Below are 55,224 nucleotides of genomic sequence, written 5' to 3'. Positions count from 1 at the left end.
GGGTTATGGCTGCCGGTCAGCATCACCCCGGACTTGCCGGCTAGGACGTTGGCGGCGTAGTACAGCGCGGGCGTCGGCACCAGGCCGACGTCGCTGACATGGCAACCGCTGTCAGCCAGGCCCTGGATCAGTTGCTCCACCAACTCCGGGCCGGACAGGCGGCCGTCACGGCCGACCGAAACGTTGGGCTCGCCCTGCGCCAGGCTCTGGGAGCCGATGGCACGGCCAATCCAATAGGCAGTTTCGGCAGTCAGGGTCTTGGGCACCACGCCACGGATGTCATAGGCGCGAAAGATGCTGTCGGGGAATGCTGGGGCTACGCGGGCTGCGGTACTCATCGCGGGGGGAAACTCCATCTGAAAGGGGCAAGGCTGGCCTTAATGTGGCTGACCGGCAGGCTCAAACTGAAGGGTATGACGGTGTTTTCGGCAGAGAGTTCGTGGTGCAAAAATGCCATCGGAGCGTTGGCTCCGTCTTGATGTCTGCGTAATGCTTTGATTTCTATGGAGAAATCTCGCTGATAAAATCCGCGCATTCTTCGTCCTGAAAAGCCCAGCGGTGGCGTCTGGCCGGGCAACGGCGCCCGGCCAGGTTCAGCTTAGTCAGTGACTGCCGGAATGCCCAAAACCGCCTGCGCCGCGTTGGGTTTCGTCGAATTCCTGTACCAGTTCGAAGTGTGCCTGCACCACTGGCACCAGCACCAGTTGGGCAATACGCTCGCCAACGGCGATGTTGAAGGCGGTCTGGCCACGGTTCCAGCACGACACCATCAGTTCGCCCTGATAGTCCGAGTCGATCAGGCCGACCAGGTTGCCCAGCACGATGCCGTGTTTGTGGCCCAGGCCGGAGCGCGGCAGGATCAGCGCCGCCAGGCCAGGGTCGCCCACGTAGATCGACAGGCCGGTCGGAATCAGAATGGTCTGGCCCGGCTCAAGGACAGTGTCTTCCTTGAGCATGGCGCGCAGGTCCAGGCCGGCCGAGCCTGGCGTGGCGTAGGCCGGCAGTGGGAATTCGTTGCCGATGCGTGGGTCGAGGATCTTGGCTTGCAAAGCGTGCATGGAAATTAAACCTGGTTCAGCCGTTGGGCGATAAAAGAGATCAGTTGGCGGGCAATCTTGCCCTTGCTGGTCTGGGCGAAAAGGGTGGCGTGCAGCTCGCGGTCGATCACGCTGCAGGCGTTTTCCTCGCTGTTGAAGCCGATGCTCGGGTTGGCGACATCATTGGCAACGATCAGGTCGAGGTTTTTGTCTTTCAATTTGCGTGCGGCGTAGTCCAGCAAATGCTCGGTCTCGGCGGCGAAGCCGACACTGAACGGACGGTCCGGACGGGTGGCGATGGTGGCCAGGATGTCTGGGTTGCGCACCATTTGCAGGAGCAGGCCGTCGCCGCTTGTAGGGTCCTTCTTGAGCTTTTGCGGGGCGACTACTTCCGGGCGGTAGTCCGCAACCGCTGCCGAGGCGATGAACAGGTCGCACGGAATGGCCGCCTCACAGGCCGCCAGCATATCGCGGGCGCTGACTACGTCGATTCGCGTGACCCGATCCGGGGTCGGCAAATGCACCGGGCCGGTGATCAGGGTGACACGTGCGCCTGCCTCGACCGCCGCTTCAGCCAAGGCAAAGCCCATTTTTCCTGAGCTATGGTTGGTGATGTAGCGCACCGGGTCGATGTTTTCCTGGGTCGGGCCAGCGGTGATCAGCACGTGCTTGCCGGTCAGGGCCAGGTGCTGGAAACACTCGGCGGCGCACAGCGCCAGGTCAGTGGCTTCAAGCATGCGGCCCATGCCGACGTCGCCGCAGGCCTGGCTGCCGGACGCCGGGCCGAACACCTTGAGGCCACGGCTTTGCAGGAGTTGGGTGTTGGCCTGGGTGGCCGGGTCGCGCCACATGGCCTGGTTCATGGCCGGGGCGATGGCGACGGTGGCGTCGGTGGCCAGTACCAGGGTGGTCAGCAGGTCATCGGCGATGCCTTGGGCCAGGCGGGCGATCAGGTCGGCGGTGGCCGGGGCGATTAGTACCAGGTCGGCCCATTTGGCCAGCTCGATATGGCCCATGGCGGCTTCAGCTGCCGGGTCCAGCAGGTCCAGGTGAACCGGGTGGCCGGACAGCGCTTGCATGGTCAGCGGGGTGATGAACTCACTGCCACCGCGGGTCATGACCACGCGCACTTCCGCGCCTTGGTCCAGGAGCCTGCGAACCAGTTCTGCGCTCTTGTAGGCGGCAATGCCGCCGCCAACGCCGAGAACGATGCGTTTCCGATACAGACGCTGCATTGGTTTGCCTTTCCAGTTCAGTGATGCCAGTTCAGTGACGCCTGCGATGCCCCCTCCCCAGGGGAAATCACACGCAAAAAAGAGGGCCTACGATAACACAGCGTCTGCGAGGCAACAGCGGCGTACATGCCACGGCGCGTATGGAGAGGGAGGTGCGATGAGTATTCGCGATTGGCCGGTGGCAGAGCGGCCCCGGGAAAAGCTTTTGGAATGGGGCGCAGCGAGCCTGTCGGATGCCGAGTTGCTGGCGATCTTCCTGCGTACCGGGGTTTCCGGTCGCAGCGCGGTGGACCTGGCGCGCCACCTTTTGGCGAAATTTGGCGGTTTGCGCCCGTTGCTGGAGGCCAGCCAGACGCTGTTCAGCCAGCAATTGGGACTGGGGCCGGCGAAGTTCGCCCAGTTGCAGGCGGTGCTGGAAATGGCCAGGCGCCACATGGCCGAGCGCCTGCGCCAGGATTCGGTGCTGGAAAGCCCGGTGGCTGTGCGTGATTACCTCAAGGCACTGTTGCGCCATGAGCCTCATGAGACCTTCGGCTGCCTGTTTCTCGATTCAAAACACCGGGTGCTGGGTTTCGAGGCGTTGTCCCAGGGCACCATCGATACGGCGATGGTCTACCCCCGGCAAGTGGTCAAGCGCGCCCTGGCGTACAACGCGGCGGCGTTGATCCTGTGCCACAACCATCCTTCCGGCAGCCTTGAGCCGAGTGCGGCTGATCGAAAATTGACCAAGTTGCTGCAAAAAGCCTTGGAAGTGGTGGATGTGCGCGTGTTGGACCACATCATCGTGGGGGATGGAGACCCGTTGTCGATGGCGGAGTATGGGTGGATGTAAGCCCGCCCCATGGGAGCGGGCCTGGTTGTCAGGGCTTGACGCTGACCTTCGAGAAATCCTGGCGCCCGAATGGGCTCACCTGGTAGCCCTCGACATTCTTGCGCGCCAGGGCAAACGCGGTCGGGTGCGCGAGCGGCAGCCACAGCGCCTGTTGCTGGATCTGCGCCTGGGCCTGCTGGTAGAGCTTGCTGCGCACGCCTTGCTCGCTGGTGGTCTTGCCAGCGCTGATCAGCTTGTCCAGCGCGGGGTCGCAGTAGCGGGCGAAGTTGGTGCCGGATTTCACCGCCGCGCAGGAGAACTGCGGGGTCAGGAAGTTATCCGGGTCGCCGTTGTCACCGGCCCAGCCCATGAACAGCAGGTCGTGTTCGCCGGCCTTGGCGCGGCGGATCAGCTCGCCCCATTCGATCACGCGGATCTCGGCCTGGATGCCGACCTTGGCCAGGTCAGCCTGCAACAGCTGTGCGCCTAGGTTCGGGTTGGGGTTCAGCAGGCTGCCTGTGGGACGGGTCCAGATCGTGGTCTTGAAGCCATCCTTGAGCCCGGCGCGATCCAGCAGTGCCTTGGCCTTGGCGAGGTCCTGTGGATAACCCGGCAGCTCCTTGGCGTAGCTCCAGGTGTTGGGCGGGAAAGGTCCGTTGGCGGCTTCGGCGGTGCCTTCAAACACGGCCTTGAGGTAGCTGCCCTTGTCGAACGCCAGGTTGATTGCCTGGCGCACTTCGGGCTTGTCCAGAGGCGGGTGCTGGCTGTTGATGGCCACGAACGCGGTCATGAAGGCGGCGGTTTTCTCGACCTTGAGCGCTGGGTCTTTTTCGGCTTCACCCACATCCAGCGGCTTGGGAGACAGGGCGATCTGGCATTCGTCGCGATGCAATTTCTGCAGGCGCACGTTGGCATCGGGAGTGATGGCGAAGATCAAGTTATCCACAGCCGGTTTCCCGGCAAAGTAGTCCGGGTTGGCCTTGTAGCGCACCACTGCATCTTTCTGGAAGCGGCTGAAAATGAACGGCCCGGTGCCGATCGGCTGGCTGTTGAGCTTCTCCGGCGTGCCGGCCTTGAGCAGTTTGTCGGCGTATTCCGCCGGGTAGATCGAGGCAAAACCCATGCTCAGGGCAGCGAGGAAGGTGGAGTCGGCGTGGTCCAGGGTGAAGCGCACGGTCAGCGGGTCGAGGGCGTCGATTTTCTTGACCAGCGTCGGCAGTTGCAGCGATTGCGCATGGGGGAAGCCACTCTGCGCAATCTTGTGCCAGGGGTTGGCCGGGTCGAGCATGCGCTCAAAGCTGAAGCGCACGTCTTCGGCGGTCAGTGTACGGCTGGGGGTGAAGTATTCGGTGCGGTGGAATTTCACCTCCGGGTGTAGCTTGAAGGTATAGGTCAGGCCATCCGGCGAGACTTCCCAGCTGTCCGCCAGGCTGGGCACCAGTTTGCCGCTCGCCGCATCGTAGTCCACCAGGCGGTTCATCAGCACATCGGCCGAGGCGTTGGTGGTGGTCAGCGAGTTGTATTGCACCACATCGAACCCTTCGGGGCTGGCCTCGGTGCAGACGCTCAAGTTGCTGGCGGCAGAGGCCAGCGGCGCGATAAAGAGAGGGGCTAGCAATAGCGGTAGGGCAGCGAGGCGCATGTTCGGTTTCCTTTGCAGATCGAAGGCCCATCTGCGAGTGCAGTCTGGAAAAGTCCTACCGTAGTGGTCTGATTGGTAAATGACTAGCCCATTTTTGCCTGTGCTTTTGCGCCAAATGCTGTTTTGATGGCACCTCAGCGCGTTTTGCCGAGCACTTCATCGTGCGCGCGGGCGCTGTAAATCATTCTGTGCGACGAGCGGTCGGCTGTGACAGCGGCCCCTCCTGGCAACGGTTCAGGCGTCTGTCGCCGAGATTTACGCCAGTAAAAACACTCGGGCTGTTGTTGCACCTGGGTCTTTCTGGTATAAAGCAGCGCTCTTTTCTAGGGGCCCGGTTCCTTCGCTTGTAGGTGTAGCCGGTAAGACCCTAAAGAAACGCGGCGCCTGGCGCCAAATGACTGAGAGATTAAGCGGCCAACCCATGCCGGGTTGGGCATGTGGTTTTAGAGGGCTGAGGCATGTCGAGAGTCTGTCAAGTTACCGGTAAGGGTCCGGTGACTGGGAATAACATTTCCCACGCAAATAACAAAACCCGTCGTCGTTTCCTGCCGAACCTGCAGCATCACCGCTTCTGGGTTGAAGAAGAGAAACGTTTCGTCCGTCTGCGCGTATCTGCTAAAGGCATGCGCATCATCGACAAGCGTGGCATCACTGTCGTGCTGGCTGAATTGCGCCGCGCTGGCACAATCTAAGGAGCTATATCATGCGTGAATTGATTCGAATGATCTCTAGCGCCGGTACTGGTCACTTCTACACTACCGACAAGAACAAGCGTACTACCCCGGACAAGCTCGAAAAGAAAATGTTCGACCCGCGCGTTCGCAAGCACGTGATCTACAAAGAAGGCAAAATCAAGTAATTGATTTTCCTCCTTGTGAAAAAAAGCCCGTCTCTCACGATTCGGGCTTTTTTTTGCCTGCGATTTGCCGGTCAGGCTTTCTGTTCAAACACCACGTAGATCTTGCGGCACGGCTCCAGCACTTCCCAGGTGCCGCTGAACCCGGCGGGGATCACGAAGCGGTCACCGGCGCGCAAGGTCTTGGCGTTGCCATCGGCATCACGCAGTACTGAAACGCCCTGCACAATTTCGCAGTACTCATGCTCGGTGTAGTTGACCTTCCAGTGCCCGACTTCACCTTCCCACACGCCTGCACTCATCTGGCCGCAGGGGCTGTTGTAGTGGTTGTAGATCGTCTGCTCGGGATCACCCTTGAGGATTTTTTCGGCGGCGGGGCGGTAGCGCTCGGCGGCGGTCTTGGCTTGGCTGAAGTCGACGATGTCCTGGATGCTCATGTGCGTGTCCCGTCTGGCCTGCGGTTGGAGAGCCCAAAGTCTATGTTTATTAAAATGAACATCGCAAGGGCGTTTACCGGCGTTATGTCAAATATATTGAAACATCCCCGGCCGCTGGTTTAGGGTGGCAGCTGCCTTGCGCCGAACCATTGGCTGGCGGGCAAGAATTCTTTAAGGCTGCCGAGGGACATCCCCTGGCCCTTGTATTCAATAAGAGGAGGACACTCGCATGACCACCCTGACCCGTGCCGACTGGGAACAACGCGCCAAGGATCTGAAGATCGAAGGCCGCGCCTACATCAATGGCGAATACACCGCCGCCGTTTCCGGTGACACCTTCGAATGCATCAGCCCGGTCGATGGCCGTCTGCTGGCTACCGTTGCCAGCTGTGACGCCGCCGACGCCCAGCGCGCCGTCGAAAACGCCCGCGCCACCTTCAATTCCGGTGTGTGGTCGCGCCTGGCACCCGCCAAGCGTAAGTCCGCCATGCTGCGTTTCGCAGCCTTGCTCAAGGCCAATGCCGAAGAGCTGGCGCTGCTCGAAACCCTGGACATGGGCAAGCCGATCAGCGACTCCCTGAACATCGACGTACCCGGCGCAGCCAATGCCCTGAGCTGGAGCGGCGAGGCCATCGACAAGATCTACGACGAAGTCGCCGCCACTCCGCACGATCAACTGGGCCTGGTGACCCGCGAACCCGTCGGCGTGGTTGGCGCTATCGTGCCGTGGAACTTCCCGCTGATGATGGCTTGCTGGAAGCTCGGCCCAGCGCTGTCCACTGGTAACTCGGTGATCCTCAAGCCGTCCGAAAAATCCCCGCTGACCGCCATCCGCATTGCGGCCCTGGCCGTTGAGGCCGGTATTCCAAAAGGCGTGTTCAACGTGCTGCCCGGCTACGGTCACACCGTCGGCAACGCGCTGGCGCTGCATATGGACGTCGATACCTTGGTGTTCACCGGTTCGACCAAAATCGCCAAGCAGCTGTTGATCCGCTCCGGCGAATCGAACATGAAGCGCGTATGGCTGGAAGCCGGTGGCAAGAGCCCGAACATCGTGTTTGCCGATGCGCCCGACCTGCAAGCCGCCGCCGAATCCGCCGCAGGTGCCATCGCCTTCAACCAGGGCGAAGTCTGCACCGCCGGTTCGCGCCTGCTGGTCGAGCGTTCCATCAAGGACAAATTCCTGCCGCTGGTGATCGAAGCCCTCAAGGGCTGGAAACCTGGCAACCCACTGGATCCAGCTACCAACGTTGGCGCACTGGTGGACACCCAGCAGATGAACACCGTGCTGTCCTACATCGAAGCCGGCCATGCCGATGGCGCCAAGTTGGTCGCCGGTGGCAAGCGCACGCTGGAAGAAACCGGCGGCACTTATGTGGAGCCGACGATTTTCGACGGCGTGACCAACGCCATGAAGATCGCCAAGGAAGAGATCTTTGGCCCGGTCCTGTCGGTGATCACCTTCGACAGCGCCGAAGAAGCGGTTGCCATCGCCAACGACACCATCTACGGCCTGGCCGCAGCCGTGTGGACAGCCGATATCTCCAAGGCGCACCTCACCGCCAAAGCCCTGCGCGCCGGTAGCGTGTGGGTCAACCAGTACGATGGCGGCGACATGACCGCGCCGTTCGGTGGCTTCAAGCAATCGGGCAACGGTCGCGACAAGTCGCTGCATGCGTTCGACAAGTACACCGAGCTGAAGGCGACCTGGATCAAGCTCTAAGCCACACCGCAGGCCAAATGTGGGAGCGAGCTTGCTCGCGAAATGCGGTATGACAGTCACGCATGTATTGACTGGTACGCCGCTTTCGCGAGCAAGCCCGCTCCCACATTGTTTCGTGTGATCTTAAAAATTATCCACAGGAGCGTGGAAATGCGTTGGGCGACTTATTTCGCCGTCCTGGCCTCGGTACTCAGCGTCGGCCTGGCCCTGGGCGTCAGCATGCCGCTGGTGTCCCTGCGCCTCGAAAGCTGGGGCTACGGCAGTTTCGCCATCGGCGTGATGGCAGCCATGCCGGCCTTTGGCGTACTGCTCGGCGCGAAGGTCTCCAGTCGCATGGCCTCATGGCTCGGCACCGCCAACCTCATGCGCCTGTGCCTGTGGGCGGGCGCGGTGTCCATCGGCTTGCTGGCGATCCTGCCCAGTTACCCGGTCTGGCTGGTGCTGCGCCTGATGATCGGGGTGATCCTGACCATCGTGTTTATCCTCGGCGAAAGCTGGATCAACCAATTGGTGGTGGAGCAGTGGCGCGGCCGGCTGGTGGCGCTGTATGGCTGCAGTTATGCCTTGAGCCAACTGTCAGGCCCGTTGCTGCTGGGCTTGATCGGCACCGACCATGATTACGGTTTCTGGGTCGGCGTAGGCCTGTTAGTGGTGGCGCCATTCCTGTTGCTGGGGCGATCCGGCGCGCCGACCGCCGAGTCCTTCAGCGTGACCTTCGCCGACCTGTGGCGCTTCTGCCTGAGCCTGCCGGCGATTGCCTGGGCGGTGGCTCTATTCGCCGCCTTCGAGGCGATGATTCTGACGTTGTTGCCGGTGTATTGCCTGCAACAAGGCTTCACCGCCGAGATCGCCCTGGCCATGGTCAGCACGGTGGTGGTCGGCGATGCGCTGCTGCAGTTGCCCATCGGCGCGCTGGCCGACTACCTGCCGCGACGCACGCTGTTCCTGAGCTGTGCGGTGTTGTTGCTGGCATCGAGCCTGGCGATTCCACCGCTGATGCACACGGTGTTGATCTGGCCGATCTGGGTGTTGTTCGGCGCCAGTGCCGGAGGCTTGTTCACCCTGTCGTTGATCCTGATCGGCGAGCGTTACCGCGACGATGCACTGGTGCGCGCCAATGCCCACGTGGCGCAGTTGTGGGGGATCGGTTGCCTGATCGGCCCGCTGGTGGCCGGCGCCGGCAGTCAGTGGATCAGCGGGCATGCATTGCCGTTGCTGATGGCGGCCGGTGCGTTGGGGTTGGTGGTGTTGTTGCTGCGCCAAGGTGCATTTGGCGCGGCGCAGCCGGCCTAGAGCATGCGCTCCAGGCCGACGCTGGTAGCAAACCAGGCATTGAAGCGTCGCCACCAACTGCCCGGTTCGCGGGTCAGGGTGTGCAGTTGGCCGTTATCTTCGGTCACCCACACCACTTGGCCATCTTGCAGCTTCGCCTCATAGCTCAAGGGCGGCGCCATGCCTTGCAGTGCCAGGTTGCGCACATGTTTGGCCAGCTCTGGGCTATCGACCAGCACCCCGACTTCGGTGTTCCACAGCACCGAGCGTGGGTCGAAGTTGAATGAGCCGATAAACGACTTCTCCCGATCAAAGATCATCGCCTTGCTGTGCAGGCTCGAATCCGAACCGCGGAAGGTGCCGCGACGAAACAGGTGCGGGCCGCTGCCGCCGCTGGGGTCGCCCGGTTGGCGGCGTAGCTCATACAGCTTCACGCCGTGCTCCAGCAGGGCCTTGCGATACGGCGCATAACCGCCGTGCACGGCAGGCACGTCGGTGGCTTCCAGGGAATTGGTCAGCAGGCTTACCGACACACCTGCATCGGCGCGCCCGGTCAAGTACACCAGCCCCGGTTGCCCTGGCACGAAGTACGCCGAGATCATCATCAACTCGTGATTGACGCCCTCCAACTCCGGCGCCAGTTGGGTGGTGAGCAACAGTCGAGGATCCGGGTCGGCCTTGGCCAGCACCTTGCTCGGCGCGTCCCACAGCGCCTGGTTCCAGGCCCAGATCAGCTCGCGACGCCAGGTGTCCATGCGTGGTTGGGTCTGGTAGGTGCGCAAGCGGTTGTACAGCGCGTGGTTCTGTTGGCGCGACTCGGCCAGGGACGCTTCCAGACGTACACGCGCGGCGACCAGGTCGCCTTTGGAGGGCGTATTGGAGACAAAGTCATCAATCGGCTTGCTCAGGGCGCTGTTCCAATACTGGTCGAAACTGTGGCCCAACTGCTCGGCCACCGGGCCCACGCTGAGCATGTCGATGTCGGTGAAGTTCAGGTTGGGCTCGGCGTCGAAATACTCATCCCCCAGGTTGCGTCCGCCGACGATGGCCACGCTGTTGTCCGCCAGCCACAGCTTGTTGTGCATGCGCCGATGTTGCAGCGACAGGTTGAACAGCCGGCCCATGGCCCGCGTAACGCCCGTGCTGCGGCCCAGGTGCAAGGGGTTGAACAGGCGGATCTCGATCTTGGGGTGGGCGGCGAGGGTGGCGATGATCTGGTCGAGGCCGTCGCTGGTGGTGTCGTCCAGCAGGATGCGCACACGCACGCCACGGTCGGCGGCCTTGAGCAGTTCATCCACCAGCATGCGCGTGCTGATGCCGTCGTGCACGATGTAGTACTGCAGGTCGAGGCTGGTCTGGGCGTTGCGGATCAGCTCGGCGCGGGCCATGAAAGCCTCGCTGCTGTTGGGCAGCAGGCGAAAGCCGGAGCGGCCTTGATAGGGCGCGGCCTGGGCCTGGATCGAGCGGCCGAACGACGATTGCGCGGCGGGGAGGGCGTCGCTGGGGACGCGCGGCGTGCTCACCGTCGCGCAGCCGCCCAGCGCCAGGGCTCCCAACAGGAAAAACGGTAATAGCCGTTGAATCATCAAGGGAGTTGCTTCCAGATCAGGGCGGTTGTCGACATATGACGGCAAATTCCCGCGAAAGGTCAGTCGGCAGCCTCGGCCAACAGCTTGATGGCGGCAGCACCCACCTTGCGCACAGCTTCTTCAATCTGCGGCGTGGGCTTGGCCCCATAGTTCATGCGCAGGCAGTTCCGGTATTTGCCCGATGCCGAAAAGATGCTGCCGACGGCCACCTGTACGCCTTGTTCAATCAGGATTCGGTTGAGTTTCAGCGTATCGAAGCCTTCCGGCAGTTCGACCCAGAGCATGAAACTGCCTTGAGGGCGGCTGGCGCGAGTGCCTGCCGGGAAGTAGCGGCTGACCCAGTCGATCATCAAGTCGCGATTGCGCTGGTATTGGGTGCGCATCCGCCGCAAATGCGGTTCGAAGTGGCCACCTTTTAGGAATTCGGCAATGGCGATCTGCGGTTGTGTCGCGGTGCAGCCAGTGCTGATGTACTTCATGTGCAGCACCCGTTCCAGGTAGCGGCCCGGTGCGACCCAGCCGATGCGTAAGCCCGGCGCCAGGGTTTTCGAAAACGAGCTGCACAGCAATACACGACCGTCCTCATCGAAGGACTTGATGGTGCGCGGGCGTGGGTAGCTGTAAGCCAGTTCGCCATACACATCGTCCTCGATGATCGCCACGTCAAAACGCTGGGCCAGGGTCAGCAGCGCCTTTTTGCGCGCCTCGGGCATGATGTAACCCAGGGGATTGTTGCAGTTGGGGGTCAGTTGGATAACCTTGATCGGCCACTGTTCCAGCGCCAATTCCAGAGCTTCGAGGCTGATGCCGGTGATCGGGTCGGTGGGGATTTCGAGGGCCTTCATGCCCAGGCCCTTGAGCGTCTGCATGGCGCCGTGGAAGCTCGGTGAGTCTACCGCGACGATGTCGCCAGGCTCGCAGATCGCATGGATGCTCGCGGACAGCGCCTCATGGCAACCGGTGGTGATCACGATGTCCTCGGCCGTCAGTTGGCAGCCTGAATCCAGTGACAGTCGTGCAATCTGTTCGCGCAGCTCCATACAGCCGAGAATATTATCGTAATACAGCCCCGGCAGATCCTGGCGGCGGCTCACGCGAGCCAGGCTGCGCAGCAGCGGCTTCATGGTGGGCGACAATACATCCGGCATGCCGCGCCCCATCTGTATGACATCTTTGCGCGGTACTGCGCGAATCAACTCCAGTACCTGGTCCCACTGCGATATCTCTACGGGCCGTTGCGCCGGACGCCCGACTTCAGGCAGGGCCGGCAACTCGCGGCCGACGGGTACGAAGTAGCCGGATTTTGGCTTGGGCGTCGCCAGGCCGTTGTCTTCCAGCAAGCGATAGGCCTGCTGCACGGTGCTCAGGCTGACCCCGTGTTCCACGCTCAAAGCCCGTACAGAAGGCAGCCTGTCTCCAGGGCGATAAAAGCCCTGTTCGATGCGAGTGCCCAGTAATTCGGCGAGGTTCATGTACAGGGTCATGGCAGTCACTCCCGAGAAACCATTACAGATAGCCAGAAAATACAGGATTCAGCCGCTCGTAGGCAGTATCTGTATGGATTTAATAAAACCGGGTTGAATCTGTAATGGTTTTTGCCCTGCGCCCATGCTGGTCACTCAAGGCAACAACGCAAACGAGGGGCAGCAAAATGAACGGCATGAGCGATGTGCGGCTGGCGCTACACGGTCAGGAACTGCAGGCAGGGCAAGAGCGGGCGACTGCGCCGCGCGATATCAGCCGCTGGGGTCTGTTCTGGCACCGTCGTCACACGCGCAAGGCGTTGCTGCATCTGACCCGTGAACAATTGCGCGATGTCGGGTTGACCGCCGAACAGGCGCGCCAGGAAGGTCTGAAACCCTTCTGGCGCGACTGAATCACACCAGTTCTTTGAGGCGGTGCCAGAGCATCCCCAGGGCCAACAGCGGCGAGCGCAAGTGCTTGCCGCCGGGGAAGGTGATGTGTGGCACCTGGGCGAACAGGTCGAAGCGCCCCTGTTGCTGGCCACTGATGGCCTCGGCCAGCAACTTGCCCGCCAGATGGGTGGCGTTGAGGCCGTGGCCGGCGTAGGCCTGGGCGTAATACACATTGGGTTGGTCGGCCAGGCGGCCAATCTGCGGCAAGCGGTTGGCACCGATACCGATCATGCCGCCCCATTGGTAATCGATTTTAACGTCGGCCAATTGCGGGAACACCTTCAGCATTTTCGGACGCATGTAAGCGCCGATGTCCTTGGGGTCGCGACCGGAGTAGTGACAGGCGCCGCCAAACAGCAGGCGGCGGTCGGCGGACAATCGGAAGTAATCCACCGTGACACGTTGGTCGCACACCGCCATGTTCTGCGGCAGCAGGTTGGCGGCCTGGGCTTCGCTCAATGGCTCGGTGGCAATGATATAGCTACCGGCGGGCAACACTTTGCCACTCAGGTGGGGGTTGAGGCCGTTGAGGTAGGCATTGCAAGCCAGCACCAGGGTCTTGGCGCGTACGTTGCCCTGGGCGGTGTGCACGTTGACCTCGGGGCCGTAATCGATGCGGGTGACTTCGGAGTGTTCAAACAGCTTCACCCCCAGCAATTTCGCCACGGCCGCTTCGCCGAGTGCGAGATTGAGCGGGTGCAGGTGGCCGGAACCCATGTCGACCATGCCGCCCACATAGCGGTCCGAGCCGATGACGCTGCTCATCTCGTTGGCGTGCAGCAAGCGCACTTCGTGGCGATAACCCAGGCCGCGCAGCTCTTCGGCGTCTTCGGCCAAGCCTTGCAGGTCGCGGGGTTTGTTGGCGAGGTCGCAGTAACCCCAGGTCAGGTCGCAGGGAATCTGGTAACGCTCGACGCGTTCGCGCACGATCTCCACCGCCTCCAAGCCCATCAGTTTCATCTGGCGCACGCCGTCGGTGCCGATCACGTTGGCGAACTGGTCCAGGCCATGCCCGACCCCGCGAATCAGCTGTCCGCCATTGCGTCCACTGGCGCCCCAGCCGAGTTTGCGCGCCTCCAGCAACGCCACACGCAAGCCTCGCTCAGCCAGTTCCAGAGCCGTGTTGAGTCCAGAAAAACCACCGCCGACAACGCATACATCCACAACCACCTCGCCGGTCAGCGTCGGATGATCGAGTTGCGCCAGGCTGCTGGCGGCGTAGTAAGAGTCTGCATGCCGGGCGCTGGCTGTCATGGAGGGCATCTCTGTTTGGAAAATTTGACGCAGGATACAGTGGTCGGAGGAAGCTGTCTGCGAGGGGCGTTTTGCGGCAGAATCCCCCTCTATTCGCCGTTCGGTATGTGTTTCGATGAGTTGCAACAGTCAGAAAATCAGCGCGCTGCGTCGGCAGATTCCTTCGTTCGAGTGCGTCCCCGGTTGCCACGACTGCTGTGGGCCGGTGACCACCTCGCCCGAGGAAATGTCGCGCCTGCCGCGCAAGACCGCCGCCGAGCAGGATGCGGCCATGGATGAACTGAACTGTGTGCACTTGGGCTCCAACGGCTGCACGGTGTACGACGAGCGGCCGTTGATCTGCCGGCTGTTCGGCACCACCAAGACCCTGCCGTGCCCGAATGGGCGGCGCCCGGTGGAGCTGATTCATCCGCGGGTGGAGAAACAGATCCATGAGTACATGGCCAGCACTCGACAGGTCTTGGTTTAGCCGCTATTCAGTCCGGGATCGGAAGGTTCAGGCTCTCTTTCACCTCTTCCATCACGATATAGCTCTTGGACTCCCGCACATGGGGCAACTTGAGCAAAATATCGCCCAGCAGTTTACGGTACGACGCCATCTCGGAAATCCGTGCCTTTACCAGGTAATCGAAGTCGCCTGAGACCAAGTGACATTCCAGTACATGAGGCAGTTTCAGCACCGCGCGGCGAAACTCCTCAAAGGTGTCGCCGGACTTGTAATCGAGGCTGATCTCGACAAATACCAGCAAACTGCCCTTTAAATGCTGCGGGTTGAGCCGCGCGTTGTAGCCCATGATGATCCCCTCGCGCTCTAACCGGCGCACACGCTCGGTACAGGGCGTGGTCGACAGCCCGACTTTTTCCCCCAGCTCCGTGAACGAAATACGCCCATCGGTTTGCAGGATGCGCAGGATGTTGCGGTCGATCTTGTCCAGCTCCCGCTTGGTCTGGGTGTTGGTACGCATAGGGGATACGCCTCTGTGAAAAGGGTTTTTGCCGAGAATTGTCGCCAAATATAGGCAGTTATATAGTGAAATGCACTGGCAATTGTTTTTTAAACTGCGCTCATCATTGCTCGAATAACACACGTCAGCGGCCATGCCCGCGATGAGGATATAAAAATGCGCGTTCTGGTCTTGGGTAGCGGCGTCATTGGTGTGACCAGTGCCTACTATTTGGCGCGGGCCGGCTTTGAAGTGGTGGTCGTCGACCGTCAGCCCGCCGCTGCCATGGAAACCAGTTTCGCCAACGCCGGCCAGGTGTCCCCAGGTTATGCGTCGCCATGGGCCGCGCCGGGCGTGCCACTCAAGGCCATCAAGTGGCTGCTGCAACGCCACGCACCGCTGGCCATCAAGGCCACCGCCGATATCGACCAATACCTGTGGATGGCGCAGATGCTGCGCAACTGCACCGCCAACCGTTATGCGGTGAACAAGGAGCGCATGGTGCGCCTGTCCGAGTACAGCCGCGACTGCCTCGACGAACTGCGCGCTGAAACCGGCATTGCCTACGAAGGCCGTAGCCTGGGGACGACACAACTGTTCCGCACCCAGGCGCAGCTGGATGGCGCGGCCAAGGACATCGCTGTATTGAAAGAGTCCGGCGTGCCGTTCGAAGTGCTCGACCGCGCCGGCATTGCCCGCGTCGAGCCGGCCCTGGCCAGCGTCACCGATATCCTCGCCGGTGCCTTGCGCCTGCCGAACGACCAGACCGGCGACTGCCAGATGTTCACCACCCGTCTGGTCGACATGTGCAAGCAACTCGGTGTGGAGTTCCGCTTCGAACAAGACATCCAGCGCCTCGACTACGCCGGTGACCGCATCAACGGCGTGTGGATCGACGGCACGCTGGAAACCGCCGACCGCTACGTACTGGCCCTCGGCAGCTACTCACCGAAATTGCTCAAGCCGCTGGGGATCAAGGCACCGGTGTACCCGCTCAAGGGTTATTCGCTGACCGTACCGATCACCAACCCGGCGATGGCGCCGACTTCGACCATTCTCGACGAGACCTACAAGGTCGCGATCACCCGTTTCGACAACCGCATCCGCGTCGGTGGCATGGCTGAAATAGCCGGTTTTGACCTGTCGCTGAATCCGCGTCGGCGCGAAACCCTGGAGATGATCGTCAACGACCTTTATCCTCAGGGCGGCGATTTGACCGAAGCCAGTTTCTGGACCGGCCTGCGCCCGACCACCCCCGACGGCACGCCGATTGTCGGTGCCACCCCGTTCAAGAACCTGTTCCTGAATACCGGTCACGGCACCCTCGGTTGGACTATGGCCTGTGGCTCCGGTCGTTTGCTGGCCGACCTGATGGCGAAGAAAACACCGCAGATCAGCGCCGAAGGCCTCGATATTTCCCGTTATGGCAACCACCAGGAGTCCGCACAACATGTCAATCCAGCGCCAGCTCACCAATGAGCGCATGAGCCAGATCGTTGTTCACAGCGGTACCGTGTATCTGGCCGGGCAAGTCGGCGACGACATGAACGCCGGGATTGAACAGCAGACCCGTGAAACCCTGGCCAATATCGAGCGTTTGCTCGACCTGGCCGGCACTGACAAGAGCAAGCTGCTGTCGGTGACGATCTACCTGAAGGACATCGACGCGGATTTCGCTGGCATGAATTCAGTGTGGGACAAGTGGCTGCCCAAAGGTGTCGCGCCCGCCCGTGCCACGGTGGAAGCCAAGCTGTGCGAACCGGAAATCCTGGTAGAGCTGTCCGTCGTGGCGGCCCTGCCTTAACAACGATCCCTCTCCCGGTGCCGACGTTGTCGGTCGGTGCCGGTTTTTCTTCACTCTGCCGCCTAGAAGCCTGCCGCCATGCGTCCTGCCCGTGCCCTGATCGATCTCCAAGCCCTGCGCCACAACTACCAATTGGCCCGTGAAGTCACGGGAGCCAAGGCCCTTGCCGTGATCAAGGCCGATGCCTACGGGCATGGCGCCGTGCGCGTGGCCCAGGCGCTGGAAGCCGAGGCCGATGGGTTTGCCGTGGCGTGTATCGAGGAAGCCCTGGAGCTGCGTGCCGCCGGGATTCGTGCGCCGGTGCTGTTGCTGGAAGGTTTTTTTGAGGCCGACGAGCTGCCGCTGATCATTGAGCATGATTTCTGGTGCGTGGTGCATTCGCTGTGGCAGTTGGATGCGATCGAACAGGCCAAGCTGAGCAAACCGCTGACTATCTGGCTCAAGCTCGATTCCGGCATGCACCGTGTTGGCCTGCATCCGAAGGATTATCACGAGGCTTACCAACGCCTGCTGGCCAGTGGCAAAGTCGCCAAGATTGTTTTGATGAGCCACTTCGCCCGCGCCGATGAACTTGACTGCGTGCGCAGCGATGAACAGGTGGCGGTGTTTGAAGCGGCGCGCCAGGGCTTGTCGGCTGAAGTCAGCCTGCGCAATTCGCCGTCGGTGATGGGCTGGCCGAATGTGTCCAGCGACTGGGTGCGCCCCGGCATCATGCTTTACGGCGCCACGCCGTTTGGCGAAGACCAGGCCGTGGCATCGCGTTTGCAACCGGTGATGACCCTGGAATCCAAGGTGATTTGTGTAAGGGAACTGCCAGCCGGTGAGCCGGTGGGCTACGGCGCCAAGTTCATTACGCCCAAGCCGATGCGCATCGGTGTCGTCGCCATGGGTTACGCCGATGGTTACCCGCGTCACGCGCCAACCGGTACGCCGGTATGGGTGGCGGGGCAGCGCAGCCAGTTGCTGGGTCGTGTGTCGATGGACATGCTGTGCATCGACCTGACGGACGTGCCGCAGGCCGGGCTCGGTTCCACTGTGGAACTGTGGGGTAAAAACATCCTTGCCAGCGATGTCGCGGTCGCCGCCGAGACCATTCCCTACCAACTGTTCTGCAACCTGCGCCGCGTGCCAAGGCTCTATTGCGGCGCTTGATCGCCCGGTACGAACACAACCGCCCGGGATTTAGGCCCAAGTGTTGTAAATACTGAACGCTGTCGCCATGATAACGCTCAATTACAACAAAGCCTGAATCCTAGGAGGCTCCTGCATTGGACGTCGGCGAACGACTGCAATCCATCCGTAAACTGAAGGGTCTTTCCCAGCGCGAGCTCGCCAAGCGCGCGGGTGTCACCAACAGCACCATTTCGATGATCGAAAAAAACAGCGTCAGCCCCTCGATCAGCTCCTTGCGCAAGGTGCTGGGCGGCATCCCCATGTCCATGGTCGAGTTCTTTTCCGAGGAGATCCTCCAGGAAATACCGACGCAGATCGTCTATAAAGCCAATGAGCTGATCGACATCTCTGACGGCGCCGTCACCATGAAACTGGTAGGCCGGGCTCACCCCAGCCGGGCGATCGCATTTCTCAACGAAATCTACCCACCGGGTGCCGACACGGGCGAGGAAATGCTCACCCACGAAGGCGAAGAAACCGGGATTCTGGTGGAAGGTCGCCTGGAGTTGGTGGTCGGTCTTGAAACTTTTGTGCTCGAAGCCGGCGATAGCTACTACTTTGAAAGCACCAAGCCTCATCGTTTTCGCAATCCGTTCGACGTGCCGGCGCGACTAATCAGCGCAGCCACACCCGCGAACTTTTAAGAAAAGAGGCGTCCTGCCAGCGTTGCAGAGACTCCCGCAGCTGTATCCGTGAAGCCGAATCTCCCTTTATTTAATAGGGTTGTTTCGGCAAGGCGGGCTAACCGTTATACTTTCGCCGCCTGCGAAACCGTGGCCGCAGGCGTGAATAGCCACCATTGAGGGTGAACGCGTGAACCTAATTATGAAAATGCTGGCTGCACCAGCAACCGTACTGGCCCTATGGGCTGTCAGCGCTCAAGCTGCGACCAATGATGACATTGCCAAGCGCCTGGAGCCGGTCGGCCAGGTGTGCGTCCAGGGCCAGGAATGCAAAGGCATGGAAGTGGCGGTGGCCGCAGGCGGCGGCGCTGCAAAGACGCCGGATGAGATCATCGCCAAGCACTGCAACGCTTGCCACGGCACCGGCCTGTTGGGCGCGCCGAAAATCGGCGACACCGCGGCCTGGAAAGAACGCGCCGATCATCAAGGCGGCCTGGATGGCATCCTGGCCAAGGCGATCACGGGCATCAACGCCATGCCACCTAAAGGCACCTGCTCCGATTGCTCGGATGATGACCTCAAAGGTGCGATCGAGAAGATGTCCGGCTTGAAATAAACCGATCTTCGCCAAAAAGCCGCTTACGAGCGGCTTTTTTGTACCCGCGATTTGTGTTTCAGCCCTGTTATTTGCAGCAAAGACCCGGCAAGCTCGGTCCAACCCCTAATCATGGAATGTTCAGGAGGGTCGGATGGTGCAGTTGTGTTCAATCGAGCAAGCAGTTGACGACGTATTGGCGCGCTTGCCGGCGCATATCCACATGGGCATGCCGCTTGGCCTGGGCAAGCCGAATCTGTTCGTCAACGCGCTGTACCGGCGTGTCGCCAAATTGCCCGAGCGCTCACTGACGATCTACACCGCGCTGGCCCTGGGGCGACCGCCCTTCGGTGATGGGTTGCAAAAGCGCTTTCTGGAACCCTTTATCGAGCGGGTGTTTGGCGATTATCCCGAGCTGGATTTTTTGGCCGACCTGCACAAAGACGGCCTTCCGAAAAATATCCACGTGCAGCAGTTCTTCATGCAGCCCGGCAGCTTGCTGCACAGTGAGTCGGCGCAGCAGGACTACGTGAGCAGCAACTACAGCCACGCGGCCCGCGACATCAACGCCGCGGGCGTGAACCTGGTCGCGCAACTGGTTGCCAGCAGCAGCGAACACCCGGATCGCCTGAGCCTGAGCTGCAACCCGGATATCACCCTCGACCTGTTGCCGATGATCGCCAAGCGCCGCGATGCCGGTGAAACCGTGCTGATCGTCGGGCAGGTCCACAGCGATTTGCCCTATATGCCCGGCGATGCCGAGTTGGGCATGGACGCCTTCGATTACCTGATCGATGAAAAAGACAGCACCACGCTGTTCTCCACGCCGAACATGCCGGTGGGTTTCCAGGACCACTTTATCGGCCTGCATGCCAGTACCTTGGTGCGCGACGGCGGCACCTTGCAGATCGGCATCGGCTCCATGGGCGATGCGCTGACCGCCGCGCTGCTGGCGCGCCAGGCGGATAACGAAGCCTACCGGTTGTTGCTGACGGACCTGGACGTTTATCAATGGGCGCCGTTGATCAGCCATGAAGGCGGCGTCGATCCGTTCGCCCGTGGCCTCTACGGTTGCAGCGAAATGTTCGTCAACGGCCTGCTGGTGCTGGCGGACGCGGGGATTATCCGCCGCAAGGTTTACCCCGACGTGGCGACGCAGGAACAGGCCAACGCCGGTTTGCTGGATGACGCCGCACAGCCGGATGGCATCTCGATCCACGGCGGTTTCTTCCTCGGCCCGCGAAGTTTCTACCAGCGCCTGCAGGAAATGACCCACGCCAAACGCCTTGAATTCAACATGACCCGCATCAGCTACATCAATGAGCTGTACGGCCAGGAAGAACTCAAGCGCCTGCAACGCCTGGATGCGCGGTTTATCAATAGCGCGATCATGGTGACGTTGCTCGGCGCGGGCGTGGCCGATCAGTTGGAGGATGGCCGCGTGCTCAGCGGCGTGGGCGGGCAGTACAACTTCGTTGCCCAAGGGCATGCGCTGGAGGGTGCGCGTTCGATCCTGATTTTGCGCAGCTGGCGTGAGTCGGCGGGGGAGGTCAGTTCCAATATCGTCTGGGATTACGGCCACTGCACGATTCCCCGGCACCTGCGGGATATCGTCATCACCGAGTACGGAATCGCCGATTTGCGCGGTCAGACGGATGCCAAAGTGATCGAGGCGTTGCTCAACGTTACCGACTCACGCTTCCAGGACGATTTGATCGAACAGGCGCAGAAGGCCGGCAAGTTGCCGAAGGATTTCCGCTTGGATCCGCGTTTTGCCGATAACACGCCGGAGCGGCTCAAAGGTATTCAGGCACGTCATCATCGGCTGTTCCCGGAGTACCCGCTGGGCAGCGACTTTACAGATGAGGAGCGGGATTTGTTGCGGGCGTTGAACTGGCTCAAGAGCAAATTCAAGCTGACGGAGATTCTGGAGCTGGGCAAGGCGGCGCTGGATGCGCCGGAGCCGGAGGCGTTCCCCAAGCATCTGCAGCGGATGCGGTTGGATAAGCCGGAAGGGCTAAAGGAAGATTTGTATCAGCGGCTGTTGCTGGCGGGCCTGCAGGCGACTGCACATTAGCCAGCAGCGCCGGGTTTTTGTGGTGAGCGGGCTTGCCCCGCGCGAGGCAAGCTCGCTCACTACAAAAATCCTGTCGGGCGTGATTATTCGATGAAGGTCACAACGCCGCCTTCCAACGACTTGACCCGCGCCAGCGACTCAACGCGATAACCCTGCGCATCCAACTCGGCACGACCACCCTGGAACGACTTCTCGATCACGATCCCCAAACCGGCAACAGTCGCGCCAGCCTGCTTGATGATCGAGATCAGCGCCTGGGACGCCTTGCCGTTGGCCAAAAAGTCATCGATAACCAGTACACGATCGCTGCTGGTCAGGTGGCGCGGGGAGATCGCCACGGTGCTCTCGACCTTCTTGGTGAAGGAGTACACGGTCGCCGACAGCAGGTTTTCCGTGAGGGTCAGGGATTGCTGCTTGCGTGCGAAGATCACCGGTACGCCCAGGTTCAGGCCGGTCATGATCGCCGGGGCGATGCCGGAGGCTTCGATGGTGACGATCTTGGTGATGCCCGAATCCTTGAACAGTGCGGCGAATTCGTCGCCGATCAGTTTCATCAGTGCCGGGTCGATCTGGTGGTTCAGAAAGGCGTCGACCTTGAGTACCTGATCGGAAAGCACGATGCCTTCTTCGCGAATTTTCTTGTGCAGTGCTTCCACGGAAAGCTTCCTCTAATGGCGCGGTGTGCGCCGAAAGTAGATTAAAAAGTAGTCGATTCTAGCGCTTTAACATCGCGCGTATATCCGCCAAGGCGGTGTTGCCGCGAACGGCCTTCACCTCGGTCGGGGTGTCGTCATTGCCTTCCCAGGCCAGGTCGTCCGGCGGCAGTTCATCCAGGAACCGGCTGGGGGCACAATCGATGATTTCGCCGTATTGCTTGCGCTTGGCGGCAAAGGTGAAGGCCAGCGTCTGACGCGCGCGGGTAATTCCCACGTAGGCCAAGCGGCGTTCTTCTTCGATGGTGTCGGCTTCGATACTGGAGCGGTGCGGGAGGATTTCCTCTTCCATGCCCATGATGAACACGTAGGGGAATTCCAGGCCCTTGGACGCATGCAAGGTCATCATCTGCACGCCTTCGGCGCCGTCTTCCTCTTCCTGCTGGCGCTCAAGCATGTCGCGCAGCACCAGCTTGCCGATGGCGTCTTCGACGGTCATTTCGCCGTCTTCGTCTTTTTCCAGTGTGTTCTTCAGCGCTTCGATCAGGAACCAGACGTTGCTCATGCGGTAATCCGCCGCCTTGTCGCTGGAACTGTTGGTGCGCAGCCAGTTCTCGTAGTCGATGTCCATGACCATGCTGCGCAGGGCGCTGATCGGATCTTCGCCGGCGCACTGCTCGCGCACCTTGTCCATGAAGCGCTTGAAGCGTGACAGGCGATCGGTGAAGCGTGAGTCCAGGTGTTCGCCCAGGCCGATTTCATCGGTGGCTGCGTACATCGAGATCTTGCGCTCGGTGGCGTAGTTGCCGAGCTTTTCCAGGGTGGTGGAACCGATTTCGCGGCGCGGCACGTTGATCACACGCAAAAAGGCGTTGTCGTCGTCCGGGTTCACGATCAGGCGGAAGTACGCCATCAGGTCTTTCACTTCCTGGCGTCCGAAAAAGCTGTTGCCACCCGACAGGCGATACGGCACCTGGTGGTGCTGCAATTTCAGTTCGATCAGCTTGGCCTGGTAGTTGCCGCGATAGAGGATCGCGAAATCGCTGTAGGGCCGGTCGGTGCGCAAGTGCAGGCTGAGGATTTCCACGGCCACGCGCTCGGCTTCGGCGTCTTCGTTGCGGCAGCGGATCACGCGGATCTCGTCGCCGTGGCCCATTTCACTCCACAGCTGTTTTTCAAACTCGTGGGGGTTGTTCGAGATCAACACGTTGGCGCAGCGCAGGATGCGGCTGGTGGAGCGGTAGTTCTGCTCCAGCATCACCACTTTCAGGGACGGGTAATCGTCCTTGAGCAGCATCAGGTTTTCCGGACGGGCGCCGCGCCAGGCGTAGATCGACTGGTCGTCGTCGCCTACCACAGTGAACTGGTTGCGCTTGCCGATCAGCATTTTCACCAGCAGGTACTGGCTGGCGTTGGTGTCCTGGTATTCGTCCACCAGCAGGTAGCGCACCTTGTTCTGCCATTTTTCGAGGATGTCGGCGTGTTCTTCGAACAGCTTCACCGGCAGCAGGATCAGGTCGTCGAAGTCCACCGCGTTGAACGCCTTGAGCGTGCGTTGGTAGTGGGTGTAGACGATGGCGGCGGTCTGTTCCTTGGGGTTGCGTGCGTTTTCAAGGGCTTGGGCGGGCAGGATCAGGTCGTTTTTCCAGGCGCCGATCATGTTCTTGATCTCGTCCACGCCGTCGTCGCCTGCGTATTCCTTTTGCATGATGTCGGTCATCAGCGACTTCACGTCGGTTTCGTCGAAGATCGAGAAGCCGGGCTTGTAGCCAAGGCGTACATGCTCCTTGCGGATGATGTTCAGACCCAGGTTGTGGAAGGTGCACACGGTGAGGCCGCGGCCTTCGCCACCCTTGAGCAGGGTGCCGACGCGCTCTTTCATTTCCCGCGCCGCCTTGTTGGTAAACGTCATGGCGACGATGTACTGGGCGCGGATGCCGCACTGCTGGATCAGGTGCGCGATCTTGCGGGTGATCACGCTGGTCTTGCCGGAGCCTGCACCGGCGAGCACCAATAGAGGGCCGCCGACGTAGTTCACGGCTTCTTGCTGCCGGGGATTGAGTCGGGACATACAGAGTTCAGGGAGTCGTTGTTCAAAAGGGCGGGCATTTTAACAGGCTCGCAGGATTCTGCTCTGTCAGAACGACAATGTGACGTACCACTCGATCTAAATTTGCCGGTTTTGATACTTTGCCGCAGGATGTCGGGGCAGTTTGGGACTATTGTTTACAGTTCGCGTGTTTGATAACCCCTATCATTGGTGATTATCGGGCCTCGGGTCATAATGCCTGCCGCCAACGAAATCTTGCAGAGTCTAGGGAGCTAGCTTGTCTACGCCTGTCGAACCCTTGCGTTTGCTGCTGCTGGCCGATGAGCCCGCGTGGGCAGCGTTGTTGCGCGAGTGCCTGGCGCCGATGGGCGATGGGGCTGTGCTGATCAGCGCGCCAAACTGGGAGTCCGTGAGCCGTCTGTTCGATGACGATCACAATGCCGTGCTGTTGACCACGCCCAGCCTGCAACCCGGCCCTGGCCGTTGCAGCTTGCCGTGCGTATTGCTGCTGGAGCAGGAACCATTGGTGTCGCCACTTGGCGTCAGCGATTGGCTGGTGCGTGATGTATTGGACGCCGATACAGTGCGCCGCTGCCTGCGCCATGTCCGCGAACGCGGTGTGCTGGAAAACACCCTGCAACGCCTGGCTGAACAGGACCCGCTCACCGGCATCGCCAACCGCCAGGGTTTTCAGACCCTGTTGGCCGCCCGACTGGCCGAGAACGAAGGCCGTGGCCTGGCCCTTGGTCATCTGGACCTCGACAACTTTCGCCACGCCAACGACGCCCTCGGCCACCAGGCCGGCGACCGGTTGATCCTGCAAGTGGTCTCGCGGCTCAAAAGCCAGCTTGAGGTCGGGGACCAGTTGGCGCGCCTGGGCAGTGACGAATTCGCCTTGTTGATCGACACCCGCCGTGCGCCGCAGCGTGCCGAGTGGATGGCCGAGCGCATCACCGAAGTCATGGCCGAACCCTATTGGGTGGATGGCGAAAGCCTGCTGATCGGCTGCAGCCTGGGCGTGGCCCATGCTCGCGCCCGTGCCGGGGCCGACCCACTGATGTGGCACGCGCATATCGCCATGCAACAGGCCAAGAGCACCCAAGGCTGCACCTTTCATATCTTCAACGAACGTATCAACCGCAACGCGCGCAGCCTGGCCGACCTGGAAAGCGAGCTGCGCCGCGCCTTGCGGCGTGACGAACTGGAGCTGCATTATCAACCGCGCCTGGACCTGGACGACGGGCATATCGTCGGCCTTGAAGCCCTGGTGCGCTGGCGACATGGCGAGCGCGGCCTGTTGCCGCCGAGTGAGTTTGTGCCCCTGGCCGAGCAAAGCGGCCTGATCGTGCCGTTAGGCTACTGGGTCATCTCCCGTGCCCTGCGCGACATGCAGGAGCTGCGTGAACGCGGCCTGCCGCCGCTGCACATGGCGGTCAACCTGTCGTTCCGCCAGTTCCAGGACAGCCAGTTGCTTTCCACCCTCAGCCGGCTGATTGCCGAGCGGGGCGTTGAGGCGCAGTGGCTGGAGTTCGAACTCACCGAAACCGCCGTGATGCGCCGCAGCGACCTGGTCAAGCAGACCATGGACGCCCTCGGCCGCCTGGGCGTGCGGTTTTCCCTGGATGATTTTGGCACCGGCTTTTCGTCGTTCGTGCACCTCAACAGCCTGCCGATTGCCTTGTTGAAGATCGACAAGAGCTTTGTTGGCGGCATGGAAGAGCGTGAAGAGAACCGCAAGCTGGTGCACGCCATGATCAATCTGGCGCACAACCTCAACCTCGAAGTGGTGGCTGAAGGTGTGGAAACGCCGGAGCAGCTGGCGTTGTTGAGGTTGTTTGGCTGCGACCAGGCCCAGGGATACCTGATCAGCAAGCCGCTGCCGTTACCGGAGTTGGTGGAGTACCTGACCTTCGGCAACGGCCAGCAAGCCCGCGTGGGCGAAGGGCTTTAATCGGGCTGTGCAGCCTGGAACCCACCACGGGTTTCGGGCTCGGCGCCTTCCTGCCGAATCATCCGCTTCATCTTCGCTTCGAACGCCCAGGTCAGGCTGACCGCCGCACACGCCAGGCCCAGTGCCAAGCCCCACCACACGCCGGTCGGTCCCCAGCCCAGGGTGAAGGCCATCAACCACGCCGACGGTGCGCCAATCAACCAATAGCAGCCCGCGCCGATCAGGAAGGTGGTCTTGGCGTCCTTGAGCCCACGAATGCAGCCCATGGCGATGGTTTGAACGCCGTCGAACAGCTCGAACCAGGCGGCCACTGCCAGCAGGCTGACGGCCAGGACGATCACGTCGTGGAACGCGGGGTCGTTGTGGTCGATAAGCAGTCCGATCAATGGGTCGGAATAAAGCCACAGCACGGCGGCAAATCCCAACATTACCGTTGCGCCAAATCCTATGCCGACACGCCCGGCCAGGCGTGCCTGCAGCAACTGCCCTGCACCGTAATGCTGGCCGATGCGCATGGTCACCGCGTAGGACATCCCCGCCGGCACCATGAACGCCACCGACACAATCTGCAGCGCAATCTGGTGCGCCGCCAACTGCGTGCTGCCCATGGTGCCCATGCACAGCGCTGCAAAGGCAAACAACCCGACCTCCACCGCGTAGGTGCCCCCAATCGGCAGGCCCAGGCGCCACAACTCGCGCAGGTACTGGGTGTTCAGGCGCAGCAGGCCATTGCTCAATGGGTAAGCCGCATAGGTGCGGTTGCTGCGGATGTACCACATCAGCGTCAGCGCCATCCCGTTGGCGACGATGGCGGTGACCAGGCCAATGCCCATCAGGCCGAGCTTGGGCAGGCCGAACATGCCTTCGATCAGCGCGTGGTTGAGCAGGTAATTCAGTACTGTGCCGCTGACGCTGATGACCATCACCGGAGTGGCTTTGCCGATGGCGCTGGTAAAGCCGCGCAGGGCCATGAAGCTCAAGTAGCCGGGCAGGGCGAACGGCAGGATCGTCAGGAATTGCCCGGCCGACTGCACGTTGGTTTCAGTCTGGCCGAACATCAGCAGCAGTGGCTTGAGGTTCCACAGCAGCAAGCCGGCCGCCAAGGCCATCAGCCAAGCCAGCCAAAGCCCTGCCTGGGTCAGCCGGGTGGCGCCTTCGATATCGCCGGCGCCATGGCGGATGGCGACAAGCGTGCCTACAGCGGCAATCACGCCAATGCAGAAAATCGACACGAACGAATAGCTTGCCGCGCCCAGGCCGCCGCCAGCCAGGGCTTCGGGGCTCAGGCGCGCCATCATCAAGGTGTCGGTCAACACCATCAGCATGTGCGCCAACTGTGAGGCAATCAACGGCCCTGACAGCCGCAGAATGGCCCAGAGTTCGGTACGTGCCGGATGCTGCATGATCATCACACTCGAATAGTCGGAGGGTTGGGGAAGGGTTGATTCTCGGCGCTCTCCATTCATTACACAAAAGGATTAAAGCGATGATGTGCATGACTTAAACTCATGCCAGACGATCTGGTAGGGTGCGGTACTGCTCTGTAGGAATTTACTGATGACTCGTCGCCTTCCTCCGCTGTATGCCTTGCGAGCATTTGAAGCCGCCTCTCGACACAACTCGTTTACCCGCGCGGCGGAGGAGTTGTCGATTACGCAAAGTGCGGTGAGCCGACATATCCGCACGCTTGAAGAACACTTCGCCTGCCGGCTGTTCCAGCGCAGTGGCCGCACCTTGCAACTCACCGAAGCGGCGCGCCTGTTATTACCCGGTGTGCGCGAAGGTTTCGCCGCGCTGGAGCGTGCGTGCCATACCTTGAATGCCGAAGACGACATCCTGCGCATGAAGGCGCCGTCGACCCTGACTATGCGTTGGCTGTTGGCGCGACTCAGCCGCTTCCGCGCGTTGCAGCCGGGCAATGAGGTGCAACTGACCAGCGCCTGGATGAGCGTGGACGAGGTGGACTTCAACCAGGAGCCGTTCGATTGCGCGGTGCTGCTGAGCTACGGGCATTTTCCGGCGGATTGGGAAGCCAGTTATCTGTTCCCGGAATTGCTGATCCCGGTCGGCGCGCCAAATCTGCTGGAAGATGGGCCCTGGGATGCCGAGCGGCTGGCCACCGCCGAATTGCTGCACCCCACGCCCGACCGTCGTGATTGGCGCAATTGGCTGGAGCGCATGGGCTTGTCATCCCAGGTGTCGCTCAAGGGCGGCCAGGTGTTCGACACACTCGAACTGGGCATGATCGCCGCCGCGCGAGGTTACGGCGTCTCCATGGGCGACTTGCTGATGGTGGCCGAAGACGTGGCCCAGGGGCGGCTCAGCCTACCCTGGCCAACGGCCGTGGCCAGTCGTGAAAATTACTATTTGGTGTGGCCGAAAACCCGCCCCGGTGGCGAGCGGTTGCGGCGCCTGGCGGAGTTTCTGCAGGCAGAGGTCAAGGCCATGGAGTTGCCCCAGGTCGAACGCCTTGATTGAGCGGCGATAGACCGTTCGTGCAATCGTTTGCGTGATACCCCTGTGATTCGCTCAAGTATTGCCTCGGCCCGCCGAAGTAGGTGTGTTGGAACCATCGTGCACCAACGCTACCCACTAGATAATTTGCCGAGCAGCGCTATGAGATCAGGATGATCCTGGCCTCGGCCAGGAGCTGTCATGTCTCAACCTCGCGCCCGGATCGCCTCTCAGTTAGGCCTCGCGTTAGCCCTGATTTTGGCTGTCGTCATCAGCGGCAGTACAGTGTTTGCCTTGCGTTCTCTCGACTCCGCCAACCTCGCCACCCGTGAGGAACACTTGGCCAGTGAGGCGCGCTTGCTCGCCGACCAACTCAATACCTTCCACAGCACCTTGCGCGAAAGTACCCAGCGTTTGAGCGGGCTGTTTGAAAAGCGCTTCGGCGCGGGCTTGAGTGTGCATGCCGACCAGCCAGTGACCGTGGCCGGGGTACAGACCCCAAGCCTGTCCCTGGGCAATGAAGTGCTGAACAACAACTTCGATGAAGTGGATGAGTTCAAGCAGATGTCCGGCGGCGTGGCCACGGTGTTTGTGCGCAGCGGCGAAGATTTCATCCGTATCAGCACCTCCTTGACCAAGCAGGACGGCAACCGTGCCATCGGTACGGTGCTGGATCGTCAGGGGCCAGCCTATCAGCGCGTGCTCAGCGGCCAGACCTACATCGGCCGGGCGGTGTTGTTCGACCGCTCCTACATGACCCAGTACAGCCCGGTGCGTGACAGCAGCGGCCAGGTCATCGCCGTGCTGTTCATCGGTTTTGACTACACCGACGCCCAGAACGCCCAGTTCGAGAACCTCAAGCGCTTCCGCATCGGCCAGACCGGCTCCCTGGCCTTGCTCGATGAACAGAAGCGTTGGCTGGTGCCGCCGGCTGGCGTGCAGGCGCTGGACCAGGCGATCCCAGTGATGCTGGACCTGGCCAAGACGCCGGGTGCGGGCCGCTTCTGGGCGGACAAGAACGAAGATTTCTACAGCGTCTCGGTGCCCTTCGAAGGCGGGCCGTGGGCAGTAGTCGCGAGCATGCCCAAGGCCGAGATTCGCTCGGTGACCTGGGACGTCGGCATCCGCCTGGTAATCGGCAGCGTCTTGGCCATGCTGCTGGCAGTCGGTGCAACCGTGTGGCTGCTGCGCAGCAAGTTGGCGCCGTTGGGCGACCTGGTGCGCCAGGCCGAGGCCTTGGGCGCGGGGGACTTGAGCGCACGCTTGAATGTGTCCAGCCATGACGAAATCGGCCAGTTGGCGCGCAGCTTCAACCAGATGGGTGAAGCGCTGTCGACCATGGTTTCGCATATCCGCAAGGCGGCCGAAGAGGTCAACAGCCGCGCCCAGGCGTTGTCCGGGTTGTCCGGTGGTGCGTATGAAGGCATGGAGCAGCAGTCCGGCGAGATCACCAGCATGGCCGGCGCCGTGGAAGAGTTCAGCGCTACCTCGCTGAACATCGCCGACAACATGGGCAGCACCGAACGTCTCGCCCAGGAAAACGCCCAGCAAACCCGTATCGGGCGCAACTCGATGCAAGAGGCGTCGTCGTCCCTGGAACACATCGCCACTGCCCTGAACAGCACGGCCACGGTGATCAACACCCTCGGCCAGCGCTCCCAGGAAATCGGCGGGATCGTCGGCGTGATCACTTCGATTGCCGAACAGACCAACCTGCTGGCGCTCAATGCTGCCATCGAAGCTGCGCGCGCGGGTGAGCAAGGCCGTGGCTTTGCCGTGGTCGCCGACGAGGTGCGCAACCTGGCGTCGCGTACCCGAGAGGCTACTGACGAAATCTCCGGGATGATCCAAAGCATCCAGCAGGAAACCGGCAACGCCATCAGCACCATGGAGCGCGGCAACGTGTTGATGCAGGAAGGCCTGTCGCGCAACGCCGACGTGGCGTCGGCCCTTGCGCGTATCGACGAGCAAAGCCGCTCGGCCGGCCAGCAGTTCGCGGCGATTACCACTGCCACCCAGGAGCAGAGCAGCACCGCGACCTTGCTCAGCAGCAACCTGCAGAGTATTGCGCTGGCCAACAGCGAGCAGCGTGAAGTGGTGTCGAACCTGGCGATTACTGCCAAGGAGTTGGAGACGCTGGCGGCGGGCTTGCGGCATGAGGTGGATCGCTTCCGCTGAGGCTCAGGTGATGGAGGCCGGGCGATATTGCAGGGCCTCCTTCAGATGCTCGCGGGTGATGTCAGGCACCTGCTCCAGGTCCGCCAAGGTGCGCGCTACCTTGAGCAGGCGATGGGCGGCGCGCAGGGACAGGGTCAGTCGCTCGCAGGCGGTTTCCAGCCAGCCCTCATCGACCTTCGCCAGCTTGCAGTGCTTGCGCAGCCCAGGCAGGTCCAGGAAGGCATTCGCACAACCCTGACGCCGTAACTGGCGCTCGCGGGCCTCGGCAACCTCGGCCGAGGCCGTTGCTGTGTTATCGCCGACCTGTTGGGTTGGGTTCAGCGCCGTGGTTTCCCGCGCGACCGTCAGGTGCAGGTCGATCCGGTCCATCAAGGGTCCGGAGAGTTTGTTGCGATAGCGCTGGATCTGCTCCGGTGTACAGCGACAGCGCCCGCTGGGTTCGCCCAAATAACCACACGGGCAGGGGTTCATGGCGGCCACCAGTTGAAAGCGGGCCGGGAAACTCACCCGGTCACGGGCGCGGGAAATCACGATATGTCCTGACTCCAGTGGTTCGCGCAGCACCTCCAGTACCTTGCGGTCGAACTCCGGCAATTCATCCAGGAACAATACTCCGTGATGGGCGAGGGTGATTTCGCCGGGCTGTGGTTTCGAGCCGCCGCCCACCAACGCAGGACCTGATGCCGAATGATGCGGCTGGCGAAACGGTCGGTGCGGCCAATGGCTCAGTGGCGCCAGGCTGACCACCGACTGAATCGCCGCCACTTCCAGTGCTTCCTGCTCACTCAACGGTGGCAACAACCCCGGCAGGCGGCTGGCGAGCAACGTCTTGCCGGTGCCGGGCGGGCCGCTGAACAGCAGGTTATGCGCCCCCGCCGCCGCGATCAGCAATGCGCGCTTGGCGGCGAGCTGGCCCTGTACTTCGCTCAAATCCGGATAAGGCTTGTTCAGGTACAGCAAACCGTCTGACTTGTAAGGCTCGATTGGCTGATGCCCGTTCAGGTGCGCCACCACCTGGAGCAGATGGTCCACGGCGATCACTTTCAACCCCGACGCCAGGCAGGCTTCCTCGGCATTCGCCCGCGGCACTATCACGGTGCGTCCGGCCTTGCGCGCCGCCAAGGCCGCCGGCAACACACCCTTCACTGCCCGTACTTCACCGGACAGTGCCAATTCTCCCAGGCATTCCACGTCGTCGAGCATCAACGCCGGCACCTGCACGCTGGCCGCCAGGATTCCCAGGGCTATCGCCAGGTCAAAACGACATATCACCGGCTAGTTAGCAGGGTATTGCAGGGCGGAATTGAGGATGGCGCTGCGCACCCGGTCCTTGCTTTCCTTGACCGCCGTTTCCGGCAAACCCACCAGCGTCAGGGACGGCAGACCATTGGCCATATGCACTTCGACGGTGACGGCAGGGGCTTCAACGCCAATTTGGGCGCGGCTGTAGACGATGGCGAGGGACATGCTCGTTCCTTGAAAAAGGGACCGCTTCCTGCGGTTTTTTCAAGGGTAGACGAGGGGTGACGCTATCGAAGGTGGGAGGTTTTACAGAACGTATCCAGCTCCCACATTGACCGCGTTTATTCAGCAGGCGGCGTGAGCTTGGCTTCCAGTTCGGCGACTTTCGCTTCCAGGCTCTCAAGGCGCGCACGCGTGCGAGCCAATACGACCATCTGGCTATCAAACTCTTCACGGCTCACCAGGTCGAGCTTGCTGAAACCGCTTTGCAGCAATGCCTTGAATTGGCTTTCGATTTCATTGCGGGGCAATGGGGTATCGCCGCTGAACAGGCGAGAGGCGTGGCCGCTCAGGGCGTCGAGGAGGTCTTTGGGCGCGAGCATGGGAAATATTCCGGAAAACTGTTGGCCGGCAGTGTATCACGCAGCGTCTATAGTCTTTTTCACGACGGCGGGCGCACGCTTTTCGCGCAGAGGGTCGGGCGGCGACGCACTGTTTTTGTGCGCATTGCCTTAATCAAAAAGCCCCGTAGGTGGGCGTAAGTGGGCAAAGGACTGATTTCAGTGATTTTTACGGAGCTGGCAAGGTTTCTGCTTAGACGATCATGACCCATGCACTGATGCAGTCGCTGTGACGAATGCAGTGCGCCGACGGATCAGGGGTACAGGTTTCGTCACCAGTGGTTCGCTGGCGTCGCAAAGGCAAATGCCGAGGCGACGACGCGTTACAAAGCCAGGCACTGCGCTTAGACTTGAGACGGGTTTGTTTTCCTGGGGCAAGTCCACCAATTCGGGAGAGAGTTTTCATGAAGCTAGTCACTGCCATCATCAAGCCGTTCAAGTTGGACGATGTACGCGAGTCGTTGTCCGAGATCGGCGTGCAGGGCATTACCGTTACTGAGGTCAAAGGCTTCGGTCGGCAGAAGGGTCACACCGAGCTGTATCGCGGCGCGGAATACGTGGTCGATTTCCTGCCGAAGGTGAAGATTGATGTCGCCATTGACGACAAGGATCTTGACCGGGTTATCGAGGCGATAACCAAGGCCGCCAACACCGGCAAGATCGGTGACGGCAAGATCTTCGTGGTCAATCTGGAACAGGCTATTCGCATCCGTACCGGCGAAACCGATACCGACGCAATCTAAGCCGCCAAACCCCAACGCCCCAGGAGAAAACAATATGACTCTGCGTAAATTCGCAGGGCTCGGAGCCCTGTTGTCCATCGTAATGCCAAGCCTGGCCATGGCGGCAGACGAAGTGGCTGCTCCAGTCCTCAATTCCGGCGACACCGCCTGGATGCTGACCGCCACCGCTTTGGTGCTGTTCATGACCATCCCTGGTCTGGCGCTGTTCTACGGCGGCATGGTCCGCTCCAAGAATATTCTGTCGGTGATGATGCAGTGCTTCGCGATCACCGGCCTGATCAGCATCCTCTGGGTCGTCTACGGCTACAGCATCGCGTTCGATACCACCGGTATGGAACAGGGTGTGGTCAACTTCAATTCCTTCTTCGGCGGCATGGGCAAGGCGTTCCTGGCGGGCGTGACCCCGGCCAGCATCACCGGCCCTGCGGCGCTGTTCCCGGAAGCCGTGTTCATCACCTTCCAGATGACGTTCGCCATCATCACCCCGGCGCTGATCGTCGGTGCCTTCGCTGAGCGTATGAAGTTCTCCGCGATGCTGATCTTCATGGCGATCTGGTTCACCCTGGTCTACGCGCCGATCGCGCACATGGTCTGGAGCGGCAACGGTGGCCTGATGTGGGACTGGGGCGTGCTGGACTTCGCCGGCGGCACCGTGGTGCACATCAACGCCGGTGTGGCTGGCCTGGTGGCGTGCATCGTGCTCGGCAAGCGTAAAGGCTTCCCGACTACCCCGATGGCCCCGCACAACCTGGGTTACACCCTGATCGGCGCGGCGATGCTGTGGATCGGTTGGTTCGGCTTCAACGCCGGCTCCGCTGCTGCGGCCAACGGCACCGCCGGCATGGCGATGCTGGTTACACAGATCGCTACCGCTGCGGCGGCGCTGGGCTGGATGTTCGCCGAGTGGATCACCCACGGTAAGCCAAGCGCACTGGGCATTGCCTCCGGCGTGGTCGCCGGCCTGGTTGCAATCACCCCAGCCGCAGGCACCGTGGGCCCGATGGGCGCCCTGGTGATCGGCCTGGTTGCCGGTGTGATCTGCTTCTTCTGCGCCACCAGCCTAAAACGCAAACTGGGCTACGACGACTCCCTGGACGCCTTCGGCGTGCACGGTATCGGCGGTATCGTCGGTGCGATCCTCACCGGTGTGTTCGCAGCCCCTGCCTTGGGCGGCTTCGGCACAGTGACTGACATCGCTGCGCAAGTCTGGATCCAGTGCAAAGGCGTTGGCTTCACGGTGATCTACACCGCGATCGTGACCTACATCATCCTCAAGGTGCTGGATATGGTCATGGGCCTGCGGGTGACCGAAGAGGAAGAGGCCGTCGGCCTCGACCTGGCGCAACACAACGAACGCGGCTACAACTTGTAAGTACGCGAAAAAAAGATGCCCGGCTTGCCGGGCATTTTTTTGCCTGGTGTTTGTCAGTCATACCAATGTGTAGCGGTTTTTACGCCGTGTTTGTGATGGGATGCACACGGCACTTTTCAGCGTGCGAATGTCTTACAGGCATGTAGGCGTATTCGACACTTTGTTTTTTCCCAGAGCGCGCTAGAATGCGCGCCGATGGGCGCAAAACTGTATTTATCTGGACGAGCACCGTGATCATGGCGGTGCTCGTAAAGTCCTCGCCACCTTGTACGGTGATGGGGCATAAGCCACTGGTTATCCGGTGGATGTTGATTTTTCCTCGGCAGCCTCGACAGAGGATGAAGCTGGGCTATAACTAATCTGCTTTTCGCAAGTCATGAGGTAGAACATGAGCGACGATGATCTGGAAAACGACGAACTCGAAGTAGGTGACGAAGACGACACCGAAGAAGGTCTTGAAGCGGCGGCGGAAGACGTTGCTGACGACGACGGTGGTGATGATGCGCCTGCCCCGGCTGCCAAAGGCAAAGCCAAGGCTGCTGTGTCGGTAGATGAGTTGCCGAGCGTTGAAGCCAAGAATAAAGAGCGCGATGCCCTGGCCCGTGCGATGGAAGAGTTCCTCGCTAAAGGCGGCAAAGTGCAGGAAGTCGAGGCCAACGTGGTGGCAGACCCACCGAAGAAGCCGGATAACAAGTACGGCAGCCGACCTATCTGAGGTTAGCACCCGCTTGTAAGAAAAAGCCCGCCGTCGCTGCGGGCTTTTTCATGGGTGTTATTTCCAGCCAGCCAGCAAGGGCGCTAATTCGGCCAGGCTGCGAATCTCCGCATCCGGGCGCTTGTCGGCTTCCCACACCTTACCCGTCGGGTTGAACCACACTGCCCGAAGCCCCGCCTGCTGTGCTCCGGCAATGTCATCCCCCGGATGATCGCCAATATGCACCGCCGCACTGGCGTCCACGCCACCGCGTTGCAACGCTTCTTGAAACAATCGCGCATCCGGTTTGGCGATGCCGATGTCTTCAGCGCGCAAGGCAAAGTGGAAGTAGTCCGCCAGGCCCACGCGTTGCACGTCGGCGTTACCGTTGGTAATCACGCCCAGCAGGAAGTGCTGGCGCAACGCCCGGAGCATGGGCTCCGCTTCAGGGAAGGGCGTGAGTTGGTGCCGCGCGTGAATGAACGCTTCGAAGCACACATCCGCCATTTCCGTAGCCTCGGGCTGTGGATAACCGGCCTCTTCAAACGCATGCATCAACACCCGGTGGCGCAAAATGCTGATCCGATGTTTCAGCTCCGGATGGCGCTCCAGCACCAGCTGGCGAAGATTGGCGAAGTGCTCCAGCGGCAAGTCGCCGACTTTGGCGGCGTTAAGTGCCAGCCATTCGCGCATCGACGCTTCGGCGCTGATGATGACGGGTACGTTGTCCCAGAGTGTGTCGTCCAGGTCGAAGGTGATCAGCTTGATACTCATGAGTCGCCGCCCTTGATGCGTTTGGCCCGTGGATGGGCGCTGTCGTACACCGTTGCCAGGTGTTGGAAATCCAGATGGGTGTAGATCTGCGTGGTCTTGATGTCGGAGTGGCCGAGCAGCTCTTGAACCGCGCGCAGGTCCTGGGACGATTCCAGCAGGTGGCTGGCAAAAGAGTGTCGCAGCATGTGTGGGTGCAGGTTCTGCCCCAGCTCGCGCTCGCCGGCGGCCTTGACCCGCACTTGAATCGCCCGTGGCCCCAGGCGCCGGCCTTGTTGGCTGACAAACACTGCATCATCCGCCGGGTTGGTCAAAAGGCGCAGCGGCAGCCACAACAGCAGGGCTTCCCGGGCTTTGCGGCCCACCGGCAGCACGCGGGTCTTGCTGCCTTTGCCGAGCACTTGCACCAGGCCGTCCGCCAGGTCCAGTTGGTCGAGGTTCAGGCCGGTCAGCTCTGAAAGGCGCAGGCCCGAGGAGTAGAACAGCTCAAGGATGGCCTGGTCGCGATGGGCAAGGAAGTCATCCTCGACGGCGCCATCCAACAACTGCAACGCGCGGTCGGTGTCCAGGGTCTTGGGCAGGCGCCGTTCGCCTTTGGGCGGCGACAGGCCATTGGCCGGGTCGTGATCGCACAGGCCTTCGCGGTTCAAATAGTGATAGAGCCCGCGCACCGCCGAGAGCAGGCGCGACAGGCTGCGTGAGGATTGGCCCGCCTGGTGCAGGCGCGCGATCAGGCTGCGCAGGCTCTGGATATCCAGGGCCTTCCAGTTGCTGATCTGTTGTTTCTCGCAGTAGGCCAGGACCTTGTTCAGGTCCCGCCGGTAGGCTTCCAGGGTATGGGGCGACACCTGGCGCTCGTTGCGCAGGTGAGCGCAGTAAGCGTCCAGTTGCCGTTCCATGGCTAGCGCACCGCGCGCAGGGCGGTGGTGAAGCGCGGCAGGACGCGGCCCAGGACTTCGGCGATGTAGGTCAGGAACAAGGTGCCCACTGAACTCTTGTAGTGCTGGGGATCGCGGCTGGCGATGGCCAGCACACCGTGCAGGCCTTGATGGCTGAGCGCGACCACTGCCGTGGAGCCGATCTGCTTGCGCTGTTCGGCACCAAACAGGAAGTCCAGCTCATGCTCGCGCAAGGTGCCGCTGATGGTCTTGCCTTCGGACAACAGGCCGCCGATGGCGGTGTGTGCGTCGCTGCCGCTGACCCAACGACCCACCGGCATCGGGTTGTCGCTGAACAGGATCAGGCTCACGAACGGCACCTGGAAGTCCTGGCGCAGGCTGTCTTCCACGGCAATCACCGTTTCTTCCAGGCTGGTGGCGTCCATCAGGGTCAGGATCAGGCGACGGGTCTTCTCGAACAGGCGGTCGTTGTCGCGGGCGACGTCCATCAGGTGCGAGAGCTTGTGGCGCATCTCGATATTGCGCTCGCGCAGGATCTTCATCTGCCGCTCCACCAGCGACACGGTATCGCCGCGCTGGTGGGGGATGCGCAGGGCCGGCAGCAGTTCTTCGTGCTCGACGAAGAAATCCGGATTAGCCTCAAGGTACGCCGCGACGGCAGCGGCCTCCAGACTTTCGCTCGGGGATGCTTGTGCGGGTACTTGAGGCTTATCGGTCATTGGATTGGCTCACTCATAGACGGACCTGTCCTTCGTATACGCGCGAGGCCGGCCCGGTCATCATCACCGGGTGGCCAGGGCCTGCCCACTCGATGGACAAGCGTCCGCCGGGCAGGTCGATCAGCAGCGGCGAATCCATCCACCCCTGGCTGATCGCGGCCACGGCAGCGGCGCAAGCACCGGTGCCGCAGGCCTGGGTTTCGCCGGCGCCGCGTTCCCAGACGCGCAATTGCGCACGGGTACGGTCGATCACCTGCAGGAAGCCCACGTTGACCCGTGCCGGAAAGCGCGGGTGGTGTTCGATCTTCGGCCCCAGTTCATGCACGGGTGCGTTGTTGATGTCGTTGACCCGCAGCACGGCGTGGGGGTTGCCCATGGACACTGCAGCGATGTCGACGGTCTTGCCGTCAACGTCCAGCGCATAGCTGACGGCCTGCTCGGTGGCCTGGAACGGAATATCCGCCGGCACCAGGCGTGGCGCGCCCATGTTGACGCTGATCTGGCCGTCACTGCGGATATCCAGCTCGATCACGCCGCTCTTGGTCTCGACGCGGATCTGGCGCTTGGCGGTCAGGCGCTTGTCCAGCACAAAGCGGGCGAAGCAGCGTGCACCGTTGCCGCACTGTTCCACTTCGGAACCGTCGGAGTTGAAGATCCGGTAACGGAAATCCACCTCCGGGTTGCTGGGCGCCTCGACGATCAGCAACTGGTCGAAACCAATGCCGGTGTGACGGTCGCCCCACTGTTTGGCGTGCTTGGGCAGGATATGCGCGTGCTGGCTGACCAGGTCGAGGACCATGAAATCATTGCCCAGCCCGTGCATCTTGGTAAAACGCAGCAGCATGGCTTACTCCGGCAGCAGGCTTTCGCCAGCATACAACTCGGCTACCGTCTCGCGGCGACGCACTTCAAACGCTTGATCACCGTCCACCAGCACCTCGGCGGTACGGCCGCGGGTGTTGTAGTTGGAACTCATGACAAACCCGTAGGCACCGGCCGAATGCACGGCCAGCAGATCGCCTTCTTCCAGGGCCAGCTGACGATCCTTGGCCAGGAAGTCGCCGGTCTCGCAGATCGGGCCGACGATGTCGTAGGCGCGCGCTTCGCTGTCGCGAGGCGTCACGGCGGTGACATTCATCCAGGCCTGGTACAGCGCCGGGCGGATCAGGTCGTTCATCGCTGCATCGACGATGGCGAAATCCTTGTGCTCGGTGTGCTTGAGGTACTCGACCTGGGTCAGCAGCACGCCGGCGTTGGCGACGATGTAGCGGCCCGGCTCGAACATCAGCGTCAGGTCACGGCCTTCGATGCGCTCGCGCACCGCCTGGATATAGTCGGCAATCAGCGGCGGCTCTTCATCGCGATAACGCACGCCCACGCCACCACCGAGGTCGATGTGGTGCAGGTAGATGCCGCATTCGCCGAGACGGTCGATCAACGCCAGCAGGCGGTCGAGCGCATCCAGAAACGGCGGCAGCGTGGTCAGTTGCGAGCCGATATGGCAGTCGACACCCAGCACTTCCAGGTTCGGCAGTTGCGCGGCGCGGATGTACACGTCCTCGGCGTCGGCAATGGCGATGCCGAACTTGTTCTCTTTGAGACCGGTGGAAATGTACGGGTGGGTGCCGGCATCGACGTCCGGGTTGACGCGCAGGGAGATCGGCGCGCGAACGCCCATCTCGGCGGCCACGACCTGCAGGCGCTCCAGCTCGTCGGTGGATTCGATGTTGAAGCAATGCACGCCAACTTCCAGGGCGCGACGCATGTCTTCGCGGGTCTTGCCGACGCCTGAGAACACGATCTTGTCAGCCTTGCCGCCAGCGGCCAGTACACGTTCCAGCTCGCCACGGGAGACGATGTCAAAACCAGCGCCCAATCGCGCCAGGACATTCAGTACGCCGAGGTTGGAGTTGGCCTTGACCGCGTAGCACACCAGGTGCGGCACGCCCTCGAGGGCGTCGGTGAACGAGCGGTACTGGGCTTCGATATGCGCACGGGAATACACATAGGTCGGGGTGCCAAAGCGCTGGGCAATCGCGGACAACGCCACGCCTTCCGCGAACAGCTCGCCGTCCCGGTAGTTAAAAGCGTCCATGGGATTCCCTTATTCGTAGGTGTCGTGCTTATGCGCTTTGGAAGGCTTTTGCGACGATTGCGCCTGTTCATTCGGGTCTTTGCTGTCATCGGGCAGGTACAGCGGGCCTTTTTGACCACAGGCACTAACGAGGCAAGCGACCGCGACGAGCGCAGCAAGGGAAGAGATCAGGCGCTTCATGGCGAAATCCTTGAATATGCATTAATTGCGCCCGAGTATACCGACCACCCGCCAGCTTGCCTATGCGCTGGAATACCCGTCCGGCGGGGGTTTGCCGACACAGCCGAGAAGCGTACTACGCTGCTTGAGGATTTTTCACACCGTCAATCGTGTTGAAATCGGTATCCTTTGCAATCGGCGGGGCTCGCCCGTATCGTGCGGCGCTTGAGCAAAACCAGACACTTTTGAGGTTGCCACAATGAGTTTGACCGAAGCCCGTTTTCACGACCTGGTGGATTCGACCCAGCAGGCGCTGGAAGATATTTTCGACGACAGCGGCCTGGACGTGGACCTGGAAAACTCGGCCGGCGTGCTGACCGTCAAGTTCGACAGCGGCCAACAACTGATCTTCAGCCGCCAGGAGCCGCTGCGTCAGCTGTGGCTGGCGGCGCGCTCCGGTGGTGTGCACTTCGACTACGACGAAGAAAGCGGCAAATGGCAGTGCGACAAGAGTGAAGAACTGCTGAGTGAAATGCTTGCGCGCCTGGTCAGTGAATACACTGGCGCCGACCTGGATTTCGACGAGATCTGATGGTGACCCAGCCTGCACCTGTCCGCCCGCCGAAGCCGCTGTTCAGTAATGTCAGCCCGGCGGTGCCGTCACCTTGTATCAGTTTGTGTCGCCTGGACGAGCAAAAAGTCTGCCTCGGCTGCTTTCGCCACGTGGAAGATATCCGTGAATGGCGCTCTGCCGACGATGCGCGGCGCCGCGTGATCTGCGCCGAGGCCGAGCAGCGCAGGGCGCGCGCCTGAGGTCGTCTTGTTTATTTGTGACGCTGTGGTAGTGTCCGGATACGCCTCAACTCATCGAGGCCCGTGAGAACCCCGCCTTTTCCTGGCGGGGTTTTGCTTTTTTGTGCAGAAAAAAGGAGTCTGCCTGAATCATGACCACCGCACCGTCCATCATCCTCACCCGTCTTGACGTGCAGCGTCTGGAGCAACTGATCGACCGCCTGGGCGACGAATCTCCCGGCGTCGAAGCGTTGCAAGCCGAACTCGACCGCGCCGAAGACGTGGTTGGCCACGATGAAGTGCCTGCGGGTGTCGTGACCATGAACTCCAGCGTGCATTGCCGTGAGCAAAGCAGTGGCAAGGACTACCACCTGACGCTGGTCTACCCGAAAGACGCCAATGCGGACGAAGGCAAGATCTCGATCCTGGCGCCCGTGGGCAGCGCCTTGCTCGGTTTGCAGGTTGGCCAGCACATCGATTGGCCCGCACCGGGCGGCAAGACCCTCAAGCTGGAGTTGCTCAGTGTTGAAGGCCAGCCTAAAGACGGCGGCGCCTTCCCCCTTTAAATTTCGCTCAATGCCATATTGAGCGACAGCTCCAGCTCGGCCTTGTAACGCAGGTACAGGTTGCTCGGGCTTTGCACATCGCCGAGCAGGCCGGACAAGTCCAGATCGGTGATGTAGCAGCGGTAACGCTCGGTCTCCTGGCGTTGCCCGACGATTTCCTGGGCGACCACTGCAAACAGTTGGTCGCCGAACTCCAGTTCGGAAAACTCCCGCTGATTGCAGTACAAGGTAATGCCCACCTGGCCCGGTGCGGCCTTGCCGATAATCGCCTGCACGTCGTAAAACGGTTTGTTCGCCGGGTTCAGCGGTGCGGGTCGAGGTTCGATGCCGCGCGCGCGACCGCTGCCTGACGGCAATAGCTGGTAATACAGGACCTGCACCGCGCCCAGCGGTTCTTGCGGGTCCAGCGGCGACAGCGCGTCCCGGCGATAAATGATCGACTGCAAGAAACGCTGCAACGGCGCCAACAGACTCTGTTCATCGTGAAACGGCAGGCGCTGCTGCCAGAGCGCGTTGAATTCATCCAGCACATACAACTCGGCGAAGCCTTCGTTGACCCGGTAGAACACCTGCACGCAATCGGCCATGCCCATCGGCAGCAGCAACGCCAGGTCGTGGTCTTCCAGGGCCATGGCATCCAGGTGCAACGGGCTGTAGCTGGCCAATTCTTCGCTGAGGTAGGCGATCAGCGCATCCTGGGTCGCCAGCGATACATGGTTGGCCTGGCCCGGCATCAACTCCATGACGTGATAGTGCTGCTGCACCTGGAGCAAATAGCGGTGATTGCCCTGGCCGAGCAGCAGGTTCTGCGCGGTGTCGAAGATTTCTTCCACGCGCTGGGCAATGAATTGCGCACGGTTGTGACAGAAACAGCGCACCCGCAGGCGTGGCAGGTGGTCCGACGGCAACTGGTTGAGGTAGTCGCGCAGGCAGTCGAGAAGCGCGTGGGGGCCGTCGTAGCGGCTGACCATCACTTCGTTCCAGCTGTTGAGCGTGACCTGGTCCAGGGTCAGCACCAGGTTGTCGCGTACACCAGCGTAACTCAGGGAGTCGGTGCGCTCGGTGGTCATCAGGATATTCAGGTCGCGGTGATGCTTGAGCGGGTCGACGCCCACGTTGATCAGCAGCAACACATCCTCCGGCACGGCCGAGCGCAGCAGGCGCTCTTCATCCACGCTGGCCAGGGGCAGGGCGATGGTTTGTTGCAGGCTGCCCAGCAGGTTGAACAGCTCGAATTCGGTCATGTCGCTGGTGCCGGGATGCAGCGCCAGGCGCGTGCTGCTGTCGATCACGCCGTTGCGATGGCACCAGGTCAGCATCTCCAGCAAGTCGCGGCTGCGTTTGATCGGCGCGAAGTGTTCCCATTCCAGCGCTGTAAGGTTGCCGTTGTACAGGCCCCAGTGGTGCTGGCCCGGCTCCTTGCGATTGGGCGATTGCACCAGGGTCAGGGTGTCTTCGGCCAGGTCCGGGGCGATGCCAGGGTTGATGAACTCGACTTTGCCGGCTTTGCGTTCAAAGGCGGCGTACAGGCGCCGGCCCAGCACATTGAGGTCGCGTTTGTTGATCAGGCTGACGGTCTGTTCGGTGCGGGCGAATTGGGTCAGGAAGCGGTAACTGTAGTTGAGCTCGCTCACCAAGGCCCGGCGCTCGGAAGCGACCTGGCGCACTTTCCATTGGCTACGGCTGTCGAGCAATGCCAATTGGCGCTGGTCCCAGCCCCATTCATGGGCCAGGCGCTCCAGCAGTAGGCGCTGCCAGCTGGTGGTGCGCTGGCCGGCGCTGAGCTTGCGGTTGACCTTCAGGTACAGCGCGCGCCGTACCAGTTCCAGGCGCTCGGGCTCGTTGCGGGCCTTGAGGTATTCCTCGATGCGGCGGTACACCACGATGTACGGGTCCAGCTCATCCAGATCCATCTGGTTGGCGAACACCGCGCGCTTGAAGCGCAGGCTCAAGCAATGCACGTTCGGGTGTTCGCTGGCGTAGACCTCGGTCAGCAGCAGCTTGAGCACGGATTTGTAGGGCGACTCAATGCCCTTGAACAGTTGCCACAGCCCGGCGCCAATGAATTCGCCGGGGGGAATGCGCGCCAGGTGGCCCAGGTCGAGGGTTTCGTCGGCGCGGATAAACCGCTTGGAAATCAGTGTATGGGTGAACTCGGCATAACGGGTTTCTTCATACACCGGCACCAGCCACCAGATCGGCGTGCGCCCGGCCAGCCAGATGGCGGTGCGGTAGAACTCATCCAGCAACAGGTAATGCTGGGTGGTGCCGCAGTCATCGGAGCTCAGTTGCGTATCGCGCTCTCCGAGCACAAAGCGTGTCGGCTCGATCAGAAAGAAGTGCGCCTCGGCGCCCATGGTCAGAGCCCAGGCTTCCAGCAACTGGCACTTTTTGCGCAGCTCGGCCAGCTCGGTCTCACTCAGGTCCGGGGCGTGACACACCCACACATCCATATCGCTCTGGTCGGCCTGGGCCAGGGTGCCCAGGCTGCCCATCAGGAACAGCCCGTGAATCGGTCGCGGCGGGTTGCCGTGGCGCGCTTTGTAGGAGAACGAGCGCGTCAGGCGTTGGGCTTCGGTGAGGGCTTGGGCGTCCGGTTCGAAATTCGACAGGCCTGCTGGTGTACTGCCCGACACATAGCCCGGCAGCAACGGATGGTTGACGTGAAAAAACAGCGGCAACAGGTTCAGCACACTTTGCTGGCGCGGCGTCAGTCCCTCGATGGCCCGGGCCATGCGGCCTTCATTGAGGGCCATGAACCGCGCGCGCAACTGGGCCAGCACCTTGCGGTCGATGCCTTCGTCCAGGTCGGGGCGGATTTCATGGGTGCGGGTCATGTCGAACTCGGTGGCTCGCAGGGCCCGACGTGGGCGGCCGTGTAGGAGTTTACAGCCAGTAGCGTAGGAGGTTTAGAGGGAAATGGTTTTTGACGTCAGAATTTTTGCACTTGAACAGCAATGCCCTCGGAGTCCGCGAAGGGCGGACTCCATGGGCGGTATCCGGTATCAGGCGGCTTCTTTGGTCGTGGCAGTGGTCAAGATAGTCAGCAGGGTCTGGGCCTGCTCTGCGGCGTCCCGGCCAAGGCTGGTCAGGTAGCCCCCGTCCGGCTGGTCGATAAGCCCTTTCGCGTGGAGGCGTTTAGCGGCGGCGATGGCAGTAGGCGCGGCGGTCTGGTGGACTTTCAGACCTTCTTTGGTGCTGTCCAAGGGGAAGAGTACAAGGATTTCCAGTTCGGCAACCAACTCAGGGGTATACGACATAAGGACTCCAGACTTTCTAAGAATTTATTAGAGGCTAGCAGGCCATAAGGTGAACGCACTTTGCCGAACTGTCCAGTGTGTTGCCGCGTGTTGGATTTATTGCTTTTCGGGCGGCAATTCCGGCAGGGCGCGCAGTGCAGTTTCATACCATTCGGTATTGAAGGCGCGGTCCTCTTCCAGCAGCGCGTCGATCTCGACTGCGAGCACGTGGGCCATCAGTTGCAGGATCTCTTCACGCTCGTAGCCGACCAGGGTCAGCTTGTTGAACGTGGCCTTGGCGGCCGGTGGGTTTTCGCTCTCGATCTGGTTCTCGATCGCTTCGATCAGGGTGGTTTCGGCGAATTCTTCTTCGTCGTTGTCGATATCGGTCGGCTCGCTCATGGCAGGCTCCTCAAGGAAAGGGCGCCAGTCTACCCCCATTCAGGCAGGTGATGCTGCTGGTCAGGGCGGGCGTCGGGATCTATAACAGTTGCAGCCAACCCCATTCCCGGCCTGGAGGCACCTGCAATGCTCAAGCTCTACGGATTTTCGGTCAGCAACTACTACAACATGGTCAAGCTGGCGCTGCTGGAGAAAGGGCTGCCTTTCGAAGAGGTGCCTTTTTACGCGGGCCAAACCCCGGAGGCCTTGGCGGTGAGCCCGCGAGGCAAGGTGCCGGTGCTGGGCGTGAAACAGGGTTTCATCAACGAAACCAGCGTGATCCTTGAATACATCGAACACACCCAGGAAGGGCCCGCGCTGCTTCCGGCCGAGCCTTTCCAGCGTGCGCAGGTGCTGGCGCTGTGCCGGGAAATCGAGCTGTACATCGAGTTGCCTGCCCGCGCGTGTTTTGCCGAGGCGTTTTTTGGCATGCCGGTGCCGGAGGCGATCAAGGAGAAGTCCAAGGCCGAATTGTTGTTGGGTTTTGGTTCATTGGGCAGGCACGGCAAGTTTGCGCCTTATGTCGCTGGGGAGAGCTTCACAATTGCCGATTTGTATTTCATGTACAGCGTGAACCTCGCCTGCGCGGTGGGCGAGAAGCTGTTTGGGCTGGATTGGCTGGCTGAGATGCCAAAGGCCAAGGCGTTGCTGGACAAGCTGCATGCCATGCCCAATGCGCAGAAGGTGGCAGCGGACAGGGAGGCGGCGATGCCGGCGTTTATGGCGATGATTGCAGCAAAAAAATAATCACGACGAGCGCAGCTCAAAATGCGGGAGCGGGCTTGCTCGCGACAGCGGTGGATCAGTCAGTACTTTAGGTGACTGACACTCCGCTTTCGCGAGCAAGCCCGCTCCCACAGGGTTGACCGCGTTGCAGCAAAAAACGCGGTCTAGCGGCTGGCGAGGAGGGCCTGGCCACGTACGACGGCGGCCTTCACCTGCGCCGGCGCAGTCCCGCCCACGTGGTTACGGGCATTCACCGAGCCTTCCAGGGTCAGCACGGCAAACACGTCCTGCTCGATCTGGTCGCTGAACTGACGCAGTTCTTCCAGGCTCATTTCCGCCAGGTCCTTGCCGGTGTCCACGCCGTACTTCACGGCATGGCCGACGATTTCGTGGCAGTCACGGAACGGCAGGCCACGGCGCACCAGATAGTCCGCCAGGTCGGTTGCGGTAGAGAACCCACGCAGCGCCGCTTCACGCATGATCGCGTGCTTGGGTTTGATCGCCGGGATCATGTCGGCAAACGCGCGCAAGGAGTCGCGCAGGGTGTCGGCGGCGTCGAACAACGGCTCTTTGTCTTCCTGGTTGTCCTTGTTGTAGGCCAGGGGTTGACCTTTCATCAGGGTCAGCAGGCCCATCAAGGCGCCGAACACGCGGCCGCTCTTGCCGCGCACCAGTTCGGGCACGTCGGGGTTTTTCTTTTGCGGCATGATCGAGCTGCCGGTGCAGAAACGGTCCGGCAGGTCGATGAACTGGAATTGCGCGCTGGTCCACAGCACCAGCTCCTCGGAGAAGCGCGACAGGTGCATCATCGCGATGCTCGCGGCCGCGCAGAATTCGATGGCGAAATCACGGTCCGACACGCCATCCAGGGAGTTGCCGCCCACGGCGTCGAAGCCCAGCAATTGCGCGGTGTACTCGCGGTCGATCGGGTAGGTGGTGCCGGCCAGCGCAGCGCTGCCCAGAGGCATGCGGTTGGCGCGCTTGCGGCAGTCCACCAGGCGCTCGTAGTCGCGGCTGAGCATTTCGAACCAGGCCAGCAGGTGGTGGCCGAAGGTCACAGGCTGTGCGGTCTGCAGGTGAGTGAAGCCCGGCATGATGGTGTCCGACTCGCGTTCGGCTTGCTCAAGCAGGCCTTTTTGCAGGCGGGTGATCTCGGACAGGATCAGGTCGATTTCGTCACGCAGCCACAGGCGGATATCAGTGGCCACCTGGTCGTTACGGCTACGGCCGGTGTGCAGCTTCTTGCCGGTCACACCGATGCGGTCGGTGAGGCGGGCCTCGATGTTCATGTGCACGTCTTCCAGATCGACACGCCAGTCGAACGTGCCGCCTTCGATCTCGCCACGGATGGTGGTCAGGCCGTCGATGATGCTGTCGCGCTCGGCGTCGGTCAGCACGCCGACCTTGGCCAGCATCGTCGCGTGGGCGATGGAGCCCATGATGTCGTGGCGGTACAGGCGCTGGTCGAAGGTGACGGAGGCGGTGAAGCGGGCGACGAAGGCGTCGACGGGTTCACTGAAGCGGCCGCCCCAGGACTGGTTGGTCTTGTCGGTGCTCATGGATTCGCTCGTGATCTGCTTAATAAAGAGGCATGGAAGTGTGCCGGCGATAATAACAGGGTTGCCCGTGGACGCGGTGCTGCGGGTCGTCGGCATTTTTATTTGTGCAAACGATGGCTAAGTGCCTTGCCGCCGGACGCGTCCAGGACGAGACTGGGTACAGGGGTTTATTGAAACGATATTTGACGATTGAGCAATGTCGTCTCAGTGAGCGTCTACAGTTGGACTGATAGTGTGTGAATGCACCAAAGTCGGGTGATGCGGTCAGAGCCCAGACTATCCATTTAAAAAGGGGGGTATTCGGATTGTGTATCAGCAAACCCTACGACGATGCCCGAAGGCAGCAGGTCTTGGGCGCTATTGAACAGGTCCGGGTAAATATGGGTGCCACTCTCAGGGCACTTTTTGCCGCTCGCGCTAGTCTTAGCGTGGATCGCTGTGACGTAAGTCACCGCACCTGTCTACGCTATCCTTGTGCGAGACTCACGCAGGAATCCAGCGCAATATGAATGTCCTGATCGTTGATGACGAACCCCAAGCCCGCGAGCGACTGAGCCGTTTGGTCAGTGATCTCGAGGGTTACGCAGTACTCGAACCGAGCGCCACCACGGGCGAAGAGGCCTTGACGCTGATCGACAGCCTCAAGCCGGATGTGGTGTTGCTCGATATCCGTATGCCAGGCCTCGATGGCCTGCAAGTTGCCGCCCGACTGAGCGAGCGAGAGTCGCCACCCGCCGTGGTGTTTTGCGCAGCAGGCGATGAGTTTTCCGCGGAGACGCTGGAAGCCAGCGGCGTCAGCTTCATCACCAAACCGGTGACTGGCGAGGCATTGCTCAAGGCCCTGAAAAAGGCCGAGCGCCCAACCCGCGTCCAACTCGCCGCCCTGACTCAGCCAGCAGCCCAGAGTGGCAACGGGCCGCGCAGTCATATCAGCGCACGCACCCGCAAAGGTATCGAGCTGATCCCCTTGGGCGAGGTGGTCTATTTTATCGCTGATCACAAGTACGTGACCCTGCGCCACCAAGGCGGCGAGGTGCTGCTCGATGAGCCCCTCAAGGCGCTTGAGGATGAGTTCGGCGACCGCTTTGTGCGTATCCACCGCAATGCGCTGGTGGCCCGCGAGCGGATTGAACGCCTGCAACGCACACCCCTTGGGCACTTTCAGCTGTTCTTGAAAGGCCTTAATGGCGACGCGTTGATCGTCAGCCGACGGCATGTGGCCGGTGTGCGCAAGATGATGCAGCAGCTTTAGCCCGAGGGCTGTGGCGAGGCCTGCAATTCATATCCCGGTGCGACGCGGCCAGGGAGGCCCCGCACTTGCTGATTCAAATCAAAGCGTATTTGCCTGAGCTGTTATTATCTGCCGTATCTATTCAGTACGGATTGATCCATGTCCTCTCGCGAAATCCGCATCGCCACCCGTAAAAGCGCCCTGGCCTTGTGGCAGGCCGAATACGTCAAAGCACGCCTGGAACAGGCCCACCCTGGCCTGACCGTGTCCCTGGTGCCCATGGTCAGTCGCGGCGACAAGCTGCTCGACTCGCCACTGTCGAAGATCGGCGGCAAGGGACTGTTCGTCAAGGAACTGGAAACCGCGTTGCTGGAAAACGAAGCCGACATCGCCGTGCATTCGATGAAAGACGTGCCCATGGACTTCCCCGAAGGCCTGGGCCTGTTTTGCATCTGCGAGCGCGAAGACCCGCGTGATGCCTTTGTTTCCAACACCTACGCGTCCCTGGACGAATTGCCTTTGGGCAGCATTGTCGGCACGTCCAGCCTGCGTCGCCAGGCGCAACTGCTGACCCGTCGTCCGGACTTGCAGATCCGCTTCCTGCGCGGCAACGTCAACACTCGCCTGGCCAAGCTGGATGCCGGTGAATATGACGCGATCATCCTCGCCGCGGCCGGCCTGATTCGCCTGGGCTTCGAAGACCGCATCACCTCGGCCATCAGCGTCGAGGACAGCCTGCCAGCCGGCGGCCAGGGCGCGGTTGGCATTGAATGCCGCACCGCCGACAGTGAAATTCACGCCCTGCTCAAACCTCTTGATCACCACGATACTGAAGTCCGCGTCACGGCCGAGCGTGCCCTGAACAAGCACCTCAACGGTGGTTGCCAGGTGCCGATCGCCTGCTACGCCGTGCTCGAAGGTGAAAACCTGTGGCTGCGTGGCCTGGTGGGCGACCCGGAAGGCGGCACGCTGCTGACCGCCGAGGTGCGAGGTTCGCAGCGTGACGCCACGGCCTTGGGTATCCAGGTAGCCGAAGAGCTGCTGGACAAAGGCGCTGGTGCCATCCTGCAAAAAGTCTACGGCGAGGCCGGTCCTCAGTGACCGAATGGCGCGTGCTGCTGACGCGGCCTGCCGAGGAGTCGATGGCCCTGGCGGCCGCGTTGTCCGGCGCGGGCATTTTCAGCAGCAGCCTGCCTTTGCTGGACATTGAGCCGCTCCCCGTAACACCTGAACAGCAAGCCGTCTTCCATGACCTGGGGCGTTACTGTGCGGTGATCGTCGTCAGCAAGCCTGCGGCACGCCTTGCCGTGGCGCAGCTGGATCGCGCATGGCCGCAGCTGACGTGGTTCAGTGTCGGCGCCGCCACGGCGCAGGTATTGGCCGATCAGGGCCTGAATGTTAAGTATCCGCCTACTGGCGACGACAGCGAGGCTTTGCTTCAATTGCCCGCGTTGCGCGAGGCTATCGCCCGCCCGGATGCCCAGGTGTTGATCCTGCGCGGTGAGGGCGGTCGCGAGCTGCTGGCGGAGCGTTTGCGTGAACAAGGTGCTAGTGTCGACTACTTGGAGTTGTATCGCCGCTTCCTGCCGGCCTATGAGGCCGGTGCACTGATGCAATGCATCCAGTTGGAACGCTTGAACGGCCTGGTGGTCAGCAGTGGGCAGGGTTTTTTACACCTGCAAGCCCTGGCCGGAGCCGATTGGCCCCAGGTGGCACAGCTGCCGTTGTTCGTGCCAAGCCCGCGAGTCCTAGAGATGGCGCGGGCCGCTGGCGCAGAAAAAGTTGTGGATTGTCGCGGTGCGAGTGCCGCGGCTTTGTTAGTGGCGATACGGAGCTATCCCGTTCCCACTCTCTGAAACGCAAAGGACGGATACGTGAGCGAAACAGCCTTGCCTAAAGATGAAACCCAACCCGCACTTGATGCGCCGGTTGAGTCACCGGTCACCGCGCCGCGCCGTGGCAATGGCCTGGCAATTGTCGCCCTGCTGCTCGGCGCTGCGGGTGTTGCCGCCGGCGGTTGGGGGATCTGGCAGGTCCGCGCGTTGCAAGCCAGCAGCCAGCAGCAGTTGGGCCAGGTGCAGACCCTCGATGATCAATCCCAGTCCCTCAAGCAAAGCCAGCAACAACTGGTGGCGCGGCTGGCGCAGTTGCCGGCTGCGGATGAGCTGGAGGAGCGCCGTCGCCTGGTAACCCAATTGCAGGGTGATCAGCAGCGCTTGAGCCAACGCCTGGAAACCGTGTTGGGATCCAGCCGCAAAGACTGGCGCCTGGCCGAGGCGGAGCACTTGATTCGGCTGGCGAGCCTGCGCCTTTCTGCCCTGCAGGATATCAACAGCGCCCAGGCATTGGTCCAGGGTGCCGATGAGATTCTTCGCGAGCAAAGTGATCCGGGTTCCTACGCCGCGCGTGAACAATTGGCCAAGAGCCTTGCCGCGCTGCGCAGCACCGAGCAGCCCGACCGCACCGGGTTGTACCTGCAATTGGCGGCCTTGCGTGATCAGGTCGTGCAGCTGGCGGCTATCGCCCCCGAGTATCAGCTCACCGAGCCGGCTTCCGGCGGGCGTCCGACCACCGATACGGAAAGCCGTTGGAGCCAATGGTGGGAGCAGATTTCCCGCTACTTCCGCATCGACTTCAACCCGGATGACAACATCCGTCCATTACTGGCCGGCCAAGGTTTGAACCAAGTGCGCCTGGCCCTGAGCCTGGCGCTGGAGCAGGCACAATGGGCAGCGCTCAACGGTGAGTCGGCGGTCTACAGCCGCTCGTTGGGCGAGGCGCGCAGCGTGTTGCAGGACAACTTCAACCAGGACAACCCGCAGAGCAAGGCCATGCTGGCGCGTATCGCCGAGCTTGAGCCCAAGGCGGTGTCGGTGGTGACGCCGGACCTGGCCGCCAGCCTCGCTGCCGTGCAGGCGTACCTTGAGCGTCGTCACTTGTCTGCCGACGAAGCCAAGGCGGCGGCCACGCCGGCGAAGCAGGAGTAGAGCCGATGAAACGCTTCTATGTGATCCTGGTGCTGGCGATTGCAATCGCGCTGGCACTGGCTGTGGGCATTTCGAAACACACCGGCTACGTGCTGGTTACCTACCCTCACGTGCTGCATTACGAGTCGAGCCTGTGGGCGACTCTGGTGGCGGTGTTTGCCATCGGCCTGGCGATCTACTTGATCCGCGTGCTGCTGAGCCTGGTCACCACCTCTGGTGGCGTGGTCAACCCGTGGTCGCGGCGTAACCGCAGCCGGCGTGTGCAAGTTGCAATTGAGCAAGGTCAGATGGACCTCGCCGAGGGCCGCTGGGCCAGTGCCGAGCGTCACCTGCATCGTGCCGCCGAAGCCGAGCGTCAGCCACTGCTGTATTACCTCGGTGCAGCCCGTGCGGCAAATGAGCAGGGGCGTTACGAAGAGTCCGATGGGTTGCTGGAGCGCGCCCTGGAGCGTCAGCCCCAGGCTGAGCTGGCGGTTGCCCTGAGTCATGCGCAACTGCAACTGGACCGTGGCGATACCGACGGCGCACTGACCACCTTGCAGGCCATGCACGAACGTCACCCCCACAACGCCCAGGTCTTGCGTCAATTACAGCGCCTGCATCAGCAGCGGGGTGATTGGTCGTCGGTGATCCGCCTGCTGCCGGAACTGCGTAAGGATAAAGTCTTGCCCCCCAGTGAATTGGCCGAGCTTGAGCGTCGCGCGTGGGGTGAGAACCTGAGCCTCGCAGCCCAGCGTGAAGAGCAGGGCGAGGCCGGCTTGCAGTCCCTTGAGCGAGCCTGGCAGCAACTCACTTCCGCCCAGCGCCAGGAGCCGCAACTGGTCCTGGCTTATGCCGAGCAACTGCGCCAGTTGGGTGCCGACACCAAGGCTGAAGAAGTGCTGCGCGGCGCGATCAAGCGCGGCTACGATAGCCATCTGATCCGGCTCTACGGCTTGCTGCGGGGCGGTGACCCGGCCAAGCAATTGAAGTTTGCCGAAGGTTGGCTCAAGGATCATCCAGGTGATGCCAGTCTGCTACTGACGCTGGGCCGTCTGTGTCTGCAAAACAGCCTATGGGGCAAGGCAAGGGATTACCTGGAGAGCAGTCTTCAGGTACAGCGCAACCCTGAGGCGTGTGCCGAGCTGGCGCGCTTGTTGGCCCAACTGGGTGACACCGAGCGCAGTAACCAGCTGTTCCAGGAGGGGTTGGGGTTGCTGGATAACCGTTTGCTGGCGTCACCGTTGCCTGTCCCGGCCCGGGTTTGACGCAGGGGGTTGGCCCAGGCGTCACTGACGGCCAACCCTTGATGACCCATGACTGGAGAAGGGTTAGCGCGTTTGTGGGCAAAGTCCGACGCTCTGCGGAGCAATGTCTTCCATATTCTGGCGGGAAGTCCTTACCCTCTCGCGGAATCGTCTGCTCCGGCACGTATTGAAAGGGGTCAGGCCTTTACTCTACCGTAGCGACCTATCTTTCGCGATGCGGATAAAGCATGTCTTTGGCCCCTTCACGCTCCCTGTTTTTCCTCGCGTTCCTGGCAGGTGCGCTGACATTGGGCGCGTCCTTTTACCTCGAGTTCGGCGTCTCGTTGCGCCCTTGCTTCCTATGCCAGGTGCAACGAATATTTCTGGCTGCTTTCGCATTGATCAATCTGGTCGCCACCCTCCATAACCCCAAGCGCTCTGGGAGCTACCTCTACGGGCTCGCAAGCATGGGCTTTGCGCTGCTCGGCGCCATTGCTGCCGTGCGTCAAGTCCTGCTACAAAACGCCGCACCGGACCAGGCGGCCACTTGTTGGCCCAGCCTGCACTACATGATCGAAACCCTGTCGTTCTGGCAGGCCTTGCAATTGATCTTCAAAGGCACTGTCGACTGTGTGGAGATCAACTGGACGCTATTCGATTTGAGTCTTCCCGAGTGGAGCCTGTTGTTCTTCGTCGGGATGTTGAGCCTGGGGGTCATCCAATTTTTACGGCTGTTTTTAAGCCATGGTCTGCGCCCGACGAGGCACTGAACGCCAGTCGCAGTTTGTAGGACGGGATTAAACACTTGTATGAACTTTCTCTCCTGCGTACCTTGAAGCCACAGTCATGCGGGCATAATCTGGCCCGCACGTGTCATTGAAACCGTTTGTCAGATGCGGCCTTGTCCGGCTGCCGCTTTATCCTTGAAGTGTTGCGCGGGCACCAGGCAGCAGCGCCCCTATAGGGAAGAGAGATCATCATGCTGGAAAGTTGTCAGAATGCTCAGGAACGCTGGGGTGGTGTGCACAAGCTGATCGACAGCTGGCTGAAGGCACGTCACGAACTGGTTCGGGCCTTTGATGCGCTCGGCGCCAAGCCCGAGGCACTGGCGCAGAACCGTGAACCGTTGCAGGACTTCTGCGGTGTGTTGGTGGACTACGTGTCAGCCGGCCATTTCGGCGTCTACGAGCAACTGACCAAGGAGGCGGAAGCCTTCGACGATCAGCGTGGCCTGGATTTGGCTGAGACCCTTTACCCGCGCATCGATGTCATCACCGAAAAGCTGCTTGAGTTCACCGACCTGTGTGATGCCGGTAATTGCGTGGCAGATAAATTCAAAGAATTGGGCGCGTTGCTGCACGAACGATTCGAGCTGGAAGACTGCTTGATCGAAGTGCTGCACAACGCTCACAAGGAAGAGTCTGCTACCCAGGCTTGATCCTCGATAGCGATATACAAAAAACGGTGCGCATGACGCACCGTTTTTTATTGTCTCAAGGGCGCGTGCCGAGCAATTCGATCTCGAACACCAGTGGCGTATAAGGCGCAATCAATTCGCCGGCGCCATCGGCGCCATAGGCCTGGGCCGATGGAATCACCAGGCGCCATTTTGCTCCCACCGGCATCTGTTGCAAGGCGCTGCTCCAGCCGCTGATCACACTGTTCAGACGAAACCATTGTGGTTGTGTGCTCTGGTCGAACACCGTCCCATCGGGTAGCCGCCCCACGTATTTCACTTGGACCTGGTCGCTGGCTTTGGGTTTTTCACCGGTGCCGGGAGTGAGTTCGGTGAGCAGGATTCCATCCGCCAATTCGCGCACGCCTTTTACCGCTTTTTCCTTGCTCAGGAATTGTTGTTCGGCCGCGAGGGCTTTTTCGCTTTGAGGGGCCTGCGCGTCGACGTCGTTTTGTGCTTCGTGCAGGGCGAGAATCTGTTCGATGCGGGCGTTGTCCAGCGCCAAGGGTTTGCCTTGATACGCTTGCTTGAGACCATCGATCAGCGCCTGGATCTGCAGGTCGGGAACCTCCTGGCGCAGGCGTTCGCCGAGGCTGGCGCCCAGGCTGTAGGCGAGGTCATGCTGATTCTGGTCAACGGTTTTCGCCGACGATTGATCGCTCGCATTGGCCACCGAAATTGCCAAGCCCAGCACAAGAAAAAGGTAACGCGACATGGGCATTCTCCCGCCGAAAGTGCGACGGATTATGCCAGTGTGAAAGGGTAAAAAGTGCCGCGTATTTTCGTTATATCGATAAGAATTTTCACACGGTGCAACGCAAGGCAAACGATACTGTCAACATGCCCTAGCGGCGGTAAGAGCAGAGGGCTAGTATGAGCCGCACCCACGTCAGCCAGGAGGTAAACCATGTCGGCCAAACAGAAGCCTGTTAATACCCCGTTGCATTTACTCCAACAACTCTCGGGCAGCTTGCTCGAACATCTGGAAAGCGCTTGTTCCCAAGCTCTGGCCGATGCAGAAAAACTGCTCGCCAAGCTGGAAAAACAACGCGGTAAAGCGCAAGAGAAGCTGCACAAATCTCGCACCAAACTGCAAGACGCCGCCACTGCCGGCAAGGCCAAGGCACAAGCCAAAGCCAAAGACGCTGTCAAAGAGCTTGAGGACCTGCTGGACGCCCTCAAGGATCGCCAAGCTGAAACCCGCGCCTACATTTCCCAACTGAAAAAAGATGCCCAGGAAAGCCTGAAGCTGGCCCAGGGCGTTGGTCGTGTGAAAGAAGCTGTGGCTAAAGTGCTGGGTGCTCGTACACCTGCTAAAGCGGTTGCCAAGCCAGCTGCTAAAACCGCTGCTGCAAAACCAGCCGCCAAGCCAGCTGCTAAAACCGCTGCTGCAAAACCAGCCGCCAAGCCAGC

General features: G+C 61.2%; 54 protein-coding genes and 3 pseudogenes (1 of these 57 only partly in view). 32 read left to right on the top strand and 25 right to left on the bottom strand.

Going from position 1 to position 55,224, the window contains the following annotated elements; translation table 11 throughout:
- The 3 genes and pseudogenes from HX812_RS04180 to coaBC all read right to left on the bottom strand — a co-directional run.
- Positions 1 to 356 (bottom strand): annotated as a pseudogene (locus HX812_RS04180) (phosphomannomutase/phosphoglucomutase) (its annotated part extends 1,060 nt beyond the left edge of the window); the annotation flags it as partial.
- A 246-nt stretch (positions 357 to 602) separates the two neighbouring features.
- On the bottom strand, positions 603 to 1,058 hold the full coding sequence (gene dut / locus HX812_RS04175) for a dUTP diphosphatase (protein ID WP_016975923.1): 456 nt from the start codon (positions 1,056 to 1,058) through the stop codon (positions 603 to 605).
- Between the two features lie 5 nt (positions 1,059 to 1,063).
- Positions 1,064 to 2,272 carry a bifunctional phosphopantothenoylcysteine decarboxylase/phosphopantothenate--cysteine ligase CoaBC gene (gene coaBC, locus HX812_RS04170; RefSeq protein WP_015886530.1) on the bottom strand — a complete coding sequence of 403 codons (1,209 nt, stop codon included), beginning with the start codon at positions 2,270 to 2,272 and terminating at the stop codon, positions 1,064 to 1,066.
- Positions 2,273 to 2,429: 157 nt separating this feature from the next.
- Here coaBC and radC point away from each other — a divergent pair, with 157 nt between their 5' ends.
- The gene (radC, locus tag HX812_RS04165; RefSeq protein WP_038843520.1) at positions 2,430 to 3,104 is read left to right on the top strand and encodes a DNA repair protein RadC; all 675 of its coding nucleotides are present in this window, start codon (positions 2,430 to 2,432) and stop codon (positions 3,102 to 3,104) included.
- A gap of 28 nt (positions 3,105 to 3,132) precedes the next feature.
- Here the strand turns inward: radC and HX812_RS04160 are convergent, their stop codons facing one another.
- Positions 3,133 to 4,725 carry an ABC transporter substrate-binding protein gene (locus tag HX812_RS04160; RefSeq protein ID WP_038843522.1) on the bottom strand — a complete coding sequence of 531 codons (1,593 nt, stop codon included), beginning with the start codon at positions 4,723 to 4,725 and terminating at the stop codon, positions 3,133 to 3,135.
- A 458-nt stretch (positions 4,726 to 5,183) separates the two neighbouring features.
- Between HX812_RS04160 and rpmB the strand changes: the two genes are divergently transcribed.
- Complete coding sequence (gene rpmB, locus HX812_RS04155; RefSeq protein ID WP_010207494.1) at positions 5,184 to 5,417, top strand: 50S ribosomal protein L28; 234 nt, start codon at positions 5,184 to 5,186, stop codon at positions 5,415 to 5,417.
- An 11-nt stretch (positions 5,418 to 5,428) separates the two neighbouring features.
- A complete protein-coding gene (rpmG, locus tag HX812_RS04150) occupies positions 5,429 to 5,584 on the top strand; it encodes a 50S ribosomal protein L33 (RefSeq protein WP_003176906.1) in 156 nt (51 codons plus the stop codon).
- 71 nt (positions 5,585 to 5,655) lie between these two features.
- Here the strand turns inward: rpmG and HX812_RS04145 are convergent, their stop codons facing one another.
- Positions 5,656 to 6,018, bottom strand: coding sequence for a cupin domain-containing protein (locus tag HX812_RS04145; RefSeq protein WP_038843524.1), 363 nt, complete (start codon positions 6,016 to 6,018; stop codon positions 5,656 to 5,658).
- A 229-nt stretch (positions 6,019 to 6,247) separates the two neighbouring features.
- On the opposite strand from HX812_RS04145, the gene HX812_RS04140 reads away from it, so the two are divergent.
- Entirely contained in the window at positions 6,248 to 7,741 is a 1,494-nt protein-coding gene (locus tag HX812_RS04140) for an aldehyde dehydrogenase (protein ID WP_010207491.1), read from the top strand.
- Between the two features lie 150 nt (positions 7,742 to 7,891).
- On the top strand, positions 7,892 to 9,034 hold the full coding sequence (locus HX812_RS04135; protein ID WP_038843526.1) for an MFS transporter: 1,143 nt from the start codon (positions 7,892 to 7,894) through the stop codon (positions 9,032 to 9,034).
- Here HX812_RS04135 and HX812_RS04130 read toward each other — a convergent pair.
- Both HX812_RS04130 and HX812_RS04125 read right to left on the bottom strand, forming a co-directional pair.
- Entirely contained in the window at positions 9,031 to 10,599 is a 1,569-nt protein-coding gene (locus tag HX812_RS04130; RefSeq protein WP_038843527.1) for a phospholipase D family protein, read from the bottom strand. The two genes, HX812_RS04135 and HX812_RS04130, sit on opposite strands and share 4 nt — an antisense overlap.
- A gap of 62 nt (positions 10,600 to 10,661) precedes the next feature.
- Complete coding sequence (locus HX812_RS04125) at positions 10,662 to 12,086, bottom strand: PLP-dependent aminotransferase family protein (protein ID WP_038843528.1); 1,425 nt, start codon at positions 12,084 to 12,086, stop codon at positions 10,662 to 10,664.
- A gap of 167 nt (positions 12,087 to 12,253) precedes the next feature.
- Here HX812_RS04125 and HX812_RS04120 point away from each other — a divergent pair, with 167 nt between their 5' ends.
- Entirely contained in the window at positions 12,254 to 12,478 is a 225-nt protein-coding gene (locus HX812_RS04120) for a DUF1127 domain-containing protein (protein ID WP_016975915.1), read from the top strand.
- Position 12,479: 1 nt separating this feature from the next.
- Here HX812_RS04120 and HX812_RS04115 read toward each other — a convergent pair whose 3' ends face one another.
- Positions 12,480 to 13,772, bottom strand: coding sequence for an FAD-binding oxidoreductase (locus HX812_RS04115; protein WP_038843529.1), 1,293 nt, complete (start codon positions 13,770 to 13,772; stop codon positions 12,480 to 12,482).
- A 115-nt stretch (positions 13,773 to 13,887) separates the two neighbouring features.
- Between HX812_RS04115 and HX812_RS04110 the strand changes: the two genes are divergently transcribed.
- Complete coding sequence (locus tag HX812_RS04110; protein WP_038843530.1) at positions 13,888 to 14,241, top strand: YkgJ family cysteine cluster protein; 354 nt, start codon at positions 13,888 to 13,890, stop codon at positions 14,239 to 14,241.
- A gap of 7 nt (positions 14,242 to 14,248) precedes the next feature.
- Here HX812_RS04110 and HX812_RS04105 read toward each other — a convergent pair whose 3' ends face one another.
- A complete protein-coding gene (locus HX812_RS04105; protein WP_003176896.1) occupies positions 14,249 to 14,737 on the bottom strand; it encodes an Lrp/AsnC ligand binding domain-containing protein in 489 nt (162 codons plus the stop codon).
- 156 nt (positions 14,738 to 14,893) lie between these two features.
- On the opposite strand from HX812_RS04105, the gene dadA reads away from it, so the two are divergent.
- The 6 genes from dadA (at position 14,894) to HX812_RS04075 (ending at position 20,988) form a co-directional block, all read left to right on the top strand.
- Positions 14,894 to 16,195 carry a D-amino acid dehydrogenase gene (gene dadA, locus HX812_RS04100; protein WP_038843531.1) on the top strand — a complete coding sequence of 434 codons (1,302 nt, stop codon included), beginning with the start codon at positions 14,894 to 14,896 and terminating at the stop codon, positions 16,193 to 16,195.
- Entirely contained in the window at positions 16,167 to 16,520 is a 354-nt protein-coding gene (locus tag HX812_RS04095) for a RidA family protein (RefSeq protein ID WP_038843532.1), read from the top strand. The genes dadA and HX812_RS04095 overlap by 29 nt, the downstream gene beginning before the upstream one ends.
- 78 nt (positions 16,521 to 16,598) lie before the next feature.
- Positions 16,599 to 17,672 (top strand): alanine racemase, encoded by a 1,074-nt coding sequence (gene alr / locus HX812_RS04090; protein ID WP_038843533.1) that lies wholly within the window; start codon positions 16,599 to 16,601, stop codon positions 17,670 to 17,672.
- Positions 17,673 to 17,788: 116 nt separating this feature from the next.
- Positions 17,789 to 18,337: a cupin domain-containing protein gene (locus HX812_RS04085; RefSeq protein WP_003176893.1), complete on the top strand. Its 549-nt coding sequence runs from the start codon at positions 17,789 to 17,791 to the stop codon at positions 18,335 to 18,337.
- Between the two features lie 181 nt (positions 18,338 to 18,518).
- Entirely contained in the window at positions 18,519 to 18,932 is a 414-nt protein-coding gene (locus tag HX812_RS04080) for a cytochrome c5 family protein (protein WP_016975909.1), read from the top strand.
- Between the two features lie 133 nt (positions 18,933 to 19,065).
- Entirely contained in the window at positions 19,066 to 20,988 is a 1,923-nt protein-coding gene (locus HX812_RS04075) for an acetyl-CoA hydrolase/transferase C-terminal domain-containing protein (protein WP_038843534.1), read from the top strand.
- Positions 20,989 to 21,071: 83 nt separating this feature from the next.
- Here HX812_RS04075 and HX812_RS04070 read toward each other — a convergent pair whose 3' ends face one another.
- Both HX812_RS04070 and rep read right to left on the bottom strand, forming a co-directional pair.
- Positions 21,072 to 21,644: a xanthine phosphoribosyltransferase gene (locus HX812_RS04070; protein WP_025856334.1), complete on the bottom strand. Its 573-nt coding sequence runs from the start codon at positions 21,642 to 21,644 to the stop codon at positions 21,072 to 21,074.
- A 58-nt stretch (positions 21,645 to 21,702) separates the two neighbouring features.
- Complete coding sequence (rep, locus tag HX812_RS04065; protein WP_016975907.1) at positions 21,703 to 23,712, bottom strand: DNA helicase Rep; 2,010 nt, start codon at positions 23,710 to 23,712, stop codon at positions 21,703 to 21,705.
- 256 nt (positions 23,713 to 23,968) lie between these two features.
- Between rep and HX812_RS04060 the strand changes: the two genes are divergently transcribed.
- The gene (locus HX812_RS04060) at positions 23,969 to 25,642 is read left to right on the top strand and encodes a bifunctional diguanylate cyclase/phosphodiesterase (RefSeq protein WP_177128194.1); all 1,674 of its coding nucleotides are present in this window, start codon (positions 23,969 to 23,971) and stop codon (positions 25,640 to 25,642) included.
- On the opposite strand, the gene HX812_RS04055 is transcribed toward HX812_RS04060, so the two are convergent.
- Positions 25,639 to 27,051, bottom strand: a complete 1,413-nt coding sequence (locus HX812_RS04055) for a NorM family multidrug efflux MATE transporter (RefSeq protein WP_038843539.1) — start codon at positions 27,049 to 27,051, stop codon at positions 25,639 to 25,641. The two genes, HX812_RS04060 and HX812_RS04055, sit on opposite strands and share 4 nt — an antisense overlap.
- A 148-nt stretch (positions 27,052 to 27,199) precedes the next feature.
- On the opposite strand from HX812_RS04055, the gene HX812_RS04050 reads away from it, so the two are divergent.
- Positions 27,200 to 28,120: a LysR substrate-binding domain-containing protein gene (locus HX812_RS04050; protein ID WP_033901962.1), complete on the top strand. Its 921-nt coding sequence runs from the start codon at positions 27,200 to 27,202 to the stop codon at positions 28,118 to 28,120.
- 177 nt (positions 28,121 to 28,297) lie between these two features.
- Positions 28,298 to 30,274, top strand: a complete 1,977-nt coding sequence (locus HX812_RS04045) for a methyl-accepting chemotaxis protein (RefSeq protein WP_038843542.1) — start codon at positions 28,298 to 28,300, stop codon at positions 30,272 to 30,274.
- A gap of 3 nt (positions 30,275 to 30,277) precedes the next feature.
- Here the strand turns inward: HX812_RS04045 and HX812_RS04040 are convergent.
- Positions 30,278 to 31,741, bottom strand: a pseudogene (locus HX812_RS04040) (YifB family Mg chelatase-like AAA ATPase).
- Between the two features lie 116 nt (positions 31,742 to 31,857).
- Positions 31,858 to 32,118: an accessory factor UbiK family protein gene (locus HX812_RS04035; protein WP_038843546.1), complete on the bottom strand. Its 261-nt coding sequence runs from the start codon at positions 32,116 to 32,118 to the stop codon at positions 31,858 to 31,860.
- Positions 32,119 to 32,540: 422 nt separating this feature from the next.
- On the opposite strand from HX812_RS04035, the gene glnK reads away from it, so the two are divergent.
- The 4 genes and pseudogenes from glnK (at position 32,541) to sutA (ending at position 34,966) form a co-directional block, all read left to right on the top strand.
- A complete protein-coding gene (glnK, locus tag HX812_RS04030) occupies positions 32,541 to 32,879 on the top strand; it encodes a P-II family nitrogen regulator (RefSeq protein ID WP_002555808.1) in 339 nt (112 codons plus the stop codon).
- Positions 32,880 to 32,913: 34 nt separating this feature from the next.
- Entirely contained in the window at positions 32,914 to 34,251 is a 1,338-nt protein-coding gene (locus HX812_RS04025; RefSeq protein ID WP_016975881.1) for an ammonium transporter, read from the top strand.
- 211 nt (positions 34,252 to 34,462) lie between these two features.
- Positions 34,463 to 34,537: pseudogene (locus HX812_RS04020) on the top strand (YjbQ family protein); the annotation flags it as partial.
- 102 nt (positions 34,538 to 34,639) lie between these two features.
- A complete protein-coding gene (gene sutA, locus HX812_RS04015; RefSeq protein ID WP_016975879.1) occupies positions 34,640 to 34,966 on the top strand; it encodes a transcriptional regulator SutA in 327 nt (108 codons plus the stop codon).
- 57 nt (positions 34,967 to 35,023) lie between these two features.
- Here the strand turns inward: sutA and HX812_RS04010 are convergent, their stop codons facing one another.
- The 6 genes from HX812_RS04010 to HX812_RS03985 are packed head-to-tail and all read right to left on the bottom strand — an operon-like array spanning position 35,024 to position 39,609.
- A complete protein-coding gene (locus HX812_RS04010) occupies positions 35,024 to 35,719 on the bottom strand; it encodes an HAD family hydrolase (RefSeq protein ID WP_038843548.1) in 696 nt (231 codons plus the stop codon).
- Positions 35,716 to 36,615, bottom strand: coding sequence for a tyrosine recombinase XerC (xerC, locus tag HX812_RS04005; RefSeq protein WP_038843549.1), 900 nt, complete (start codon positions 36,613 to 36,615; stop codon positions 35,716 to 35,718). The genes HX812_RS04010 and xerC overlap by 4 nt, the downstream gene beginning before the upstream one ends.
- Positions 36,616 to 36,617: 2 nt before the next feature.
- Complete coding sequence (locus HX812_RS04000) at positions 36,618 to 37,334, bottom strand: DUF484 family protein (protein WP_033897498.1); 717 nt, start codon at positions 37,332 to 37,334, stop codon at positions 36,618 to 36,620.
- Between the two features lie 13 nt (positions 37,335 to 37,347).
- Positions 37,348 to 38,178 carry a diaminopimelate epimerase gene (gene dapF / locus HX812_RS03995; protein WP_038843551.1) on the bottom strand — a complete coding sequence of 277 codons (831 nt, stop codon included), beginning with the start codon at positions 38,176 to 38,178 and terminating at the stop codon, positions 37,348 to 37,350.
- A gap of 3 nt (positions 38,179 to 38,181) precedes the next feature.
- Positions 38,182 to 39,429 carry a diaminopimelate decarboxylase gene (gene lysA, locus HX812_RS03990; protein ID WP_038843552.1) on the bottom strand — a complete coding sequence of 416 codons (1,248 nt, stop codon included), beginning with the start codon at positions 39,427 to 39,429 and terminating at the stop codon, positions 38,182 to 38,184.
- 9 nt (positions 39,430 to 39,438) lie between these two features.
- The gene (locus HX812_RS03985) at positions 39,439 to 39,609 is read right to left on the bottom strand and encodes a lipoprotein (protein ID WP_010207449.1); all 171 of its coding nucleotides are present in this window, start codon (positions 39,607 to 39,609) and stop codon (positions 39,439 to 39,441) included.
- Positions 39,610 to 39,847: 238 nt separating this feature from the next.
- On the opposite strand from HX812_RS03985, the gene cyaY reads away from it, so the two are divergent.
- From cyaY to rnk, 3 genes are all read left to right on the top strand, one after another.
- Entirely contained in the window at positions 39,848 to 40,180 is a 333-nt protein-coding gene (cyaY, locus tag HX812_RS03980; protein ID WP_033897501.1) for an iron donor protein CyaY, read from the top strand.
- A 2-nt stretch (positions 40,181 to 40,182) separates the two neighbouring features.
- On the top strand, positions 40,183 to 40,401 hold the full coding sequence (locus HX812_RS03975; RefSeq protein WP_016975872.1) for a DUF1289 domain-containing protein: 219 nt from the start codon (positions 40,183 to 40,185) through the stop codon (positions 40,399 to 40,401).
- Positions 40,402 to 40,532: 131 nt separating this feature from the next.
- Positions 40,533 to 40,946, top strand: a complete 414-nt coding sequence (rnk, locus tag HX812_RS03970) for a nucleoside diphosphate kinase regulator (protein WP_033897502.1) — start codon at positions 40,533 to 40,535, stop codon at positions 40,944 to 40,946.
- On the opposite strand, the gene HX812_RS03965 is transcribed toward rnk, so the two are convergent.
- The 3 genes from HX812_RS03965 to HX812_RS03955 all read right to left on the bottom strand — a co-directional run bounded on the left by HX812_RS03965 (position 40,943) and on the right by HX812_RS03955 (position 44,587).
- On the bottom strand, positions 40,943 to 43,783 hold the full coding sequence (locus tag HX812_RS03965; RefSeq protein ID WP_038843553.1) for a class I adenylate cyclase: 2,841 nt from the start codon (positions 43,781 to 43,783) through the stop codon (positions 40,943 to 40,945). The genes rnk and HX812_RS03965 overlap by 4 nt on opposite strands.
- A 168-nt stretch (positions 43,784 to 43,951) precedes the next feature.
- Positions 43,952 to 44,206: a TIGR02647 family protein gene (locus HX812_RS03960; protein WP_010207442.1), complete on the bottom strand. Its 255-nt coding sequence runs from the start codon at positions 44,204 to 44,206 to the stop codon at positions 43,952 to 43,954.
- A 96-nt stretch (positions 44,207 to 44,302) separates the two neighbouring features.
- On the bottom strand, positions 44,303 to 44,587 hold the full coding sequence (locus HX812_RS03955) for a hypothetical protein (protein WP_010207441.1): 285 nt from the start codon (positions 44,585 to 44,587) through the stop codon (positions 44,303 to 44,305).
- A 126-nt stretch (positions 44,588 to 44,713) separates the two neighbouring features.
- On the opposite strand from HX812_RS03955, the gene HX812_RS03950 reads away from it, so the two are divergent.
- Positions 44,714 to 45,373 (top strand): glutathione S-transferase family protein, encoded by a 660-nt coding sequence (locus HX812_RS03950; protein ID WP_038843555.1) that lies wholly within the window; start codon positions 44,714 to 44,716, stop codon positions 45,371 to 45,373.
- 143 nt (positions 45,374 to 45,516) lie between these two features.
- Here HX812_RS03950 and argH read toward each other — a convergent pair whose 3' ends face one another.
- The gene (gene argH / locus HX812_RS03945; protein ID WP_038843556.1) at positions 45,517 to 46,911 is read right to left on the bottom strand and encodes an argininosuccinate lyase; all 1,395 of its coding nucleotides are present in this window, start codon (positions 46,909 to 46,911) and stop codon (positions 45,517 to 45,519) included.
- Positions 46,912 to 47,416: 505 nt separating this feature from the next.
- Between argH and HX812_RS03940 the strand changes: the two genes are divergently transcribed.
- The 7 genes from HX812_RS03940 (at position 47,417) to HX812_RS03915 (ending at position 53,793) form a co-directional block, all read left to right on the top strand.
- Positions 47,417 to 48,163, top strand: coding sequence for a LytTR family DNA-binding domain-containing protein (locus HX812_RS03940; protein WP_038843557.1), 747 nt, complete (start codon positions 47,417 to 47,419; stop codon positions 48,161 to 48,163).
- A gap of 138 nt (positions 48,164 to 48,301) precedes the next feature.
- A complete protein-coding gene (gene hemC, locus HX812_RS03935) occupies positions 48,302 to 49,243 on the top strand; it encodes a hydroxymethylbilane synthase (RefSeq protein WP_038843558.1) in 942 nt (313 codons plus the stop codon).
- Positions 49,240 to 49,998: a uroporphyrinogen-III synthase gene (locus HX812_RS32075; protein ID WP_038843560.1), complete on the top strand. Its 759-nt coding sequence runs from the start codon at positions 49,240 to 49,242 to the stop codon at positions 49,996 to 49,998. The genes hemC and HX812_RS32075 overlap by 4 nt, the downstream gene beginning before the upstream one ends.
- A gap of 18 nt (positions 49,999 to 50,016) precedes the next feature.
- Positions 50,017 to 51,129 carry a uroporphyrinogen-III C-methyltransferase gene (locus tag HX812_RS32070; protein WP_038843562.1) on the top strand — a complete coding sequence of 371 codons (1,113 nt, stop codon included), beginning with the start codon at positions 50,017 to 50,019 and terminating at the stop codon, positions 51,127 to 51,129.
- Positions 51,130 to 51,134: 5 nt separating this feature from the next.
- On the top strand, positions 51,135 to 52,376 hold the full coding sequence (locus tag HX812_RS03925) for a heme biosynthesis protein HemY (protein WP_038843563.1): 1,242 nt from the start codon (positions 51,135 to 51,137) through the stop codon (positions 52,374 to 52,376).
- 227 nt (positions 52,377 to 52,603) lie between these two features.
- Positions 52,604 to 53,125: a disulfide bond formation protein B gene (locus tag HX812_RS03920; protein WP_038843566.1), complete on the top strand. Its 522-nt coding sequence runs from the start codon at positions 52,604 to 52,606 to the stop codon at positions 53,123 to 53,125.
- Between the two features lie 209 nt (positions 53,126 to 53,334).
- Positions 53,335 to 53,793, top strand: coding sequence for an Rsd/AlgQ family anti-sigma factor (locus HX812_RS03915; protein WP_016975860.1), 459 nt, complete (start codon positions 53,335 to 53,337; stop codon positions 53,791 to 53,793).
- 55 nt (positions 53,794 to 53,848) lie between these two features.
- Here HX812_RS03915 and HX812_RS03910 read toward each other — a convergent pair whose 3' ends face one another.
- Positions 53,849 to 54,526, bottom strand: coding sequence for an FKBP-type peptidyl-prolyl cis-trans isomerase (locus HX812_RS03910; protein WP_038843568.1), 678 nt, complete (start codon positions 54,524 to 54,526; stop codon positions 53,849 to 53,851).
- Positions 54,527 to 54,718: 192 nt separating this feature from the next.
- On the opposite strand from HX812_RS03910, the gene HX812_RS03905 reads away from it, so the two are divergent.
- A partial coding sequence (locus HX812_RS03905) for an AlgP family protein (protein ID WP_218643585.1) occupies positions 54,719 to 55,224 on the top strand: 506 nt, incomplete at its 3' end.

The organism is Pseudomonas sp. IPO3749 (genome assembly GCF_013386605.1).
GTDB lineage: Bacteria > Pseudomonadota > Gammaproteobacteria > Pseudomonadales > Pseudomonadaceae > Aquipseudomonas > Aquipseudomonas azotoformans_A.
Note: the sequence above shows the minus strand (reverse complement) of the source record. Positions and strands in the feature narration are given on the sequence as shown.

Excerpts from the sequence above, each read along its gene's own strand:
- dut (WP_016975923.1), bottom strand. The coding sequence starts at position 1,058 with ATGCACGCTTTGCAAGCCAAGATCCTCGACCCACGCATCGGCAACGAA.
- coaBC (WP_015886530.1), bottom strand. The coding sequence starts at position 2,272 with ATGCAGCGTCTGTATCGGAAACGCATCGTTCTCGGCGTTGGCGGCGGC.
- radC (WP_038843520.1), top strand. The coding sequence starts at position 2,430 with ATGAGTATTCGCGATTGGCCGGTGGCAGAGCGGCCCCGGGAAAAGCTT.
- HX812_RS04160 (WP_038843522.1), bottom strand. The coding sequence starts at position 4,725 with ATGCGCCTCGCTGCCCTACCGCTATTGCTAGCCCCTCTCTTTATCGCG.
- rpmB (WP_010207494.1), top strand. The coding sequence starts at position 5,184 with ATGTCGAGAGTCTGTCAAGTTACCGGTAAGGGTCCGGTGACTGGGAAT.
- rpmG (WP_003176906.1), top strand. The coding sequence starts at position 5,429 with ATGCGTGAATTGATTCGAATGATCTCTAGCGCCGGTACTGGTCACTTC.
- HX812_RS04145 (WP_038843524.1), bottom strand. The coding sequence starts at position 6,018 with ATGAGCATCCAGGACATCGTCGACTTCAGCCAAGCCAAGACCGCCGCC.
- HX812_RS04140 (WP_010207491.1), top strand. The coding sequence starts at position 6,248 with ATGACCACCCTGACCCGTGCCGACTGGGAACAACGCGCCAAGGATCTG.
- HX812_RS04135 (WP_038843526.1), top strand. The coding sequence starts at position 7,892 with ATGCGTTGGGCGACTTATTTCGCCGTCCTGGCCTCGGTACTCAGCGTC.
- HX812_RS04130 (WP_038843527.1), bottom strand. The coding sequence starts at position 10,599 with ATGATTCAACGGCTATTACCGTTTTTCCTGTTGGGAGCCCTGGCGCTG.
- HX812_RS04125 (WP_038843528.1), bottom strand. The coding sequence starts at position 12,086 with ATGACCCTGTACATGAACCTCGCCGAATTACTGGGCACTCGCATCGAA.
- HX812_RS04120 (WP_016975915.1), top strand. The coding sequence starts at position 12,254 with ATGAACGGCATGAGCGATGTGCGGCTGGCGCTACACGGTCAGGAACTG.
- HX812_RS04115 (WP_038843529.1), bottom strand. The coding sequence starts at position 13,772 with ATGACAGCCAGCGCCCGGCATGCAGACTCTTACTACGCCGCCAGCAGC.
- HX812_RS04110 (WP_038843530.1), top strand. The coding sequence starts at position 13,888 with ATGAGTTGCAACAGTCAGAAAATCAGCGCGCTGCGTCGGCAGATTCCT.
- HX812_RS04105 (WP_003176896.1), bottom strand. The coding sequence starts at position 14,737 with ATGCGTACCAACACCCAGACCAAGCGGGAGCTGGACAAGATCGACCGC.
- dadA (WP_038843531.1), top strand. The coding sequence starts at position 14,894 with ATGCGCGTTCTGGTCTTGGGTAGCGGCGTCATTGGTGTGACCAGTGCC.
- HX812_RS04095 (WP_038843532.1), top strand. The coding sequence starts at position 16,167 with ATGTCAATCCAGCGCCAGCTCACCAATGAGCGCATGAGCCAGATCGTT.
- alr (WP_038843533.1), top strand. The coding sequence starts at position 16,599 with ATGCGTCCTGCCCGTGCCCTGATCGATCTCCAAGCCCTGCGCCACAAC.
- HX812_RS04080 (WP_016975909.1), top strand. The coding sequence starts at position 18,519 with ATGAAAATGCTGGCTGCACCAGCAACCGTACTGGCCCTATGGGCTGTC.
- HX812_RS04075 (WP_038843534.1), top strand. The coding sequence starts at position 19,066 with ATGGTGCAGTTGTGTTCAATCGAGCAAGCAGTTGACGACGTATTGGCG.
- rep (WP_016975907.1), bottom strand. The coding sequence starts at position 23,712 with ATGTCCCGACTCAATCCCCGGCAGCAAGAAGCCGTGAACTACGTCGGC.
- HX812_RS04055 (WP_038843539.1), bottom strand. The coding sequence starts at position 27,051 with ATGATCATGCAGCATCCGGCACGTACCGAACTCTGGGCCATTCTGCGG.
- HX812_RS04050 (WP_033901962.1), top strand. The coding sequence starts at position 27,200 with ATGACTCGTCGCCTTCCTCCGCTGTATGCCTTGCGAGCATTTGAAGCC.
- HX812_RS04045 (WP_038843542.1), top strand. The coding sequence starts at position 28,298 with ATGTCTCAACCTCGCGCCCGGATCGCCTCTCAGTTAGGCCTCGCGTTA.
- HX812_RS04035 (WP_038843546.1), bottom strand. The coding sequence starts at position 32,118 with ATGCTCGCGCCCAAAGACCTCCTCGACGCCCTGAGCGGCCACGCCTCT.
- glnK (WP_002555808.1), top strand. The coding sequence starts at position 32,541 with ATGAAGCTAGTCACTGCCATCATCAAGCCGTTCAAGTTGGACGATGTA.
- HX812_RS04025 (WP_016975881.1), top strand. The coding sequence starts at position 32,914 with ATGACTCTGCGTAAATTCGCAGGGCTCGGAGCCCTGTTGTCCATCGTA.
- sutA (WP_016975879.1), top strand. The coding sequence starts at position 34,640 with ATGAGCGACGATGATCTGGAAAACGACGAACTCGAAGTAGGTGACGAA.
- HX812_RS04010 (WP_038843548.1), bottom strand. The coding sequence starts at position 35,719 with ATGAGTATCAAGCTGATCACCTTCGACCTGGACGACACACTCTGGGAC.
- xerC (WP_038843549.1), bottom strand. The coding sequence starts at position 36,615 with ATGGAACGGCAACTGGACGCTTACTGCGCTCACCTGCGCAACGAGCGC.
- HX812_RS04000 (WP_033897498.1), bottom strand. The coding sequence starts at position 37,334 with ATGACCGATAAGCCTCAAGTACCCGCACAAGCATCCCCGAGCGAAAGT.
- dapF (WP_038843551.1), bottom strand. The coding sequence starts at position 38,178 with ATGCTGCTGCGTTTTACCAAGATGCACGGGCTGGGCAATGATTTCATG.
- lysA (WP_038843552.1), bottom strand. The coding sequence starts at position 39,429 with ATGGACGCTTTTAACTACCGGGACGGCGAGCTGTTCGCGGAAGGCGTG.
- HX812_RS03985 (WP_010207449.1), bottom strand. The coding sequence starts at position 39,609 with ATGAAGCGCCTGATCTCTTCCCTTGCTGCGCTCGTCGCGGTCGCTTGC.
- cyaY (WP_033897501.1), top strand. The coding sequence starts at position 39,848 with ATGAGTTTGACCGAAGCCCGTTTTCACGACCTGGTGGATTCGACCCAG.
- rnk (WP_033897502.1), top strand. The coding sequence starts at position 40,533 with ATGACCACCGCACCGTCCATCATCCTCACCCGTCTTGACGTGCAGCGT.
- HX812_RS03965 (WP_038843553.1), bottom strand. The coding sequence starts at position 43,783 with ATGACCCGCACCCATGAAATCCGCCCCGACCTGGACGAAGGCATCGAC.
- HX812_RS03960 (WP_010207442.1), bottom strand. The coding sequence starts at position 44,206 with ATGTCGTATACCCCTGAGTTGGTTGCCGAACTGGAAATCCTTGTACTC.
- HX812_RS03955 (WP_010207441.1), bottom strand. The coding sequence starts at position 44,587 with ATGAGCGAGCCGACCGATATCGACAACGACGAAGAAGAATTCGCCGAA.
- HX812_RS03950 (WP_038843555.1), top strand. The coding sequence starts at position 44,714 with ATGCTCAAGCTCTACGGATTTTCGGTCAGCAACTACTACAACATGGTC.
- argH (WP_038843556.1), bottom strand. The coding sequence starts at position 46,911 with ATGAGCACCGACAAGACCAACCAGTCCTGGGGCGGCCGCTTCAGTGAA.
- HX812_RS03940 (WP_038843557.1), top strand. The coding sequence starts at position 47,417 with ATGAATGTCCTGATCGTTGATGACGAACCCCAAGCCCGCGAGCGACTG.
- hemC (WP_038843558.1), top strand. The coding sequence starts at position 48,302 with ATGTCCTCTCGCGAAATCCGCATCGCCACCCGTAAAAGCGCCCTGGCC.
- HX812_RS03925 (WP_038843563.1), top strand. The coding sequence starts at position 51,135 with ATGAAACGCTTCTATGTGATCCTGGTGCTGGCGATTGCAATCGCGCTG.
- HX812_RS03920 (WP_038843566.1), top strand. The coding sequence starts at position 52,604 with ATGTCTTTGGCCCCTTCACGCTCCCTGTTTTTCCTCGCGTTCCTGGCA.
- HX812_RS03915 (WP_016975860.1), top strand. The coding sequence starts at position 53,335 with ATGCTGGAAAGTTGTCAGAATGCTCAGGAACGCTGGGGTGGTGTGCAC.
- HX812_RS03910 (WP_038843568.1), bottom strand. The coding sequence starts at position 54,526 with ATGTCGCGTTACCTTTTTCTTGTGCTGGGCTTGGCAATTTCGGTGGCC.